We start from the raw sequence: 56,569 nt of genomic DNA on the forward strand, positions 1-56,569 counted from the left end.
CTTCTTGGGGATGATGAACGTGGCGTTCGTCAGCTCCAGCGGCGTGTGCGCGGGATTGCCGGCCGGGCTCGTCCGGTGACCGGCCTTCAGCCGGGCCGCGTCGATGTCCCCGAGGGCGCCGGTGACATGGTCGGCGTCCAGCGAACTGTCGTACGCCTTGTCCGCCTTGTTGTACGCGGCCGTGAACTGCGTCAGCGCCTTGGCGGCCTCCGCGCGGGTGGAGGCGGGGAGCACCTCGCGCTCCCCGTGCACCACCACGCACCCGCTCGCCGTGAGCGACAAAGCGGTCACCGTGGCCGCTATCAGTACCCTCCGGTCAAGCCTGCGGAGCCTTCGAGGGCCGCGATCCCTGGTCATCAGGTGCCTTCACCTTCCCCTTCCCGGAGGCGAACCCTACCGGGGCGAAGAACACCGCGAGCGTCGGGATCAGGTACAGCAGCCACACCGTGACCTGGAGGACGGTCGGGTCGGGCTGGAAGTTGAACACGCCCTTCAGCAGGGTCCCGTACCAGCTGTCCGGCGGGATGGTGCCGGAGATGTCGAAGGCCAGACTGGTCAGGCCGGGCAGGATGTCGGCCTCCTGCAGATCGTGGAAGCCGTACGCCAGTACGCCCGCCGCGACCACGACCAGCATGCCGCCGGTCCAGGTGAAGAACTTGGCCAGGTTGATCTTCAGCGCGCCCCGGTAGAACAGCCAGCCCAGGAAGACAGCCGTGGCCAGACCGAGGGCCACGCCGATCAGCGGCCGCGGGGTGCCGTCGCTCGCCGCGTGCACCGACGCCCACACGAACAGCGCGGTCTCCAGGCCTTCTCGGCCGACGGCGAGGAAGGCGGTGGCGACCAGCGCGCCCGTGCCCATCGCGAGGGCCGCGTCCAGCTTGCCGTGCAGTTCGGACTTCAGATGCCGGGCCGTGCGCCGCATCCAGAAGACCATCCACGTCACCAGGCCGACCGCGACGATCGACAGGGACCCGCCGAGCGCCTCCTGCGCCTGGAACGTCAGCTCCTGGGAACCGAACTCCAGGAGGCAGCCGAAGCCCATCGCGATCAGGACGGCGACGGAGATGCCGATCCAGATGGGCCGGATGGCGTCCCGGCGCCCGGTCTTGACGAGGTAGGCGATCAGGATGCAGACGACGAGGCTGGCTTCCAGGCCCTCGCGCAGGCCGATCAGATAGTTGGAGAACACGGGCTACGCCTCCTTGGCGAACAGCGTGCTGCCCCACCAGTCGTCCTGGTCGCGGACGCCCGGCGGGACGGCGAAGACCGCCGAACCCACGTGCTGGATGTACTCGTTGAGCGCGTCCTGCGCCGACAGCCTGCGCTGCAGCGGGATGAATCCCCTGCGCACGTCACGCTGGTAGGCCAGGAAGAACAGGCCCGCGTCCAGCCGGCCGAGGCCGTCGGTGCCGTCGGTGAAGGAGTAGCCCCGGCGCAGGATGGTGATCCCGTTGTTGGAGTCGGGGTGCGCCAGCCGCACGTGCGCGGTGGGCTTCATCGCCTTCAGGAACGGCTCGTCGTGCTCCTTGGCCTTGCCGACCGGCGCGCCCTCGCCCTTGTCCCGGCCGAAGACGTCCTCCTGCTCCTGCAGCGAGGTGCGGTCCCAGGTCTCGATGTGCATCCGGATGCGCCGGGCGACCAGGTAGGAGCCCCCGGTCATCCAGTCCGGTCCGTCCTTCTCGCCGACCCACACGAACTTCTTCAGCCGGTCGGTCTCCGTGCCCGCGATGTTGCGGGTGCCGTCCTTGAAGCCCATCAGGTTGCGCGGGGTCTGCGCGTCCGGGGTCGTGGAGGAGGTCTTGCCGAAGCCGAGCTGCGACCAGCGGATGTTGACCGTGCCCATGCCGATGCGGGCCAGGTTGCGGATCGCGTGCACCGCCACCTGCGGGTCGTCCGCGCAGGCCTGGACGCACAGGTCGCCGCCGGTGCGGGACTTGTCCAGGTTGTCGCCGGCGAACTGCGGGAGGTCCACCAGGGCCTCCGGCCGCTGGTCCGCGATCCCGAACTTCTCGCCGTACTTCTCGAACAGGGACGGACCGAAGCCGATGGTGAGGGTCAGCCGGGAGGGCTTCAGGCCCAGCGCCTCGCCGGTGTCGTCCGGCGGGGCCTCGGCCAGACCGCCGTACGCGCCCTCGCCGACCGCCTTCCCGGCCGTCATCCGGCGCGCGGCCTCGGTCCAGTCCTTCAGCATCCGCACGAACGCGGCGCGGTCGTCGGTCTGCACGTCGAACGCGGCGAAGTGCAGCCTGTCCTGCACCGGTGTGGCGATGCCCGCCTGGTTGGCGCCGTGGAAGGCGACCGCGGCGCCCGTCTCGGCGGCGGCCGGGTCCACGTCGTCGCCGACGCGGCTCATCGCGACCGCGCCGCCGGCCGCGGCGGCACCGAGCGCGAGGCCGGCACCGCCCCAGCCGATCAGGGAACGCCGGGAGGGCTGGTTTCGCGCGGAGGTGTCCGCGGTGGTGGCTTCCTGAGTGTCCGTCATGGTCGTCTCGTCCCTACTTCACGACGGCGGCGGCGAGCTTGGACAGGGGCTCGGCGAGCGCGTTCACCGCGTCCGAGAGCTCCTTGCGCTGCTCCTTGGTGACGGTCGCGTACGACACGAAGCCGTTCTGCGCCTTGTCCTGCGCCTTGGTGGAGCGGTACTTGTCGAGCGTGCTGTTCAGCGCGGCGAACTGCGTGTCCAGCTCGGTGGTCAGCGCCGTGTCGTTCTTCTGTGCGACCGGCTTGAGCAGTTCGTACGCCTTCTGGGCGCCCTCGACGTTGGCCTTGAAGTCGCTCAGGTCGGTGTGCGAGTAGCGGTCCTCCTCGCCGGTGACCTTGCCGGTGGCGACCTCGTCGAGCAGTTCCTTGGCGCCGTTGGCCATGGAGGTCGGGGTGATCTCCGCCTTGCCGACCCGCTGCTGCCAGTCCTTCAGATCGGTGACCAGTTGGTCGGCGAGGGTCTTCTGCTCGGTGCCGATCTTCTTGTCCTGCCACAGCGCCTTCTCCAGCGCGTGCCAGCCGGTCCACTTCTGGCCGGCCTCCAGGCCGTCGGCGCGGGTGTCGGTCTTGGGGTCGATGTCGCCGAAGGACTCGGCGATCGGCTCGGTGCGCTCCCAGCCGACGCGGGAGGGGGCGTAGGCGTTCTGCGCGGCGGTGAGGTCGCCCTTCTTGATCGCGGCGGCGAAGGTCTCCACCTCGGGGACGGTCTGGTCGGCCTGCTCCTGCGCGTACTCGCGGTAGGCGGCGACCGCCTTGTCCAGCCGGGGGTCGCGCTGGGCGACCGCGCCGGAGCCGGTGACCGTGAGCTTCTGGCGGACGCCGTGCCCCTTCATGCCGGGACGGCAGGCGATCTCGTACTCGCCCGCCTTGACCTCGGCGGTCAGGGTGTACTTCGTTCCCGGCCCGATGTTCTCCTTCTCCGACACGATCCGGTCGTCGGGGAAGAGGATCTCCACCTCGGTGGCCTTGGAGCCCTTGTTCTCGATGCTCAGCGTGACATGACCGGCCGGGGTCGACTTCGCGGAGGTGTCGCACGTGGAGTCCGCGGCGGTGACCCGTATCGCGTCCTTGGTGTCCGCTTTGCTCTTCTCGGTGCAGCCCGTGACGGCGGTCAGAGCCGCCGCTGTGGCAACGGCGGTGACGACGGAGAGTCTGGCGGCTCGCATGCAGGCTCCAAGTGATGGCGAGAAATCGCGTGTCGGACGGACCAAAGATTGGTGAGGCTCGCCTAACTTACCTAAGGCTTACCTGCGTGATACCCAGCCATACGGTGATTCAGCTCTCATGGACGCCGCAGGGGCACGGGACGATCACGCCGACCCAAAGCAAACCCCAAGCAATGGTCAAGGGACATTCAAGGCCGCGCTGGATGTTTCAATGCCCCCGTGACCGACTACGACGTGCTCCGCGTCTTCTGCGCGCCCAACGGCGGATACGGCAACGAACTCGGCGTCGTCCGCGAGGGATCCGTCATGCCCGACCCCGCGGAGCGACAGGCGTTCGCCGCGAAGCTCGGATTCAGCGAGACCGTGTTCGTCGACGACCCCGAGCGCGGCGTCATCGACATCTACACGCCTTCCGTACGCCTGCCCTTCGCCGGCTACCCCTGTGTCGGCGCGGCCTGGCTGCTCGACGTGGAGGAGCTGGTCACGCCGGCCGGCCTGGTCGGGGCGCGCCAGGACGGGGAGTTCTGCTGGATCGAGGCCCGGGCCGAGTGGATCCCGCCGCGCACCCTGCGCCAGTACGCCTCCGCCGCCGAGGTCGACGACCTGCCCGTACCGCCCAAGGGCGAATGGGTCTACGCCTGGGCCTGGGAGGACGAGGCGGCCGGCCGGATCCGCGCCCGCGGCTTCCCCGGCCGCGACGACGGCATCGACGAGGACGAGGCGACCGGCGCCGCGGCCCTGCTGCTGACCGACCGCCTGGGCCGCGCCCTCAACATCACCCAGGGCGCCGGCTCCCAGATCCTCACCGCCCCACAGCCGTACGGCTGGGTGGAGATCGGCGGCCGGGTCTACCTGGAACGCCAGCCGGAGCGCTGAACCCCCGGCGACCGGCTACGGCAGCGTCAGGATGTCCGCGCCGGTCTCCGTCACCACCAGCGTGTGCTCGAACTGCGCCGTGCGCCTGCGGTCCTTGGTGACGACCGTCCAGCCGTCGTCCCACATGTCGTACTCGTGCGTCCCGAGCGTCAGCATCGGCTCGATCGTGAACGTCATGCCCGGCTGCATCACGGTCGTCGCGTGCGGGCTGTCGTAGTGCGGGATGATCAGGCCGGAGTGGAACGACGAGTTGATCCCGTGCCCCGTGAAGTCCCGCACCACCCCGTAGCCGAACCGCTTGGCGTACGACTCGATGACCCGCCCGATGACGTTGATCTGCCGGCCCGGCCTGACCGCCTTGATCGCACGGGTGAGCGACTCCCGGGTGCGCTCCACCAGCAGCCGCGACTCCTCGTCCACGTCCCCGACCAGGTACGTCGCGTTGTTGTCGCCGTGCACCCCGCCGATGTACGCCGTCACGTCCAGGTTGACGATGTCGCCGTCCCGCAGCAGCGTCGAGTCCGGAATGCCGTGGCAGATCACCTCGTTGACGCTGGTGCACAGGGACTTCGGGAAGCCCCGGTAGCCGAGCGTCGACGGATAGGCCCCGTGGTCGCACATGTACTCGTGCGCCACCTTGTCCAGCTCGTCGGTGGTCACCCCGGGCGCGATGAGCTTGGCGGCCTCCTCCATCGCCCGGGCGGCGATCCGCCCGGCGACCCGCATCGCCTCGACCGTCTCGGGCGTCTGCACCTCGGGCCCGGTGTACGGCGCCGGCGCGGGCTTGCCGACGTACTCGGGCCGGCGGATGTTTCCGGGCACGGAACGGGTGGGAGAGAGCTCCCCTGGAACGAGCAGCGACTGGCCAGACATGCCAGCGAGTCTAACGAGCCGGGGTGGGGGAACATGTCCGAGGCGAGAGGAGCTGGTCATGGCCTTGTTCAAGAAGCGGACGGTCGGGAAGCCGGGGGAGTGGTTCTACTGCCTCGAGCACAAGAAGGTGGAGGAGGGGCCGGAGTGTCCCGCCAAGGACCGGTTCGGGCCCTATGCCTCCCGGCAGGAGGCCGAGCACGCGATGGAGATCGCGCGGGAGCGCAATCTCGAGTGGGAGAACGACCCCAGGTGGCATGACGCCCCCTCGGGGAGCGCGGACGAGGACTGATCAGGCCCGGGCCCCGGACCTGTCGCGAAAGTCCCGCCCGGCAGTAGGCCCTAGGCAGGTGCGGCCGCCGTGCGCCGGTCGCGCAGCCGCAGCGCGTGCTCGTTCGTGCGGACGTCGTAGGTCATCAGCCCCGGCAGACACAGGGCGAGGAGGCCCACGGCTCCCGCGCACAGCAGGCCGCCGGACCACACGGACGTCCGTACGCCCCACCAGGCGGCGAATCCGCCGGAGCGGACCTGGCCCACGGTGGGGCCGATGGAGTACGACAGCAGTTCGATCCCGGCGAGCCTGCCGCGCAGTTCGTCCGGGATCGTCTGATTCCACATCGCGCCCCGGAAGATCCCGCTGACCATGTCACAGCCGCCCGCCACGGTCAGGAACAGCAGCACCAGCCACACGTTGCCCACGACCCCGGCCCCCGCGATCGCCACGCCCCACAGCCCGGCCGACAGCACCACCATCCGCCCGTGCCGGTGCACCCGCGAGGTCCAGCCGCTGGTCAGGCTCACCAGCATCGAACCGAGCGGCACGGCGGCGTACATCAAACCCAGCGACCAGTTCGCGTGCAGTTCGTCCGCGAGGAACGGCAGCACGGCGAGCGGCATCGCCAGGAACATCGCCGCGAGGTCGACGGCGTAGGTGCCGAGCAGCTCCTTGCGGCTCCAGGCGTAACGGGCGCCCTCCGCGATGGCCGCCAGGGACGGCTTCGCGGCCTCGTGCGAGGCCGGTGACGCCGCGATCGGGATCATGAGCGCCACCGAGACGACGAAGGTCGCCAGGTCCGCGCCGTACGCCGAACCGAGCCCCGCGTACGCCACCACCACACCCGCCAGCGCCGGACCCGCGACACCGCCGACCGTCCAGCGCAGCGAGTTCAGCGCCGCCGCGGCCGGCAGGTGCTCGTGGGCCACGATCCTGGGCCACAGGGAGTCGATCGCCGGGCGCTGGAGCGATACCAGGGCGGAGGACAGCGCCGCCACGACGTACAGCGGCCACACGGCCGGGTGGGGGAGCAGCGCGTTGAGCAGCAGCGCGGCCGACAACAGCCCCTGCCCGGCCTCCGTCCAGATGATCAGCCGGCGCTTGTCCAGCGCGTCGGCGAGCGCCCCGCCGTACAGCCCGAACAGCACCAGCGGCAGCAGCTCCACGGCTCCGATCGCCCCGACCGCGGCCGTCGAATCCGTCAGCTCCTTCAACTGCACCGGCAGCGCGACGAACGTCAGGAAGCTCCCGAACGTCGAGATCGCCCCCGACACCCACAGCCGTCGGAAGTCGGCGGAGGCCCGCCAGGGCGTGAGATCGGGCAGGAGGGCGCGGAGCCGGGAGGCGGATGCGGGGGAGTCGTCGGTCACGACCGGTCATGGTCGGCCGCGGCGCGGACCGGAGCAACCGCTTTTCCCGCGGTACGGCTGCTACCAGCCGGTCGGCGGCGGTGCCGTCAGCTGGTCCGCCAGCCGGGACAGACGGTCGCGCAGCCGCCGGTGGACGCGCGGAGCCGGCAGGGAGTTCTCGCCGGCCGCCGCGCTGACCAGATGCTGCACCGTGTCCAGGTCCAGCTCGGAGCCGTCCGGGACGGCGAGCGACTCATGGGCCATCGACTCCAGCTCGCCTTCACCGCCGCCCAGCGCCAGCACCGTCGCCCCGGCCCGCCGCGCGTCGTGCACCCGCTCCAGCAGTGGGACGTCAGGGCAGCTCGGGGAGACCAGCAGCAGCGTCTCACCGCGCCGGGCCGCCGCCAACCGCCCGAGCCCGACCGACAGATGCGCCGGATCCGACGCGCGCGCCCCATGCCGTACGAGAGTCGGCGCCAGCTCCGGCGTGCCCGACCACGCGGCCTCGTCCACCAGATGCGCCGCCAGATGCCAGGGCTCGTACTCCGGCGTGCCCACCAGCAGCAGCCCACCCCCGTGCGACACCACCGACCCGCGCAACGCGCCCGCGAACCGCCGGGTGGCCCCCAACCACTCGGTCCCGGCGAGGACTTCACGCAGCAACGCGACACGTACGGCGTCCATGGGCCCGCATCCTGCCCCAAACGGGCACTCGTGGCCCGCAGTTCACCCCGAATTCGCCCGACCTGGGGAGGGGAGCGGCCTACCGCGAGTGAGCGACCGAAGACGACCACCGAGGAGTACGTACATGGCCGAGACCACCGTCCCTTTCCGCGCCGGCCGTGACGGACACGCCAGTTACCGCATCCCGGCGCTCGTCGTCACCGCCGCCGGCACCCTCCTGGCCTTCTGCGAGGGCCGGGTGGACTCCGCGAGCGACCACGGGCACATCGAGATCGTGCTCCGGCGCTCCACCGACGGCGGCCGCACCTGGGGCCCGCTCCAGGCCGCCGCGAGCAACGGCACCGACCTCGCCGGCAACCCGGCCCCCGTCGTCCTAGACACCGGCCGCGTCCTGCTCGTCCACGTCCGCTCCGCCGCCTCCGCATCCGAGGACCTGATCCTGCGCGGACAGGTCGGCGAGGCCGACGGACGCCGGGTGTGGGTGCAGCACAGCGACGACGACGGGATGACCTGGTCGAGCCCGAGGGAGATCACCGAACAGGTGAAGCGGCCCGGCTGGCGCTGGTATGCCACCACCCCCGGCCACGCCCTCCAGCTGCGCTCCGGCCGGGTCGTCGTCCCCGCCAACCACACCCTCCCGCCCACCGGCACCGACGTCGGCACCGAGGCCAAGTACAACGGCGGCCACTGCCTGCTCAGCGACGACCGCGGCGAGAGCTGGTCCCTCGGATACGTCGACGACAACACCGACGGCTACATCAACGCCAACGAGACCACCGCCGCCGAACTCCCCGACGGACGCGTCTACTTCAACACCCGCAACGACTCACCCTCCCCCGGCAACCGCGCCGACGCCCACTCCGAGGACGGCGGCGAGACCCTGCAGCTCCCCTTCCGCCCCCAGGCCGGCCTCGACGGCCCCGTCTGCCAGGGGAGCCTTCTGCAGCTCCACGACCCGGACGTCCTGCTCTTCTCCGGCCCGGCCTTCCCGTCCGCCCGAGCCCTCATGACCATCCGCGCCTCCATCGACGGCGGCCGGAACTGGCGCCCCGCGTACACGGCCGACGGCCTGCCCGCCGCGTACTGCGACCTGGTCCGCGTCGACCCCGCGACCATCGGACTCCTCCACGAGACGGGGGACTTCGGCCCGTACGAGCGCATCGACTTCCGGCGGGTGCCCGTGACGCGGCTCACCTGAGCGCCGGGGGCGGCCGGGGCGGACGTAAAGTCGCCCCATGACCTCTACCGACAGTGCTGCACAGATCCCCGCGAAGGCCCCCGCCAAGGACCCCTGGGACCTCCCCGATGTCTCCGGGCTCGTCGTCGGGGTGCTCGGCGGGACCGGGCCGCAGGGCAAGGGGCTGGCCTACCGGCTCGCCAAGGCCGGCCAGAAGGTGATCATCGGCTCGCGGGCCGCCGAGCGGGCGCAGTCCGCCGCCGAGGAACTCGGCCACGGCGTCGAGGGCGCCGACAACGCCGAGTGCGCGCGCCGCAGTGATGTCGTGATCGTCGCCGTACCGTGGGACGGGCACGGCAAGACCCTGGAGTCGCTCCGCGAGGAGCTGTCCGGGAAGCTGGTCGTCGACTGCGTGAACCCGCTCGGCTTCGACAAGAAGGGCGCCTACGCGATCAAGCCGGAGGAGGGCAGCGCGGCAGAGCAGGCCGCGGCCCTGCTGCCGGACTCGCGGGTGACCGCCGCCTTCCACCATCTGTCGGCCGTGCTGCTCGAGGACCCGGAGATCGCCGAGATCGACACCGACGTGATGGTGCTGGGCGAGGAGCGGGCCGACGTCGAGATCGTGCAGGCGCTCGCGGGCCGCATCCCCGGCATGCGCGGCATCTTCGCCGGCCGGCTGCGCAACGCCCACCAGGTCGAGTCCCTGGTCGCCAACCTGATCTCCGTGAACCGCCGCTACAAGGCACACGCCGGGCTCCGTGTCACGGACGTGTGAGCGGGTGGGGGACACTGGAGGCGGAAACAGTGTCCCCCCACAGTCCCCCCGAGTCCGCTGACAGGAGCCAACCGAAATGCCCCGCCTCGCCCTCTACGCCCTGATCGTCTGCGTGCTCTCCGTGGCCGCGGCGGTGGTCTCCTTCGTCCAGGGCAGCTGGCTGGGCGTCGTGTGGGTACTGCTGGCGAGCCTGTCGTCGAACATGTGCTGGTACTACGTCAAGCGGGCCCGGGACGCCCGGCGGGTCACGAGCTGATCGAGCAGAACTCGTTCGTGCCCTGCCAGAAGCGGTAGAGCTCCTGACCGCAGTACGAGTCGAAGTCGCTGATCCCCAGGCTGCGCAGGATCGAGTCGATCACGTCGAAGAAGGCGCTGTTGACCGACGGCACCCACAGCAGCGCGAACACGAACAGCAGGCCGAACGGCGCGAAGGGCTCCACCTGCCGCTTGATCTTGTACGACAGCCAGGGCTCGATGACGCCGTAGCCGTCCAGGCCGGGCACGGGCAGGAAGTTCAGGAGCGCGGCCGTGACCTGGAGCAGCGCGAGGAAGGCGAGCGCGAAGCGGAAGTCGCGGGGGACGCCGTCCAGGGCGTGCAGCCAGAACGGGGCGGTGCAGACGACGGCGAACAGGACGTTCGTCAGCGGCCCGGCGGCGGAGATGAGACTGTGCCGCCAGCGGCCCCGGATCCGGTTGCGTTCGATGAAGACGGCACCGCCCGGGAGGCCGATCCCGCCCATGATCACGAACAGTACCGGCAGCACGATGCTGAGCAGGGCATGCGTGTACTTCAGGGGGTTCAGGGTCAGATAGCCCTTGCTGCCGACGGTGATGTCGCCGCTGTGCAGGGCGGTGCGCGCGTGCGCGTACTCGTGCAGGCACAGGGACACCACCCAGGCCGCGGTCACGAACAGGAACACGGCCACGCCCGGCTGCTCGGCGAACCCGGACCAGGTGGCCCAGCCGGTGACCGCCGTGACGGCGAGAATGCCGACGAAGACGGGGCTCATCCGCCGGTCGCTGTGGCGGGTGGTCGCGGTGGTCATGGGGCTCCCTGGACTGAACGTGCACGCGTTGGGACGCCCGACGGTACCGGGCACAGGTGAAAACGTCTCGCGGTGGGGCCGAGGTTCCGGGGAAGGTGGGGGCATGGCTCCGGCGGAGGTCTGTGCTCCTGCTTCGCCCCGCCACCCCGCCCGACCGAATCCCGTGACCGGCCCCGAGCCACCGGAGACAATGGACCCCGTGCGCTATCGCATCCTCGGTACAGCTCAGGCGTTCCGGCCGGACGGCAGCCCCGTCGCCATCGGCGGGGCGCGCCTGCGTGCCCTGCTCACCGTGCTCGCCCTGCGGGCCGGCCGCATCGTGCCCGTCCGCACGCTCGTCGACGAGGTCTGGGACGGCGACCCGCCCGCCGACGCGTCCGGCGCGCTGCAGGCACTGGTCGGACGGCTGCGGCGGGCGCTCGGCGCGGACGCGATCGCCTCGGTGGAGGGCGGCTACCGCCTCACCGCCTCGCCCGACGACGTCGACCTGCACCGTTTCGAACGGCTCACCGGCGAGGGCACCCGAGCCCTGGCCGACGGCGACCCGGCCAAGGCGGCCGGTGTCCTCGACGACGCCCTCGCTCTGTGGCACGGCCCCGTCCTCGCCGACCTCCCCGACGGCACCGCACAGACGGCCCGTCTGGAGACCCGCCGCCTGGACGCCCTGCGCGCCCGCCACACCGCCGCGCTCGCCCTGGGCCACGCCGAACAGTCGCTGCCCGAACTGACCGCCCTGTGCGACACCCACCCCCTCGACGAACCCCTCCAGTCCCTGCGCCTGCGCGCCCTGCGCGACGCGGGCCGTACGGCGGAGGCACTTGCCGCCTTCGAGGACGTACGACAGCTGCTCGCGGACCGGCTGGGAGCCGACCCCGGGCCCGAACTGAGGTCTCTGTACGGGGAGTTGCTCCGCCCGCAGGAGTGGCACGAGCCGGGTGGCGGGCGCGGGCGCGGCGCATCGGGCCAGGCGAACTCCGCCGCCGGGAGGGCGAGTTCGCCCGGCACCCTCGGTGGGGGAGCGCCGGGCACGCCGTCCGGTCCGGGCGCGATCCCCACCTCCGGCCCGACACGCACCCCGGGCGCGTACACGGCTCCGACCGCGGACGGCGCCCCATCCGGCACGAACGCCCACCTGACCGCCGCCCGCATCCCGCTCGCCCCCGATCACGCCGTCCCCAACCATGCCGCCCCCGACTCCGGCAGCCCTTCCATCCCCCAACCCCCCGGCAACCTCCGAGCCCGGCTCACCTCCTTCGTCGGGCGGGAAGCCGACATCGAGGCCATTCGGGGGGACCTCGGCGCGGCTCGGCTGGTCACGTTGCTGGGGCCCGGTGGGGCCGGGAAGACGCGGTTGTCGCAGGAGGCCGCCGAGGCCGTGCGGGACGGTGCGCGGGACGGGGTGTGGCTGGCGGAGCTCGCTCCCGTCGACCACCCGGACGCCGTACCGGAGGCGGTGCTGACCGCCGTGGGCGCCCGGGAGACCGTGCTGTACGGCGCCGGCGCCGAGGCCATGCGGGCGGCCGGGAACGACCGGCACGACGACCCGGTGGAGCGGCTGGCCGAGCACTGCGCCAGGCGGCGGATGCTGATCGTCCTCGACAACTGCGAGCACGTCGTCGAGGCCGCCGCGCGGCTGGTGGAGGAGCTGCTGGAGCGCTGCCCCGAGCTGACGGTACTGGCGACCAGCCGCGAACCCCTCGGCGTACCGGGGGAGTTGCTGCGGCCGGTGGAGCCGCTGCCCGAGCCGGTCGCGCTGCGGCTGTTCGCCGACCGGGGAGCGGCCGCACGGCCGGGGTTCCGGGTCGGGGACGATCCCGCGGCGTGCGCCGAGATCTGCCGGCGGCTCGACGGACTGCCCCTGGCCATCGAGCTCGCGGCCGCCCGGCTACGGATGTTGACGCCACGTCAGATCGCGGACCGGCTGGACGACCGCTTCCGGCTGCTGACCTCCGGCAGCCGTACCGTGCTGCCTCGCCAGCAGACCCTGCGGGCGGTCGTCGACTGGTCCTGGGACCTGCTCGACGAGGAGGAGCGGGACGTGCTGCGGCGGCTGTCCGTCTTCGCCGGCGGCTGTGACCTCGCCGCCGCGGAGGCCGTCTGCGGCCCCTCCGCCCTGGACGTGCTCGGCTCGCTCGTCGACAAGTCCCTTGTGGTCGCCGCCCCTTCGGATGACGGCGGCATGCGCTACCGGCTCCTGGAGACCGTCGCCGAGTACGCCGGCGAGCGGCTCGACGAGGTGGGGCGGCGCACGGAGACCGAGCGCGCCCATCTGACGTACTACCGCGAACTCGCCCGCACCACCGACCCGTTGCTGCGTGGCCCCGGACAGCTCGCCGCGATCGCCCTGCTGGAGCGCGAGTACGAGAACCTGCGCACCGCCCTGCGGCACGCGGTCGCCGAACGCGACGAGCAGGAGGGCCTCTGCCTCGTCCTGTCGCTGGCCTGGTACTGGCAGATGAGGGACGCGCGCATCGAGGCCCGCAACTGGTGCGCCGAGGTCATGGCCCTGGGCCCCGACCCCTTCACCGCCCCCGTCCGGCGCGCCGCCCCCCTCTGGCAGCGCTGCAGCGAGGTCCCGCCGCCGTACATCGGCGACCTCCTCGACGAGGCCCGGCGCGGTGTCCATCTCGCCCATCTGGCCTGTATGGACACCGAGTTGGAGGCCTGGGAGACCCCGGCGGCCAAGGAGAAGCTGCGGATCATCAGCGAGGTGTACGAACCGGGGCTGCCGCAGACCTGCCATTCCCCCGGAATGATCTGGTTCTACGCGGTGATGCTGACCGGCCGTGTGGAGCAGCTGCCGGTGATCCTGAACGCCTGCGTCGAGACCTGCCGGGCCACCCCGGGCATGGAGTGGGACCTCGCCGCCGTACTGCAGATGCGCGCCAACCTCCTCGCCAACCGCAGTGACTGGGCGGGCGACGCGGCCCGCGACGCCGACGAGTCGCTGGAGATCTACCGGCGGCTCGGCGACCTGTGGGGCACCGCCGAGGCACTGTCCGCGCGCGGGGAGGCCCATGAACGTGTCGGCGAGTACCGTCTCGCCGCTGCCGACTACGAGGCCGCGATCGAGCAGGCGGGACGCCTCGGCGCACGCGCCCAGATGGCCGTGCTGGGTGCCAGGCTCGGCAGCGCGCTCATGGAGGCCGGAGAGAACGAGCGGGGTGAGCGGATCCTGCGCGAGGTGATCGACAGCGCGGAAGGGTCCGGCAACGAGGCCATGCCCGCCGCCCGTATGTTCCTCGCCGGACGCCTCGGCATGACCGGGCGCATCCCGGAGGCGCGCGAGCAACTGCGGCTGTTGCGCGAGGAGTTCAAGATCGTGCACTTCGTCGTCTTCGAAGCCTTCATCCTCGGCTCCGAGGCCTGGATCGAGGCGCTCGACGGCAACTACGAACTCTCCCTGGACAAGACCCGGCAGTGCCTGGAACGGGCCGCCGACCCGCTGACCGTGGCCATCGCCCCGCACATGAACCCGCTGTACCTGGCCCTCTGCGCGATCGGCCTCGCCGAGACCGAGGGCGGCCGCCGGGCCCGGGACGGCGCCCGCGCCCTGGGCGCGGCCGAGGCGTCCCTGCCGCCGAGCCATGTGGCGACGAGCCTGGAACGCGACGTGTACGACCGGGCCCGACGGCACACCCGCGCCGTGCTCGCCGACGCGGAGTACGAGGCCGCGCACGCCGAGGGCGGCGGCCTCTCCCTCGCGGAGGCCACCGCCCTGGTCCGGGACCGCTGAACGTCAGCTCTTGGTGCGGAACTTGTGGATCGCGTACGGCGCGGCGATCGCCGTGATCGCCACCGACCAGCCCAGCGTCACCCACAGGTCGTGCGCGACCGGGCCGCCCACCATCAGTCCGCGCGCCGCGTCGGCGAGGGTGGAGAGCGGGTTGTAGTCGGTGAAGGTCTGCAGCCAGCCCGGCATGGAATTCGTCGGCGCGAAGATCGACGAGCCGAACTGCAGCGGGAACAGCACCAGGAAGCCCATCGCCTGCACGGACTGGGCGTTCTTCAGGACCACGCCCAGGGTGAGGAACACCCACATGATCGACGAGGCGAACACCGCGGACAGGCCCACGGCCGCCAGCAGACCGCCCCAGTGGTGGATGTGGAAGCCGACGAGCACGGCGACGATCATCAGCACGGTCGTCGCGAACAGCATCCGCAGCAGCTCCACCGTGATCTTGGCGAAGAGCACGGAGCCGCGTCCGATCGGCAGGGACCGGAAGCGGTCCATGACACCGGAGTTGAAGTCCTGGCTGAAGCCGGTGCCGACGCCCTGGGAGAGCGTCATGCTCATCATCGCGATCATGCCCGGGATGACGTACTGCACGTACCCGTCCTGACCGCCGCCCAGCGCCTGTCCGATCGAGCCGCCGAAGACGTACACGAACAGCAGGGTGAAGACGACGGGCATCAGCAGCGCGTCGAACATCGACTCGGGGTCCTGCCGGATCCACAGCAGGTTGCGGCGGATCAGGGCGCCGGTGTGGCGCAGGTGTCCGCGCAGCGGGATGCGGGTGTCGGACGCGGTGACGGGGGCGGTGGCGGTGGCGGCGCTCATACGGCGACCTCCTCGCGGGTGTCGGCGGGCACGGTGTCCTGCGGGGCGCTGGCGCGGTGGCCGGTGAGGGAGAGGAACACCTCGTCCAGGCTGGGCAGTTCGGTGGTGATGGAGGACAGGGTGATGCCGCGGGCGGTCACGGCCGAGACCACGGCGGTCAGCTGCTCGTCGCTGAGGACCGGGACGAGGACGGCACCGCTGTCGGCGTCGACGGTCGTGGTCGCGAGGCCGGTGATGCCGAGCTCGTCGAGGGCGGCGGCGAGCGGCCGCAGCTGCACCGGATCGGCGGGCCGCACCCGCAGCGTCCGGCCGCCGACCTTCGCCTTCAGCTCCTCGATGCCACCGCCGGCGATGACCTTGCCCCGGTCGACGACGGTCAGCTCGGAGGCGAGCTGCTCGGCCTCCTCCATGTACTGGGTGGTGAGCAGGACGGTCACGCCGTCACCGACCATGGCCTTGACCTCGTCCCAGACCTCGTTGCGGGTGCGGGGGTCGAGTCCGGTCGTCGGCTCGTCCAGGAACAGCACCTGGGGCCGGCCGATCATGGAGGCGGCGAGGTCGAGCCGGCGCCGCATACCGCCGGAGTAGGTGCTTGCGGGCCGCTTGGCGGCGTCCGTCAGCGAGAACCGCTCCAGCAGTTCGTCGGCGCGGGCGCGGGCGTCCTTGCGGGGCAGGTCGAGCAGGCGCCCGATCATGTAGAGGTTCTCCCAGCCGGGGAGCTTCTCGTCGACGGAGGCGTACTGCCCGGTCAGCCCTATGACCCGGCGCAGCTGGCGGGGCTGGCGCAGTACGTCGTACCCGGCGACCGTCGCCTGACCGGCGTCGGGGCTCAGCAGGGTGGACAGAATCCGCACGAGGGTGGTCTTTCCGGCGCCGTTCGGCCCGAGGACACCCATCACGGTGCCCTCGCGCACGTCCAGGTCGACCCCGTCCAGCGCCTTGGTCTCGCCGTAGTGCTTGACCATCCCCCGTACGGTGACGGCGTTCTCGCCGCCGCTGGAGTTCTTGTCGATTCGTGTCATGCCGAGAACGGTGCCAGCCCCGGCCTACAAACCACCGACACATCACCTACAGCCCCGCGCCGGTGCCTACACCGCGCCGACAAAGCAGCAGCCCGCCGACGGGGGAAGATCGGCGGGCTGCCTCTGTGCCGCTGTGGCTTGGGTGACGGAGTGCTCGTCGTGGCTTGGGTGACGGAGTGCTCGTGGCCCTAGTGGACGGAGTGCTCGTCGAGGGGGAAGGTGCCGCCGACGACGTCCTCCGCGAACTCCTTGACCGCGTTGCCCATGACCTCGCGGAGGTTGGCGTACTGCTTGACGAACTTCGGGACCCGGCCGGACGTCAGCCCCAGCATGTCGGTCCACACCAGCACCTGCGCGTCCGTCTCGGGACCCGCGCCGATGCCGACCGTCGGGATGTGCAGCACCCGCGTCACCTCGGCCGCGAGCTCCGCCGGAACCAGCTCCAGGACCACCGCGAAGGCGCCCGCGTCCTGCACGGCCTTGGCGTCCCGCAGCAGCTGCTGCGCCGCCTCCTCGCCGCGTCCCTGCACCCGGTAGCCCATCGCGTTCACCGACTGCGGGGTCAGCCCGATGTGCGCCATGACAGGGATCCCGGACTCCACCAGCAGCCGGATCTGCTCGTGCGACCGCTCGCCGCCCTCCAGCTTGACCGCCCCGACGCCGGCGTCCTTGACCAGCCGGGTCGCCGAGCGCAGCGCCTGCACCGGTCCCTCCTGGTAGGAGCCGAAGGGGAGGTCGCCGACGATCAGCGCGCGCTGCGTGCCGCGGACGACGGCCGCCGACAGCATGGTCATCTCGTCCAGTGTGACGGGCACGGTCGTCTCGTACCCGAGATGGCAGTTGCCCGCCGAGTCGCCGACCAGGATCACCGGGATACCGGCCTCGTCGAAGACGGACGCGGTCATCGCGTCGTAGGCGGTGAGCATGGGCCACTTCTCGCCGCGTTCCTTGGCGAGGGCGATGTCGCGAACGGTGATACGGCGGGTGCCCTTGCCCCCGTACAGCGCCTTGCTGCCGTCGGAGGGCTTCGCGTGGGCAGCCGAAAGCTGCGTCATTGCAACGGCTCCTTCAGTCATCTCGAGGCGCCCTGTCGGCGTCCCCGGATCACCCCCATGGTGGCACTTCGTGCCGGGGAGGGCCAGAGGGTCCCCGAGGGACACCGGTCACGTGACGCGAGGGCCACTCGTGCGGGGCTCGAGGGCCGTTCGGGTGAGGCTCGACGGCCGCTCGCGTAAGGATGGAGTAAAAACAATTCCGATACGGCACCGTCTCGTATCGGAATGGCGTCGGACATGCCTACTCTGGACCACATGACCTCTGCACCCGCCCCTGCCACCCGGATACCCGAAGCCGTGCACCGGCGCCGCTGGGCGATCCTCGGCGTTCTGATGCTGAGCCTGCTGATCGTGGTGCTCGACAACTCCATCCTGAACGTCGCCATCAAGACGATCTCCACCCCGGCCCCCACGGGCCTGGGCGCCACGCAGAGCGAGCTGGAGTGGGCGATCAACGCCTACACGCTCGTCTTCGCCGGCCTGCTGTTCACCTCCGGCCTCATCGGCGACCGGGTGGGCCGTAAGAAGGTGCTGCTCGGCGGTCTCGTCGTGTTCGGCGCCGGCTCCGCGCTGGCCGCCGAGTCCGGCTCCCCGACCCAGCTCATCGCCTTCCGGGCGCTGATGGCCCTCGGTGCCGCCTTCGTGATGCCGGCCACCCTCGCGGTCCTGATGAACGTCTTCGAGCGCGAGGAGCAGCCCAAGGCCATCGGCATCTGGGCCGGCGGCGTCGGCCTCGCCATCGCCATCGGCCCCATCACCGGCGGTCTGCTCCTGGACCACTTCTGGTGGGGCTCGGTCTTCCTGATCAACGTCCCGATCGTGATCCTCGCCCTGGTGCTGATGGTCTGGCTGGTCCCCGACTCCCGCGACCCCAGGCCCGGCCGGCTCGACCCGATCGGCGTCGTGCTGTCCGTCGTCGGCCTGGTCCTGCTGGTGTACGGCATCATCAAGGGCGGCCAGCTCGCCGACTTCACCGACCCCCAGGTGCTGTCGACCATCGCCGCCGGTCTCCTCGTGCTCGCCGGGTTCGTGGTCTTCGAGAAGCGCAGCGACCACCCCTCGCTCGACGTCACGTACTTCAAGAACAAGGTGTTCTCGGCCGCCATGGCCGCCATCGCGCTGGTCTTCTTCGCGCTGATGGGCGTGACGTTCTTCGCCGTCTTCTACACCCAGAGCGTGCGCGGCTACTCGCCGCTGCAGTCCGGTCTGCTGATGCTGCCGCTGGCCGCCGCGCAGCTGATCTTCGCGCCGCGCGCCCGGCTGCTGGTCGACCGGTTCGGCAACAAGGTCACCACCGGCGGAGGTCTGGTGCTGCTCGCGGGCATGCTCGCCGCGTTCGCGGGCTTCGAGGCGGACACCCCCATCTGGGTGCTGGAGGTCGTCTTCTTCCTCATGGGCACCGGCATGGCGCATGTGATGACCCCGACCAGCGTGGTCATCATGCAGGCCCTGCCGCGTGAGAAGGCCGGTTCCGCCTCCGCGCTGAGCAACACCTTCCGCCAGGTCGGCGGCGCCCTCGGCATCGCCGTCCTCGGCTCGGTGCTGTCCACCGCCTACCGCAACGGCATCGAGGGCAAGCTCGGCCTCCTGCCGCCCGGTCTGCGGGACACCGCCGCCGAGTCCATCGAGGCCACCCTCGGCGTCGCCGCGAAGCTCGGTCCCCGCGGAAAGGCGCTGGTCAGCCAGGCCAACGACGCCTTCCTGCACGCCATGCACGTCACCGCCCTGTGCGGCACCGTCGTCGCGCTGCTCGGCGCGGTGGTGGCGTTCTGGTTCCTGCCGGGCAAGCCCCCGGCGCGTCAGAAGGGCGAGGAGCAGCAGGAGTTGGTGGCCGCGGCGGAATAGCGTCTTCCGTCGCACCGGGGGACAGCAGGGAGAATCGCTCCAGCACGAGGAAGGGACGACACACGTGAGCCTCGCCGACAGCCCAGCCGCTTCCGGGGCCCCCGTCCGGGGACGCCCCCGCAGCGAGGCGGTCGAACGCGCCGTCATCGAGGGGGTCATGAAGCTCCTGGAGGACGGTGTCCCGCTCGCCGAGCTCTCCATCGAGCGCATCGCGCGGACCGCCGGGGTCGGCAAGGCCACCATCTACCGCCGCTGGAGCGGCAAGGAGGAGCTGTTCGTCGAGGTCGTCCGCAGCGCCGAGCCCCCCGGCCCCCAGCTGCCGGGCACCTCCATGCGCGACGACCTGGTGGCCCTGCTGGAGCAGCTGCGCCAACGGGGCCTGATGACCCGCTCCTCGGCCATCCTGCACAACGTGCACGCCCAGATGAAGAGCAGCCCCAAGATATGGGCCGCCTACCACGCCACGGTCGTCAGGCCGCGCCGCGAACTGCAGATCTCCATCCTGCGCCGCGGCCAGGCCGACGGCGAGCTGCGCACCGACCTGGACGTCGAACTGCTGAACGACATGTTCGTCGGCCCGATGCTCTTCCGGACCCTGATGCGCCCGGACGCCGACCTGCCTGACGGCCTGTCGGAGGAGATCGTCGACACCTTGCTCGAAGGACTACGGCCCGTCAGTTCACCGGCCGCGTAGCCCGAATGTGCGCGTTCCGTCACAGAGCACGCTTACCGCCCGCCGATCCGGAACCCCTCCGACCGGCTTCCACGTCCCACTGCCCGTACGGCCGTCATGGGACGGCGGAACCGAACCGATCATCCCCTAGGGTTTTAGGGACGCCCCTTCGCGGGTGATGGATGGTGTGCACGGCAGGCAGTGAGGCGACGCGGTATGGCGCAGCAGGCGTACATGACGGAGACGGACAACGGAGGCTCGGGACCCGAGCGCCGTAGAGACCGGTTCCGGCGCCTGATGTCACATCTGTTCTCCGGCTGGCGCGGCGACCCCGGAATCTGGCGGCGCGGCATGGTTCTCGCCGCGCTCGCGGTGATCCTCGCCCTGGTCATGCTGCTGCATGCCCGGATCCCCAACCGGGTGGGCAACCTGGGCAGTCTCACCGAGACCTTCCTGCCCTGGCTGGGCCTGCTGATCCCGGTGCTGCTCCTGTCGGCCCTGGTACGCAAATCGGCCACCGCGCTGATCGCGCTGCTGGTGCCGGTGACTGTCTGGCTGAACCTCTTCGGCGGACTGCTCAGCGACAAGACCGGCAGCGGCGGCGACCTCACCGTCGCCACGCACAACGTCAACGCCGACAATCCCGACCCGTCCGGCACCGCCCGTGACGTGGCCGCCTCCGGCGCGGACGTGGTGGCCCTGGAGGAGCTGACCGCGACGGCCGTCCCGGTCTACGAGCGGGCGCTGGAGTCGACGTACAAGTACCACTCGGTCCAGGGCACCGTCGGGCTGTGGAGCAAGTACCCGATGAGCGACGTGCGGGCCGTCGACATCAAGCTCGGCTGGACCCGCGCCATGCGTGCCACGGTGACCACGCCCGAGGGCCCGGTCGCCTTCTACGTCGCCCACCTGCCCTCGGTCCGGGTCAAGCTGGAGGCCGGGTTCACCGCCCGTCAGCGGGACACGAGCGCCGACGCGCTGGGCGAGGCCATCGCCGACGAGAGGCTGCCGCGCAAGATCCTGCTCGGCGACCTCAACGGCACCATGAACGACCGCTCCCTCAACGGCGTCACCTCCCAGATGCGCTCCACCCAGGGCGCGGCGGGCAACGGCTTCGGGTTCAGCTGGCCGGCGTCGTTCCCGATGGCGCGGATCGACCAGATCATGGTGCAGGGCATCGAGCCGGTGAGTTCCTGGACGCTGCCCGCGACCGGCAGCGACCACCTTCCGGTGGCCGCCCGTGTGAACCTCGACACCAGCTCGTAACCCGCTGGAATACCGGGCCTGAAAGGCTTTGTTCCGCCAGTGAACATACACGGGCGGAACACACGCCTCTCCACCCCCGAAAGGAACAGGCCCCTTCATGCCCCTGGCCCTGCTCGCACTGGCCGTCGGCGCTTTCGGCATAGGCACCACCGAGTTCGTGATGATGGGCCTGCTGCCCGACGTCGCGGACGACCTGCACATCTCGATCCCCACCGCCGGACACCTGGTGTCGGCGTACGCGCTGGGCGTCGTGATCGGTGCCCCGCTTCTCGCCGCGCTCACCGCCCGGATGTCGCGCCGCACGGTCCTGATCGGCCTGATGGCGCTGTTCGTCGCGGGCAACGCGCTGTCCGCGTTCGCCCCCGGCTACGACTCCCTGCTGGCCGCCCGCTTCCTCAGCGGCCTGCCGCACGGCGCCTTCTTCGGCGTCGGCGCCGTCGTCGCGACGAACATGGTCGCGCCGGAGCGCAAGGCCCGCTCGGTCTCGCTGATGTTCCTGGGCCTGACGGTCGCCAACATCGCGGGCGTACCCGTCGCCACGCTCATGGGCCAGCACCTGGGCTGGCGCGCCACCTTTCTCGGCGTCAGCGTGATCGGCCTGGCCGCGATCGCCTCACTGGCCGCCCTGATCCCGCACGACCACACCCACGCACCCGCCGCCGGACTGCGCCGCGAACTGTCGGCCCTGCGCTCGCTCCCCGTCTGGCTGGCCCTCGGCACCACGGTCGCCGGCTTCGGCGCGCTGTTCGCCGCCTACAGCTACATCACCCCGATGCTCACCGGCGCCGCCGGATACGCCGAGTCCAGCGTCACCGTGCTGCTGGCCCTGTTCGGCGTCGGCGCGACGGCCGGCAACCTCGTCGGCGGCCGCCTCGCGGACCACTCCCTGCGGGGCACACTCTTCGGCGGCCTGGTCTCCCTGGCGGCCGTACTCGCCCTCTTCCCGCTCCTGATGCACGCGCGGTGGAGCGCCGCGCTGGCGGTCGCCCTGCTCGGCGCGGCGGCCTTCATCACCGGCTCGCCCCTGCAGCTGATGGTCATGGAGAAGGCGTCGGCGGCCCCGTCGCTCGCATCCTCCGCGAACCAGGCCGCGTTCAACCTGGCGAACGCCGGGGGCGCCTGGATCGGCGGCGTCGCCCTGGCGGCGGGCTTCGGAGCGACGTCTCCGTCACTGGCGGGCGCGATGCTGGCGGTGCTGGGGCTGGGCGTGGCGGGGGTTGCTTACGGGGTGGACCGGCGCCGGGTTCCGCAGAGCGGGACGGGCCGACTCGTCGCCGTACATCTGCCGGAGGCGTCGGAAGTACTGCACCGCTGACGTCCACATCGACCGTGCGCATGCCGCCGGAACGGCACGAAGCCCCTCGCGCCGCTCCCGGCGGCCAGCCCCGTGCCCAGCTGTACCGCCGCTGTGACCTGCCACGCTTGGATGGCTAGGCGCTCGACGACGTGCTGATCGACACCTTCGAGCAGATGTGCTCAGATCCCTTGGCCTTGTGGATTACCGTGACGTCCGAGTCGCTTGGCTTCGTCGCGGGCGCAGCCAAGACAGGACTGGAACTTGGATCACTCGAGTCATCAGTGATCTCCCACTGTTTCCATGTTCCAGTGCCTCCCGGTCCACGGTGAATCGTTATGCTTCCGAAGTCAGGCAGCACATCCCGGCAATTCGAACTACCATCGCCAAACCATTCAGTACGGTGGGGTCTTTCCACAATCCATTCCTTTGAGGAAGTGGCTCTTCCCTTGTCTCGTGAGATCGCCACGGGTGGGATCTCGACGCTTTCCCCGTTCTTTGTCACATCGAATCTGTAGGTCCATTTTCCCTGCGCGTCCTTGACGTGCTCGATCTTTGCTGAGATTCGAGCATTCGCGTCTACGCCACCCAGCGTCTCACCGTGAGCCCCCGTGCGGTCGATCCATTCATAGACGAGTTGATGGAATGCCATGCCGGCCAGACAAACGGTGACTGTCCCTGCTTTGATGAGCGGTTCGGTGTCTCCAGCCTTGTTAACCCTCTCTGCTCCGCCCAGGCCAACCCATACGGCGAAACTGGGCTGGTGATCGGGGTTGTGCAAGTCAGGGCACCTCACCGTGGAGGCCCGCCAGGATCCTTCAACCGACTGGGCTTGCGGGCCGGCTATCTCAAGGCCGGCCCATCCCGGGTTCGGAACTGGTTCCGTTGTTGCGCTTGCAGGTGCAGAAGTCAAAGAAAGGAGAGCTGCTGTTGCGCCGGCCAGAAAGATTCGACACTTCATGGCACAATTTCGATTCGGGAATTCCGCATGAGCGGTTGGGGAGATTGAGTGTCCGTCGCTCATGGATGAGCCTCTATGGGATCACGAAGCCCCGCGCTCATTCGGTTCAGACCACATGGGGTCACCCCATCACTTCTACCGGAACACTGTTGCCCGCTATGCGCAACCTGGACAGCGGCAAGCCGGAACACATCCGAGACTGGCTCAGCGAGTTGGTGCGGGCCGTACCGCAGCGTTGCCGGAGCGCTACCCCGCGAGTGGCTCCGGCCGGACGGCCCGCTTATCACGAAGCGGTTGCTCTTCACCTGCCTCGATGGTGCGGGAGCGGTCCGCCGGACCGACTTCAACGACCGCAGTTCTACGCCGCCGTCCTGCTGGACGCCGACGAGAACATCAAGGCCCTGAGTCACTCCGCACCTCATGCCGAGCAGACGCACGGGCCCGGAAGGCCGTGGACAGCCTCTACGAGGGCACCGATCCGGCGCCCGACGGCCCAGAGGCGGCCCAGGGTCAGTGAGACGCAGTGAGGCCGACGGTCGTGGACCGTCGGCCTCACTTGCCGAATCAGCGTGAAACCACCCTGACCTGCCCCTACAGCACCGGCAGGTTCTTCCGCAGCTCAAAGGCGGTCACCTCGGAGCGGTACTCCTCCCACTCCTGGCGCTTGTTGCGCAGGAAGAAGTCGAAGACGTGCTCGCCCAGCGTCTCGGCGACCAGGTCGCTGCGTTCCATCAGGGTCAGGGCCTCGCCGAGGTTCTGGGGGAGGGGCTCGATGCCCATCGCCCGGCGTTCCGCGTCGGAGAGGGCCCAGACGTCGTCCTCGGCGCCCGGAGGGAGTTCGTAGCCCTCCTCGATGCCCTTGAGGCCGGCGGCCAGCAGGACGGCGTAGGCCAGGTACGGGTTGGCTCCGGAGTCGAGGGAGCGGACCTCCACGCGCGCGGAGCCGGTCTTGCCGGGCTTGTACATCGGGACGCGGACCAGGGCCGAGCGGTTGTTGTGGCCCCAGCAGATGTAGGAGGGAGCCTCGCCACCGGCGCCGGCCGTGCGCTCCGAGCCGCCCCAGATGCGCTTGTAGGAGTTGACCCACTGGTTGGTGACCGCGGAGATCTCCGCCGCGTGGCGCAGCAGGCCCGCGATGAAGGAGCGGCCGACCTTGGAGAGCTGGTACTCCGAGCCGGACTCGTAGAAGGCGTTGCGGTCACCCTCGAAGAGGGACAGGTGCGTGTGCATGCCGGAGCCGGGGTGCTCGGAGAACGGCTTCGGCATGAAGGTCGCCTGCACCCCCTGCTCCAGCGCCACCTGCTTCATGACCAGGCGGAAGGTCATGATGTTGTCGGCCGTGGACAGGGCGTCGGCGTAGCGCAGGTCGATCTCCTGCTGGCCGGGGGCGCCCTCGTGGTGGGAGAACTCGACTGAGATGCCCATCGACTCCAGCATGGTGATCGCCTGGCGGCGGAAGTCCATGCCGATGTTCTGCGGGGTGTGGTCGAAGTAGCCGGAGTTGTCGGCGGGGGTGGGGCGCGTGCCGTCCAGCGGGCGGTCCTTCAGCAGGAAGAACTCGATCTCCGGGTGCGTGTAGAAGGTGAAGCCCAGGTCGGAGCCGCGCGTGAGGGCGCGCTTGAGGACGTAGCGCGGGTCGGCGAAGGACGGGGAGCCGTCCGGCATGAGGATGTCGCAGAACATCCGCGCCGTGCCGGGGGCCTCGGCGCGCCAGGGCAGGATCTGGAAGGTGGACGGGTCCGGCTTGGCGATCATGTCGGACTCGTACACGCGGGCGAAGCCCTCGATGGCCGAACCGTCGAAGCCGATGCCCTCATCGAACGCCTGTTCAAGCTCGGCGGGGGCCACGGCGACGGACTTGAGGAAGCCCAGCACGTCCGTGAACCACAGGCGTACGAACCGGATGTCGCGCTCCTCCAACGTCCGGAGCACGAACTCCTGCTGCTTGTCCATCTTCCGCTTCCCCATCCTTGCTGGTCAGGCCGCCTGTCTCCCTGTCCCGCAGGAGGCGGTCGGGCACCTGAGCATCACACCACAACAGCATTTCATGCGCGTTGCGGACCTTGATCGTCGAAGCGACCTCGGCCTGAACGCCTCACGTACGCCAGGTGTACGGCTCTGCTGCCCATATTGCCTGCTCGGACTGACATCCGTAATGCCCGGCCCCGCCTCACGCGTGACCATCGCCACGCCCGCTTAATTTGCATTTCAGATTCCAGTTTAAATACGGTTCCGATCAGCCGAGTTCACGAGGAGCCCCCCGATGCTGTCCGAACCAGCCGCCGCAACCGTCCGCGCCACCCTCCCCGCCGTCGGAGCGCACCTCGACGAGATCACCGAGCGCTTCTACGCCGGCCTGTTCGCCGCCCGCCCGGAGCTGCTGCGCGACCTGTTCAACCGCGGCAACCAGGCCGCCGGCACCCAGCGCCAGGCCCTGGCCGGCTCGATCGCCGCCTTCGCGACCCACCTCTTGGACCACCCGGACCGGCGGCCGGACGCGATGCTCACCCGCATCGCCCACAAGCACGCCTCCCTCGGCGTCGCTCCCGAGCAGTACGCCCTGGTCCACGAGCACCTCTTCGCCGCCATCGCCGAGGTTCTGGGCGAGGCCGTCACCCCGGAGGTCGCGGCCGCCTGGGACGAGGTCTACTGGCTGATGGCGAACGCCCTCGTGGCGATCGAGAAGCGGCTGTACGAGGAGAGCGCGGACGGGTCCGGCTGGCGGAAGTGGGAGGTCGTCGAGCGGGTCACCGAGACCGCCGACGTGGTCTCCTTCCGGCTGCGGCCCGTCGACGGCGGCCCGGTCGCCGACTTCCGCGCGGGCCAGTACGTCTCCGTACGCGCCGAACTCCCGGACGGCGCCCGCCAGATACGCCAGTACAGCCTCACCGGCACCCCCGGCTCGACCCTGCGCCGGATCAGCGTCAAGCGCGTCTACGACGGCGCCTCACCCGACGGCGAGGTCTCCCACCACCTCCACGCGCGCGTGCGTGAGGGCGACGTCCTGGAGCTGTCCGCCCCGTACGGCGACCTCGTCCTGGACGCGACCGACGGCACCCCGCTGCTGCTCGCGTCCGCCGGCATCGGAGTGACCCCCATGATCGCGATGCTGGCCCGGCTCGCGGCGGACGGTCACGGCGGCCCGGTCACCGTCGTCCACGGCGACCGTTCCCCCGCCGACCACGCCCTGCTCGCCGATCACGAGGCCCACACGGCGAAGCTCGCGGATGCCGCGGCGCACTTCTGGTACGAGCAGGACGCCACCCCGGGTAGCCGCACCGGCCTGGTCGACCTCGCCGGCGTCGACGTATCCGACGGCACGCGCGCGTACCTGTGCGGTCCGCTTCCCTTCATGCGCGCGGTCCGCGCGCAGCTGATCGGGAAGGGCGTGGCCCCGGCCGACATCCACTACGAGGTGTTCGGCCCCGACCTCTGGCTCGCCGCCCAGGCCTGACGGGCCCCGGCCCACCCCGAGAAACCCTGAGAGGTCTAGGAAGCGCGGCCGATCTCCAGCAGGAGTGGTCCGGTCGGGGCGGCGACCATGTCGGCCACCGTCAGCGGGTCCAGCGAGGCGTAGAAGGCCTCCTGGGCCCGGCGCAGGGCGCCCCGAAGACGGCAGGCGGAACTCAGGGGGCAGGGGGAGGCGCCGCCCTCGCAGTCGACGACGTCACCGTCGCCCTCGAAGGCGCGCACCACACCGCCGACGGAGGCCGTACGGCCCTTCGCGCTCAGCGACAGCCCGCCGCCCCGGCCACGGCGGGCGTCGACCAGCCCCTGGTGCTGGAGTTCGGCGACGACCTTCGCCGCGTGCGTGTACGGCACGTCCATGTCCGCCGCGACCTCGCGGGTCGTCGGACTGGACTCGCCGGCGACGGCGAGCCGCATCAGGACGCGCAGGGCGAGGTCGGTGGAGCGCAGCAGCCGCATATGGGCAGCGTAGATAATGCGCATCTGCGGTTCAAATTATCGCTCGATTCCTGTCGGATACGTATCGATCCGGCCTTTCCTGCGCCCTGCCTGCGAATAGCCCCTCCGTCCCCATTACGATCAGCCCACCCGACGTCCCTTCCTCCCCCATAAGGACACCCGCCATGGGCTCGAAGACCACCAGTGCCGCTCGCAAGGCGCGCATAGAGGAGATGCGGCGCGCCGAGAAGGCCCGTGAGCGGCGCAATCGCATCCTCGTCATCGGCGCGAGCGTGGTCGTCGTCGCCGGCCTCGTCGTCGGCGGTGTGGTCCTCGTCAACAACCAGTCGGACAAGAAGAGCGACACCGCGAGCGACGCCAAGGGCGGCAGCTCCGGGGATTCCGGGCACTTCACCACGGGCAAGGACGGCGTGCAGACCTGGGCGGGCAAGCTGTCCCGCAACCACGTCTCGGGGACGGTGAGTTACCCGATGCACCCGCCGGTCGGCGGCAACCACAACCCGGTGTGGCTCAACTGCAACGGCAACGTCTACACCAAGGCCGTCAAGGACGAGAACGCCGTGCACGCGCTGGAGCACGGCGCGGTGTGGGTGACGTACACCGACAAGGCGAAGAAGTCCGACGTGGACACGCTCGCGGCGAAGGTGAAGCAGACGCCGTACTCGCTGATGAGCCCGTACACCAACCAGACCTCGCCGATCGAGCTGACGGCGTGGGGCCACCAGCTGGGCGTGACGAGCGCGGACGACCCGAAGGTCGCCAAGTTCCTCGAGACGTACGTCCAGGGGAAGCAGACGCCTGAGCCGGGTGCCTCGTGCACGGGCGGGACGATGTGAGATGAGGAAGCACATCGGCTGGATCGCGGGAACCGCCGCGGCGGCGCTCGTCGCGGCCGGCGCGATCACCTACGCGGTCGCCGAGGACGGCGGGTCGAGCCCGGGCACGCCGGCCGCGGAGTCCGCCGACGCGGGGTTCGCCCGGGACATGGCGGTCCATCACCAGCAGGCCGTCGAGATGTCGTACATCGTCCGCGACCGCACGAAGAACGCGGAAGTGCGGCGCCTCGCCTACGACATCGCGCAGACGCAGGCCAACCAGCGCGGGATGCTGCTGGGCTGGCTGGATCTGTGGGGGCTGCCGAAGGTGTCGGCCAAGCCGCCGATGTCCTGGATGGGCATGGGCGACATGCCCGAGCGCGGGGACGGCTCGCTGATGCCCGGCATGGCGACGGACACCGAGATGAACAAGCTCGGCACCCTCAACGGCAAGCAGGCCGAGATCTTCTACCTCCAGCTCATGACGGACCATCACAAAGGCGGCATCCACATGGCCGAGGGCTGTGTCGCCAAGTGCCAGGTCGGCGTGGAGAAGCAGCTCGCGCAGGGCATGGTCGACGCGCAGCAGTCCGAGATCAAGCTGATGGCGGACATGCTCAAGGAGCGCGGCGCGAAGCCCAGGTCGTAGGAATTGCCGTCGAAGGCCGAAAACACCGAAGGACGTAAGCCCTAAATCGCCTCAGACAGCGCTTCCTTGGGTTCTTCTTGGTGTTCTCATTCCCCTGGCATGAACTGTTCATCGAAAGAGTGACCCCTACCGTGTGATCCAATTCCGTGCCTCCGCCGCGGCTCGGTCTACGCGGATCACCGGCGACCGACCACACATGCGAAGAACCGCATCGCAGGGGGTTCCATGAGATCCAACCGCGCCAAACTTCGCGCGGTGAGCATGGCGGCGACGCTGCCCATGATCACCGGCGCGCTGGCGCTCGGCATACCCGCGGCGCACGCCGCGGACAACCCGGCCCGTGACTCTCTGGCGGGCACCAAGCCCGCCTGGGCCACGGCCAAGGCGGACAAGGGCGACGCCTCGAACGCCGCCCAGGTGAAGCTCCGGGTCTACCTGGCCGGCCGGAACGCGACGGGTCTCGCCGCGTACGCGAAGGCCGTGTCCGACCCGAGCTCGCCGCAGTACGGCAAGTACCTCAGCGCCAAGAAGGCGCAGACCGCGTTCGGCGCGACCAAGGCCCAGGTGGCCGCGGTCAAGTCGTGGCTGACGGCCAACGGCCTGAAGGTCACCGGTGTCACGCAGCACTACGTCTCCGTCACCGGTGACGTGGCCGCCGCCGAGAAGGCGTTCGGCACCCAGCTGCACAACTTCGTCAAGGGCTCGAAGACCTACCGCGCCCCGTCGAAGACGGCCTCGGTGCCGGACAGCCTCAAGGGCGCCGTCCTGACCGTCACCGGCCTGGACAACGCCCCGCACAAGGCGAGCCACGACGACCAGCTGCCCGGTCCCGGCTCCGTGTTCAAGAACTCCGGGCCGTTCTCCTCGTACTTCGGCTCGAACATCGCGAGCACGCTGCCGGACGCGTACGGCACGAAGATCCCGTACGCCATCGAGGGCTACACCGGCAAGCAGCTGCGTGCCGCGTACGGCGCGGGCAAGTACACGGGTCAGGGGGTGCGTGTCGCCATCACGGACGCGTACGCCTCGCCGACCATCGCCTTCGACGCGCAGACGTACGCGAAGAAGCACGGTGACGCGGCCTGGAAGACCGGCCAGCTGAACCAGGTGCTGCCCAAGAAGTACACGCACACCGGCGCCGACGAGTGCGACGCCTCCGGCTGGTACGGCGAGGAGACCCTCGACGTCGAGGCCGTGCACGCGGTCGCGCCGGACGCGCACGTCACGTACGTGGGTGGCGCGTCCTGCCTGGACGACGACCTGCTGGACTCGCTGAGCAAGGTGGTCGACAACCACCTCGCCGACATCGTCTCCAACTCCTGGGGCGACATCGAGGCCAACCAGACGCCGGACCTCGCGGCCGCCTACGACCAGGTGTTCCAGTTCGGCGCGGTCGAGGGCATCGGCTTCTACTTCTCCTCCGGTGACAACGGCGACGAGGTCGCCAACACCGGTACGAAGCAGGTCGACACCCCCGCCAACTCGGCCTGGGTGACGGCGGTCGGCGGTACCTCGCTCGCGGTCGGCAAGGGCGACACGTACCAGTGGGAGACCGGCTGGGGCACCGAGAAGGCTCTGCTGTCCGCGGACGGCAAGAGCTGGACCAACTTCCCCGGCGCGTTCACCTCGGGTGCGGGCGGCGGCACCAGCAAGACGGTCGCCGAGCCGTACTACCAGAAGGGTGTCGTCCCGGACGCGCTCGCCAAGGCCAACAACGCCGCCGGCAACCGCGTCGTCCCGGACATCGCGGCCATCGCCGACCCCAACACCGGTTTCAAGGTCGGCCAGACGCAGACCTTCCCGGACGGGTCGGTGCAGTACAGCGAGTACCGCATCGGCGGCACCTCGCTCGCCGCTCCGGTGATCGCGGCCGTCCAGGCACTGGCCCAGGAGGCGCGTGGCGGCAAGGCGATCGGTTTCGCCAACCCGGAGATCTACGCCCGCTACACCAAGGGTGTGTACCACGACGTCACCGACAAGCCGACCGGCAAGGACCTCGCGGTCGCCCGCGTCGACTTCGCCAACAGCGTCGACGCCTCGGGCGGTCTGATCACCTCGGTCCGCAGCCTCGGCAAGGACAGCTCGCTGTCCGCGGTCAAGGGCTACGACGACGTCACCGGCGTGGGCACGCCCGCGAACGGCTACGTCGAGTCGTACCGGAAGCACTGAGCCTTTCCGGTGATCGTGCGCCCGTTCCCCTCGGGGAGCGGGCGCACACGTATACCCGACGGGGGTAGCCTGCGGACATGACCCCGCCGCGGAGACAGACGTACGGACGGCTGCCGCTGTTCGCGCCGCTGCCCCTCGGCATCGTCATCGCCTCCGAGCCGGTCATGAGCACCGGCCCGTCCCTCAGCACCAGTACGTCCTTGAGCACCGGCCCGTCCCTCAGCACCGGCCCGTCCTTGAGCACCGACCCGTCCGCCATGGCCGGAATGGACCCCGCGTCCGTGTGCCTGGCGTTGCTGAGCCCGTTCACGCTCCTCCTGCTGCTGGTCGCCGGTCTCGTCGGTGCCGCGCATATAGGCCCGCACACCGGCTGCTTCGCGCTGCCCGCGTGATCTCACCCGTTCGGGGTGGGAACCTCCGCGCCGTCGGCGGTGTACCAGAAGCAGCAGACGCGTCCAGGCCAGCCCTTCGCACCCCCTATGACGAGGTGTCAGCACATCATGCGTACTCCCACGCGCCGTTCCGTCCTCGGCGCATCCATCACCGTCGCCGGGGCGGGATTCCTGGCCGCCTGCTCGGGCTCGGGACCCTTCGGACACAGTGGCTCCGCGGCGAGCGATCCCAAGGGCTATGTCGACCCGGCCGGCAAGGAGGTCGCCGCCGCGGAGCAGCGACGCGCGGCGAGCGGACGCGGCGCGGTGCGCACGGTCCGCCTCACCGCCACCCGGTCCTCGCTGGACCTCGGCGAGCGCAAGGTCACCTCCTGGTCGTACGGCGGCGCCCTGGCCGGCAAGGATGTGCGCGTCACCGCGGGCGACACCCTCGCCGTGACCCTGGCCAACCACCTCTCCGACACCACGTCCCTGCACTGGCACGGCATTGCCCTGCGCAACGACATGGACGGGGTCCCCGGCCTCACCCAGCGCGCGATCGAACCGGGCGCGGACTTCACCTACCGTTTCACGGTCCCGCACCCGGGCACGTACTGGTTCCATCCGCACTCCGGCGTCCAGCTCGACCGCGGGCTGTACGGAACGCTGATCGTGGAGGACCCCAAGGAGCCCCTGTCCTACGACAAGGAGTGGGTGGTCGTCCTGGACGACTGGCTGGACGGGGTGGACGGCACCACCCCGGACGCCGTGTTCGCGCAGCTGACCGGCGGCAGGGGCATGAGCATGGGCGGCGGCATGGGGGACTCGGACAGCGGTATGTCCCACATGCCGATGCGCGAGCGCAGCTCGCCGTCACCCTTGCCCTCACCCTCCGCCCGGTCCCGGGTGATGGCGGGCGGCCACAGCAACCTGCTGGGCGGTGACGCCGGCGATGTCGAGTACCCGTACTTCCTGGTCAACGGGCGTACGGCGAAGGCACCTTCGGCCTTCAAGGCGCGTCCCGGGGACCGGATCCGCATCCGGTTCGTCAACGCCGGCGGGGACACGGCCTTCCGGGTCGCCCTCGGCGGGCACGAGATGACGGTGACACACACGGACGGCTACCCGGTCAAGCACGCCCGCACGGACGCGCTGCTGATCGGCATGGGCGAGCGCTATGACGTGCTGGTGACGGCCGGTGACGGTGTCTTCCCGCTGACCGCGCTGGCCGAGGGCAAGGACGCGTCGACGATGGCGCTGCTGCGGACGGGGAGCGGCGGCACGCCCTCGGCCACCACCCGTCCGAGTGAGCTGGGCAGAAGGCTGCTGACCGCGGACCGGCTGAGGGCGGACCAGTCCGTGGCCCTGAAGCGCAGGAACCCGGACCGGACGATCAGGCTCCGGCTCACCGGCAGGATGACGCACTACGACTGGGCCTTCGACGGCAAGCCGTACACGCCCTCGCAGCGCCATCCGGTGCGGGCCGGTGAGCGGGTCCGGCTGGAGTTCGTGAACTCCACGGCCATGTGGCACCCGCTCCATGTGCACGGGCACACCTTCGCCCTGGCCGACGTGACGGGGGGCCCGCGCAAGGACACGGCGATCGTGCTGCCGAGGAAGACCCTCAGGGTCGACTTCGACGCCGACAACCCGGGGCTGTGGATGGTCCACTGCCACAACGTCTACCACGCGGAGGCGGGGATGATGACGGTGCTGGGCTACGAGAGCTGACGGCCCGAGCGGGCGGCGCGGGGGGCGTCCCGCACCCCGCCTCACCGATCGCGTCGCTCTGACGATTACACTGGATTCCGTGCCTCAGTCGAACTTCTGGTCCATTTATCAGCACGGGTTCGCACGCGTCGCCGCGTGTACGGGTCACACCGTCATCGCGGATCCGCCCGCCAACGCCGAAGCGGTACTGCGCCAGGCGCGCAGATGTGCCGAGGACGGGGTCGCCGTCGCCGTGTTCCCGGAGATGGGGCTGTGCGGCTACTCGATCGAGGATCTGCTGCTGCAGGACGCGCTGCTCGACCAGGTCGAGGACGCGGTCGCGGACGTGGTCGCCGGGTCGGCCGAGTTGCTGCCGGTGCTGGTCGTCGGCGCCCCGCTGCGCCACCGCAACCGGGTCTACAACTGCGCGGTGGTGGTGCACCGCGGCCGGGTCCTCGGGGTCGTGCCGAAGTCGTACCCGCCGAACTACCGGGAGTTCTACGAGCGCCGGCAGATCGGCGACGGCGCGGACGAGCGAGGCGGATCGATCCGTCTGGGCGGCGAGAGCGTGCCGTTCGGCGTGGATCTGCTGTTCACCGCCGAGGACGTGCCGGGCCTGGTGCTGTTCGCGGAGATCTGCGAGGACATGTGGGTCCCGGTGCCGCCCAGCGCGGAGGCGGCCCTCGCCGGCGCGACCGTCCTGGTCAACCTCTCGGGCAGCCCGATCACGGTCGGGCGGGCCGAGGACCGCAAGCTGCTGTGCCGCTCGGCGTCCTCACGCTGCCTGGCGGCGTACGTCTACGCGGCGGCGGGTCTCGGCGAGTCGACGACCGACCTGTCCTGGGACGGGCAGGCCATGGTCTACGAGAACGGTGTGCTGCTGGCCGAGACCGAGCGTTTCCCGCTCGGCGACGAGTACGCCGTGGCCGACGTGGACCTGGACCTGCTGCGGCAGGAGCGCATGCGGATGGGCACGTTCGACGACAACCGCCGTACGCACAGCGCGCGGACCGGTGACTTCCGGACGGTGTCCTTCGAACTCGCCCCGCCGCAGACGGATGTGGGGCTCAGGCGCCGCGTCGAGCGGTTCCCGTTCGTGCCGGCCGACGCCGAGCGGCTCGCCCAGGACTGCTACGAGGCGTACAACATCCAGGTCGAGGGCCTGCAGCAGCGGCTCGCGGCGATCGGTGGCCCGAAGGTGGTCATCGGGGTGTCCGGCGGTCTGGACTCCACGCACGCGCTGATCGTCGCCGCCCGGGTGATGGACCGGGCCGGGCGTCCGCGCAGCGACATCCTGGCCTGGACGCTGCCCGGTTTCGCCACCAGCGACCACACCAGGGACAACGCCCACAAGCTGATGGCGGCGCTCGGGGTCACCGCGGCCGAGCTGGACATCACGCCGACCGCGCGGCTGATGCTGCAGGAGATGGGGCATCCCTTCGCCTCCGGCGAGCCGGTGTACGACGTCACGTTCGAGAACGTGCAGGCGGGACTGCGCACCGACTACCTGTTCCGGCTGGCCAACCAGCGGGGCGGCATCGTGCTCGGCACGGGTGACCTCTCGGAGCTGGCGCTGGGCTGGTCCACGTACGGCGTGGGCGACCAGATGAGCCACTACAACGTCAACTCGGGCGTGCCGAAGACACTGATCCAGCATCTGATCCGGTGGGTCATCTCCAGCGGCCAGCACGACGAGGAGACGGGCCGGACGCTCGCCGCGATCCTCGACACCGAGATCAGCCCGGAGCTGGTGCCGGGCGAGGAGATGCAGTCCACCGAGTCGAAGATCGGGCCGTACGCGTTGCACGACTTCACGCTGTTCCACGTGTTGCGCTACGGCTTCCGGCCGTCGAAGATCGCCTTCCTGGCCTGGCACGCCTGGCACGACCCGAAGACGGGTGCCTGGCCGCCGAACTTCCCCGAGGCCAAGCGGGTGGCGTACGACCTGCCGGAGATCCGGCACTGGCTGGAGGTCTTCTGCCGACGCTTCTTCGCCTTCGCCCAGTTCAAGCGCTCGGCGATGCCGAACGGGCCGAAGGTCTCGGCGGGCGGTTCGCTGTCGCCGCGGGGGGATTGGCGGGCGCCGAGCGACAGTTCGGCGCGGGCTTGGCTGCGGGATCTGGAGCGGTTCGACTGAGGCCGTCCCGTAACCGTTGATCGTCATCCGGTGGCGGCGTCGTTGTTCCCGAGCGCTCATGACCAGTACGCGTGGGTAGGACTACGACTGGGGTGAGTGGAACGCGGTTTTGATGCGCGTAGGCCTGGTCGCCCCGCCGGAAGCCGCCAACCGTGATCAAAAGGGACTGTCCTTCGGAATCGGTGGGTGAGGGGCCGGCCGCCCTTCCCGTCAGCGGATCACTGCGTCAGGTAGGCGGGAGACACCGCCGCCGTGCTGATGCGTTGGGGCTTGCCCGTGCCGTCCGACGGGATTGTGTACAGGTCCGCTCCGTAGTCGCCCGGGAGGGCGTAGACCAGGGTGCGGTTGTCGCGCCAGACTGCCTGGTCGTCCACGCTTCGGGGCTCCGCGAGCGGGGTTTCGTGCATCGTGCGGAGGTCGAGGACGTACAGGCGCCAAGGGGCGTCCTTCGGGAGGCCCTTGACTCGTTTCTTGTAGGCGATGCGGGTGCCGTCGGGGGAGAGGGACGGGCATTCGACGTTCTGGTGGAGCGTTGTGACGGTTCGGGTGTGGAGGTCTCCCCGGACCAGGTAGGTGCTGCCGCCCGTGGCCAGCGTCGCGTAGAACGTGCGGTCGTCCCCTGCGAACGTCACGCCCCAGAAATTGACGTCCGGGGCGTGGTAGACGTGGCCGTCCTTCAGGATGCGGTACGCCTCCAGGGAGGACGTCAGCTTCCCTGTGCGGACGTCCACGATCGCGGCTCGTGTCGAGAAGTTCGTGCCGGCGTACGAGTCGCCGCCCACGAAGGCCGTCCACGCGGCGAAGCGGCCCGTCGGGGAGACGCGGGCGCGGGACGGGATGCCGGGGACGTCGTAGTGGGCCCGGGTGCGCAGGTGCGCGTCCAGGATCAGCGCGCGGTACGTGTCCGAGACCGGGCCGTGGACCGCCTGCAGGCACACTCCCGTGCCCGAAGCGGCGTAGAAGCGCAGGCACTTGACGCCCGAGGCGGTGCGGGGGCCCGAGGGGTCGGACGCCGGGACCGTGGCCAGTTCGTCGCGGTGCGGGCCCCACGCCATGTTGCGGAAGACCATGCGGCCGGGGGTCGTGAGCGTGACCGTCCCCGAGGTCACGCGCGGGCCGCCCGGCTGGGCCCGGTCCCGGCGTTCCGCGCGGGCGGAGGCGTGCAACACCGCCGCCACGGCCACCGCCGCCAGGGCGATCACGGCCGCCAGGAGGATCAGGACGCGGTTGCGGATGGTCATCAGGCGTACTCCCGAGCCGCGGGGCGTAGGAACAGGTGGGCCACGGTCGCACACGGCAACCGCACCGGCAGTGTCGTGCGGTCGCTCCTCGGCGTCATCAGGTGTTCTCCCGTGCCGCGGGACGGAGAAAGGCCAGGGACACGGTCGCGCACAGCAGCAACGTTGCCGTCGACGCGAGCAACGCCGTGCGGTCGCCCCACAGGGACCAGGCCGCGCCGAACCCCAGCGAGCAGGCGAAACGGGCCAGTGCCTGACCCGTCTGCACCACCGCGAGGCCCGACGAGCGCAGCGCCTCCGGCACGTTGTCCGAGGCCGCCGCCATCAGTACACCGTCGGTCGCCGCGTAGAAGGTGCCGTGCAGGAGCAGCACCGCGTACGGCAGGAACGTGCCGTGCCAGGAGGTGAGCAGGAGGGTGTAGGCGAGGAGCAGGGCGCCGTGACCGGCCAGAAAGACCCGCCGGCTGCCCACCTGGTCGGCCAGTCGGCCCAGCGGCACCGCCAGCAGCAGGAACGCCGCCGCCGTGCCGAGGGGGAGGAGGGCGAACCAGCGGTCGGGGACGCCGAGACGGCGTTGCAGGAGCAGGTACACGAAGGAGTCGCTCACCGTCGCCAGCCCCAGCAGCAGCGCGCAGACGGTGATGCGGCGGACGTCCCGGTGGCGGAGCAGTCCGACCGCGGCGCGCAGTGTGGGGCGTACGGCCGCCTCGATCGCCGGCGCGGACGACGATCCCGGTACGAACAGCACCAGGACCAGCACCCCGGCCACCGCCACGCAGAAGCTCACCGTGAACACCGCGTCGTAGCCGTCCACCGTGGCCCGCAGGATCAGGAACGCCGCCAGCGGGCCGAGCAGCGCGCCCGCCGTGTCCATCGCGCGGTGCACACCGAAGGCGCGGCCCCGGGTCTCGGGCGTGGAGGACAGGGAGATCAGCGCGTCGCGAGGGGCCGTACGCAGCCCCTTGCCCGTGCGGTCGGCGGCCAGGACCAGGCCGATGGGGGTGAGGGAGTGGGCCAGCAGCAGGAGAGGCTTGCACAGGGCCGAGATGCCGTAACCGAGACCCGCCACCCACTTGTGGCGGCCGCCGCCCCGGTCGGCCAGATGGCCGCCGGCCAGGCGTACGAGTGCCGAGAAGCCGTTGTAGATACCGTCCAGGAGGCCGAAGCCCAGCGGGGACAGGCCCAGGCCCGCCACCAGGTACAGGGGGAGGACGGCCGTCACCATCTCCGAGGAGACGTCCGTGATCAGGCTGACGGTGCCGAGCGCGAGGACGGTGGGCGCGACCGCGGCACGGCGCCGCCCGGCCGGTGTGGGCCGGGCGGCGCCCTCCGCGGACGCCGGCTTGCTCGCGCGGCTGTCCGCTACGTACACGTCAGGACGCCCAGATGCCGGTGATGTCCTGGGCGGACGCCGCGTTGCCCGCGTGCGCGGACAGGCCCTGGGTGTCCTCCAGGGTGCGCAGCAGGTCGTAGTGGTTGTAGGTGGTGGAGGAGGACGAACCCGCGGTGACCGGCTGGCCGTACAGGACCGTCGGGATGCGGTTGCCGGAGAGGCGGTTGTCCTCGTCGAAGGTGATGACGAGGAGGCTGTTGTGGGTCTTGGCCCAGGTGGCGTAGCCGCCCAGGTTGTTCTTCAGCCAGGTGTCACCGGTGGACACCGAGCAGTCGTGCATGTCGCTGCACAGGTTGGGGGTGACGAAGGAGATCTGCGGCAGCGTCGAGTAGTCCGTGGGGAACTGCGCGAACGTCTTCGCGCTGGATGTCGGCACGTTCTTGAAGCCGAACCACGGGTCGTGCTTCTGCGCGTAGTCGCCGCTGCTGCACGTGGTCGAGCCCTGGCTGGGCAGCGACTCGTTGTAGCTGGCCCAGGTGCGGCCCGCGGCGATCGCCTCGGAGGCCAGGTTGGCGGCGGAGGAGAAGCCCGGGGTGACGCAGCTGTCGTCGGTGACGCCCTGGGTGGAGCCGGAGAACAGGGCGTAGTAGTTGGGCTGGCTCGGGTGGGTGATCGCGTACGACTGGGTCAGGTTGGCGCCGCCGGTCTTCAGCGAGTTGATGTACGGGGCGCTGGAGGAGCCGATGACCTGGCTGTAGGCGTGGTTCTCCATGACCACGACGACCACGTGGTCCGGGGTCGGCACGGCCGAGGCCGCGGACGAGGAACCGCCGAGGCCGGTCCACAGGCCGACGGCCGCCGCCGTGAAGGCGACCGCGGACGCGAGCGCGGCCCGGCCGCGGTGGGCGCGGGGACGGGCAGGACTTGCGGTACTGCCGGACACATCAACCTCCGGAGGGGGGAAGGGGCGGGGCTGGCGGTGCGGACAGAGCATGCACACGCCAACATTCCCGGGGCTCACGTCGCCCAACCCGGTGGGTGAAGAGCGGGTGAACTACTGCCGCTCGGCGGCCAGCTGGGCCAGCACCTGGTGGAGCGGCTCGGTGGCCCGGCGCCGGTACTCCTGGATCGCCCAGCCGTTGCCGTCGGGGTCCTTGAAGTACATGAAGGTGGCCCCGTCCTGCGGCGCGAACTGCTGCGGCTCGGTCACGTCAAGACCGCGCGCGGTCAGCTCGTCGTACGCCGCCTTGGCGTCCGTCACGCACAGCTGCATGCCGTGGTACGTGCCCGGCCGAGGCGTCCCCGTCGGCACCTGCAGGCCGTCCACCAGCGCGATCGAACAGCCCGAGCCAGGTGGCGTGAGCTGCACGATCCGCACGCCCTCCATCACCTCGCCGTCGAGATCCACATGGAAGCCGACCTTGTCCCGGTAGAACTCCTTCGCCCGGTCCACGTCGGAGACGGGCAGAAGGATCACTTCGAGACTCATGTCCATGGAACGACTCCTTCGTCGAACGTCGGTCGTGCGTCTGTCGTGCTTCGGTCGTGCGTCTGTCGTGCCTCTCGCCGAACGGCTCCCTCCTACCGAAGCCCATATCGCTCCCGGGCGCCACAGGATCGCCGTGCGCGCCCCGGCGAGAACTCGGCGCCGCACGCCCAGGGGCCTGTGTCAGTGGCTCCGGTTAGGCTCTGGCCAGTACGAACCTGATCCGAGGGAGGTCCGGGATGACGGCGCCGGGGCGCAGGAGCAGTACCTTCACTCGGCTGCTGCGGCACGGCTTCACCGATCCCTCCGCCGCCGAGCGGCTCCTGGACAGCGCCGAACTCACGCCCGTGCGCAACGACCCGGTGCTGCTGGATGCCCTGGGTGCCACCGCCGACCCCGACCTCGCGCTGCACGGTCTCGTACGACTGCTCGAAGCGCAGCCCGCTCCCACGGCGCGCCGGGAGCTGCTCGACACCCTGATAGCGGCCAAGCCGCTCCGGGACCGGCTGCTCGGCGTCCTCGGTGCCTCCGCCGCGCTCGCCGACCACCTCACCCGGCACCCGCGCGACTGGCACGCGCTGGTCACCTACGAACCGCGGGACCTGCACCCGGGGGTCGAGGAGTTCGAGCGCGGCCTGGTGGAGGCGACCGACCCGGTGTCGCTGCGCGTCGCCTACCGCCGCTGTCTGCTGTCCATCGCCGCCCGGGACGTGTGCGGCACCACCGATGTCGCCGAGACGGCCGCCGAGCTCGCCGACCTCGCCACCGCCACCCTGCGCGCCGCGCTCGCCATCGCCCGCGCCGCCGCCCCCGAGGACGCCGCGCTGTGCCGCCTAGCGGTCATCGCGATGGGCAAGTGCGGCGGCCACGAGCTCAACTACGTCTCCGACGTCGACGTCATCTTCGTCGGGGAGGCCGTCGAGGGCGCCGACGAGGGCAAGGCGCTCAGGTCCGCCACCAGGCTGGCCTCGCACATGATGCGGGTGTGCTCGGAGACCACCGTCGAGGGTTCCATCTGGCCCGTCGACGCCAACCTGCGTCCCGAGGGCCGCAACGGCCCCCTGGTGCGCACCCTCTCCAGCCACCTCGCCTACTACCAGCGCTGGGCCAAGACCTGGGAGTTCCAGGCCCTGCTCAAGGCCCGCCCGGTGGCCGGCGACACCGAGCTCGGCGAGGCGTACGTCGCCGCCCTCGAACCCCTCGTCTGGCAGGCCGCCGAGCGGGAGAACTTCGTCACCGACGTGCAGAAGATGCGCCGCCGGGTGGTGGAGAACATCCCGGCCGCCGAGATCGACCGCGAGCTGAAGCTCGGCCCCGGCGGCCTCAGGGACGTCGAATTCGCCGTCCAGCTGCTGCAGTTGGTGCACGGACGGGCGGACACGTCCCTCAGGAGCGGCACGACCCTCGACGCGCTCCAGGCGCTCGCGGCGGGCGGCTATGTCGGCCGGGAGGACGCCGTCCAGCTCGACGACGCCTACCGCTTCCTGCGCTCCATGGAGCACCGCATCCAGCTCTACCGACTGCGCCGCACCCACCTCGTCCCCGAGGCCGAGGCCGACCAGCGCCGCCTCGGCCGCTCCCTGGGGCTGCGCACCGACCCGGTCGTCGCCCTGAACCGCGAATGGCGCCGGCACGCGGCGGTCGTACGACGGCTGCACGAGAAGCTCTTCTACCGGCCGCTCCTCGACGCCGTCGCCCAACTCGCCCCAGGAGAGGCCCGGTTGAGCCCCGAGGCGGCCCGTGAGCGGCTGGTCGCGCTCGGGTACGCCGACCCGGCGGCCGCACTGCGCCACCTGGAGGCGCTGGCCTCCGGGGTCACCCGCAAGGCCGCCATCCAGCGCACTCTGCTGCCCGTTCTGCTCGGCTGGTTCGCGGACTCGGCCGACCCTGACGCCGGTCTGCTCAACTTCCGCAAGGTGTCGGACGCGTTGGGCAAGACCCCCTGGTATCTGCGGCTGCTGCGGGACGAGGGCGCCGCCGCCGAGAACCTCGCGCGCGTGCTCTCCGCCGGACGGCTCGCCCCCGATCTGCTGATGCGGGCACCGGAGGCGGTCGCGCTGCTCGGGGACGCAGACGGCGGCGGGGGACTGGAGCCGCGCGGGCGGGACCATCTGGAGCAGGAGATACTGGCCGCGGTCGGCCGCGCGGACGGCGCGGCCCAGGGCGTCACGGCGGCCCGCGGTGTCCGCCGCCGCGAGCTGTTCCGCACGGCCGCCGCCGACATCGTCGGCTCCTACGGCACCGAGACACAGCCCGCCGAGGCCGACCAGGGCGCGCTGGTGGACCGGGTCGGCGGCGCGGTCTCCGACCTGACGGCGGCCACCCTCGCGGGCACCCTGCGCGCGGTGGTGCGATGGGGAGGCTGGGGCGACACCCTGCCCACCCGGTTCGCGATCATCGGCATGGGCCGCTTCGGCGGCCACGAACTGGGCTACGGCTCCGACGCGGACGTCCTGTTCGTGCACGAGCCGCGCGAGGGCGTGGAGGAGCGGGAGGCCTCCGACGCGGCGAACAAGGTGGTCTCCGAGATGCGAAGGCTGCTGCAGATCCCGAGCGCGGACCCGCCGCTGCTCATCGACGCCGACCTGCGGCCCGAGGGCAAGTCGGGGCCGATGGTGCGCACACTCAAGTCCTACGAGGCGTACTACCGCCGGTGGTCGCTCGTCTGGGAGTCACAGGCGCTGCTGCGGGCCGAACCCGTCGCCGGGGACGAGGAGTTGGGGCGGCGGTTCGTCGAGCTGATCGATCCGCTGCGGTATCCGGCGGGCGGGCTCGGCGACGACGCCGTCCGGGACATCCGGCGGCTGAAGGCCCGTATGGAGTCGGAGCGGCTGCCTCGCGGTGCCGACCCGAAGCTGCACACCAAGCTGGGGCCGGGCGGGCTGTCCGACGTGGAGTGGACCGTACAGCTGCTGCAACTCCAGCACGGGCGGGCCGAGTCGGGGCTGCGGACGACCCGGACCCGGGAGGCGCTCGCCGCCGCGCGGGAGGCCGGGCTCATCTCGCCGGAGGACGCGTCCATCCTCGACGAGGCATGGGTACTGGCCACGCGGGTGCGCAACGCGGTGATGCTGGTGCGCGGGAGGGCGGGCGACACGTTTCCCTCCGGGGGGCGGGAACTGGCCGCCGTGGGGCGGTACTTGGGGTACGCGGACGGGCATGTGGGGGACATGCTGGACGCGTACCGGCGTACGGCGCGGAGGGCTCGGGGGGTTGTGGAGACGCTGTTCTACGGGGCCTAGGTCTGAGTTCTCTACGGAGCCTAGGCCTGAGCTCTCTACGGGGCGGAGGCCTGGTGCAGTGCCCGTGCGTGACGGAGGTAGCCGGCCAACCCCACCTCGAACGCCCGGTCCGCCCGGCCCTCGCCCACCGCGGCCAAGGCCTCCGCCAGCCGGGGCGTCGGCACCTCCTCCGTCAGCTCCCACATCGTCTCCGGTGCCGCGAGGTCCAGGGCCGAGCCCAGGATCAGGTTCTCCAGGGCGATCAGCAGGGGCATCACCTCGGCCGGGGCGAAGCCCGCGTCGAGCAGAAGAGTGACCGCGCGCTCGTACTGCTCCAGGACCCGGGGCGCTCGTACGGGTGATGTCATCAGCAGCGGGATCGCCTTTGGGTGGGCGGCGAAGGCAGCGCGGTAGGAGCGGGCCCAGGCCTCCAGTGCTGTGTCCCACGGCGTCGCGTCCAGCGTCCCCGGGTCGATCGCGGAGGCGACCCGTTCGCGCAGCAGCTCCACGATGCCGTCCCGGCCGTCCACATGGTGATACACCGAGCCAGTCTGCGCGCCGAGCCGCTTCGCGATCTGCGGCACGCTGAAGTCGCCCTGCTCGTCCACGAGTTCCAGCGCCGTGGTGGTGATGCGCTCACGGTCGAGGAGCGGTGTGCGCGGCCGTCCCATGTCTGTGTTCCCCCTGGAGGTCTTCCCGGATGCCCAGGAGGAGGCTACATTGCCGAAACCGAAAGCCTTTAGATTTACGGGCCCGGATCACGACGTGCTCCGGGAACGCCGGCCACCCCGCACGCCCGGAACCCTCCCCGTCCGTCGCGCTCGAAGGGCTTCGCCCATGTCCGTCACCACCCCCGATACCTCCGCGGAGAGCACGCCACCCGGCACCACGACGCTCCGCTCCGGCTCCCTCGGCACCGCCGACATCGCGTTCTTCGTGGTGTCCGCCGCCGCCCCGCTCACCGTCATGGCAGGCGTCGCCCCGCTCGCGATCCTGCTCGGCGGCATCGGCGCCCCCGCCGGCTATCTCATCGCCGGCATCACCCTCGCCGTCTTCGCCGTCGGCTTCACCACCATGAGCCGCCATGTGAAGAGCGGCGGCGCCTTCTACGCCTACATCACCCGCGGTCTCGGCCCCGCCGTCGGCATCGGTGCCGCCCTGCTCGCCCTGATCGGCTACAACGGCATGGAGATCGGCGTCTACGGCCTCCTCGCCTCCGCCACCAAGGACACCCTGCACGCCCTCTTCGGCGCCGACGTCCCCTGGCTGCCGATCTCCCTCGCCGGACTGCTCCTCATCGGCTACGGCGGCTTCCGCTCGATCGACTTCGGCGCCAAGGTGCTGGGCGTGCTCCTGGCGGCCGAGACCGGCATCCTGGTGCTGCTCGCGGGCGGTGTCCTGGTCAAGGGCGGCGCACACGGGCTGTCGGGCGCCGCCTTCGCGCCGGGACACGTGTTCGTCTCCGGCACGGCGGTCGTCCTGGCCTTCGCCTTCGCCGCGTTCACCGGCTTCGAGTCGACCGTCATCTACCGCCGCGAGGCCCGCGACCCGAACCGCACCATCCCGCGCGCCACCTACGTGGCCATCGCCTTCCTCGGCCTCTTCTACGCCTTCATGGTCTGGATCGTCATCCAGGCCTTCGGCAACAGCCAGGTCATCGCGGCGGCCGCCAAGGACCCCGGCGGGCTGTTCTTCTCCGCCATCACCACGTATGTGGGTTCCTGGGCGGCCGACCTGATGCACGTCTTCATCGTCACCAGCGTCATCGCCTCGCTGCTCGCCTTCCACAACGCGATCAACCGGTACGCCCTCGCGCTCGCCGAGGAGGGCGTCCTGCCGAAGGCGTGGGGCCGTGTCCACCCCCGGCACCGCTCTCCGTACGTCGCCGGGATCGCCCAGACCGTCCTCGGCGCGGTCGTGGTCGTGGCCTTCTGGGCGGCGCACGCCGACCCGTACCAGCAGCTGCTGCTGTGGGTGAACACCCCGGGCATGATCGGCCTGTTCGTCCTCCAGCTCCTCGTCGCGATCGCCGTGCCCTGCTACTTCCGTCGGGTCAGCCACCAGGAGGGCGTCCTGCGCACGGTCGTCGCGCCGGTCCTCGCGGCGGTGCTGCTCGCGACCGCGATAGGGCTCGTCATCACGCACATCGACCTGTTCACCGGCGCGTCCACGACCGTCAACACGATCCTGATCGTCACGGCGCCCGCGGTGTTCGTCGTCGGTCTGGTCCTCGCGTGGTGGCTGCGTCGCCGGCGGCCGCAGGTGTACGCCGGCTTCGCCGCCGAGCCTGCCGAGCCCGACGCCCTCGTCGAATAGTCCTACCGGACAAAGGAGTTCATCGCCTCATGGCAACCCCCGACCTGATCCTCACCGGCGCCAAGGTCCGCACCCTCGACCCCGAGCGGCCCCACGCCACCGCCGTCGCCGTACGCGACGGGGTGATCGTGGCGGTCGGCGACGAGGGGGACGTACGCGCATGGCGCGGGCCCGGCAGCGAGGTCGTGTCCCTGGACGGGGCGCACCTCGTGCCCGGCCTTGTCGACGCGCACAGTCACCCGGTGTGGGGGCTGGACATGGCGACCGGGGTCGATCTGTCGGGGGTGACGGACCTGGCGGGGCTGCGGGCGGCCCTCGCCGGGGCCGGGCGGACCGACGGATGGGTCCTGGGCTTCGGCCTCGACCACAACGCGTTCGAGGGGCGGCCCGTCGACCGCGCGCTCGTCGAGGACGTCCTCGGGGGTGCGCCGGCCTTCCTGCGTCTGTACGACGGTCACTCGGCGCTGGTGACCGGCGCGGCGCTCGCGGCGGCCGGCGTGACGGGTCCGCGGGCCTTCGCCCAGCGCTCGGAGGTGGTCTGCGACACCTCCGGACGGCCCACCGGCCACCTCGTGGAACACGCGGCGATGGATCTCCTCGCCGACGTCGTGCCCCGGGCGTCGTACGCGGCCCGGCGCGCCCGGCTGGTGGAGCTGCTGTCGGCGATGGCGGCGACCGGGCTGACCGGGGCGCACGTCATGGACGCGGGCGATCCGGAGCTCGTCGAGTCGGTGGCCCGGGAGACCGTGCTGCCGGTCCGGCTGCGGTTCGCTCCGTGGTGCATGCCGGGAGTGTCCGAGGACGGGCTGGCGGAGCTGGTCGCGTCGCAGGGGCGCGGTGGGCGGCACTGGCGGGTCGCCGGGGTCAAGTTCTTCATGGACGGCACGGTCGAGGGTGGTACCGCCTGGCTGGAGCACGCGGACTGCCACGGGCAGGGCACGGCAGCGTTCTGGCCGGACCCCGAGGCGTACGCGGCCGCCGTACGGCATCTGCACCGGGCCGGAGTGGGTACGGCCACGCACGCGATCGGGGACGCGGCGGTGGGGCATGTGCTGCGGGTGGTGGCGGGGCTGGGGCCCACGGCGTACGGCCGCCATCGGATCGAGCACATCGAGACGGCGCCGGACGCGTTGCTGCCGCGGTTCGCGGAGCTGGGGGTCGCCGCATCGATGCAGCCGCCGCACACCGGGTACACGCGGGCCGACGGTACGGACGAGTGGTCGCGGCGGCTGGGGGGTGAGCGGGCTCGGCGTGCGTGGCGGCTGCGGGACCTGCGTGACGCGGGCGCCACACTGGCGTTGGGGTCGGACTGGCCGATCGCGCCGTACGACGTGCGGGCCGTGCTGGCGACCGCGCGGGCGCCGCGGGGGGCGGCGTCGTGGCGGGCGGGGCTGAGCGGGCTGGAGGCGCTGGAAGGGTGCACCAGTCATGCGGCCCGCGCGGCGGGGGAGGAGGGGGTGGCGGGGCGCGTCGCCGTGGGGTACCGCGCCGACCTGACGGCTCTGGGGGTTGATCCCGTGGAGGCGCCGGCGGACGAGGTGGCCCAGGCGCCGGTGCGGTTGACGGTGACCGGGGGGCATGTGGTGCATCGGGGGTGAGCGTCTATGCCTGCGGCGCCTGTGCGGGTTCGGTGGGGGTGCGCGTGGCGCCTACGGTTTGGTGGTGGGTCGGGGCCGGGGCGGGGGTGTCCGTCCTCGGTCGGGCGGTGCTGTGGGTCGTGTGGTGCTGTTTGTTGACGCCCGACACTGCGGGCGGACACCCCCCGCCCCGTCCCCTTTCCGCCGTGGGCGCGTGGTCACACCCTCGTCGGCAGCGGGCGCCTCTTCGTGTCGTCAGCGACCAGTTGGGGGAGTGAGTACGGCAGTGCGCCGTACCAGAGGCGGGCCACCGTGAAGCCGAAGGTCAGGCAGAGGATGCCGCCCACCGCGTCGAGCCAGAAGTGGTTGGCCGTGGCGACGATCACCATCAGGGTGGCCGCCGGGTAGAGGAGACCGAGGACGCGGACCCAGGGGATGCGGGCCAGGGTGAAGATCGTCAGGCCGCACCACAGGGACCAGCCGATGTGCATGGACGGCATCGCGGCGTACTGGTTGGACATGTGCTTGAGGTCGCCGGAGGCCATCGAACCCCAGGTCTGGTGGGCCGTGACCGTGTCGATGAAGGTGCTGCCGTTCATCAGGCGGGGCGGGGCGAGGGGATAGAGGTAGTAGCCGACCAGGGCCACACCGGTGGTGGCGAAGAGCACCAGTCGCGCCGCCGCGTAGCGGCCCGGGTGGCTGCGGTAGAGCCATACCAGGACGGTCAGCGTGACGATGAAGTGCAAGGTGGCGTAGTAGTAGTTCATGCCGACGATCAGCCAAGTCACGGAGTTGACCGCGTGGTTGACGGACTCCTCCACGGCGATGCCCAGGTGGTGCTCGGCTCTCCAGATCCAGTCGGCGTTGCGCAGGGCTTCGTTTCGCTGCTCCGGTACCGCGTTGCGGATGAGTGAGTACGTGTAGTAACTCACCCCGATCAGCAGGATCTCGAACCACAGGCGGGGTCTGCGCGGGGTACGCAGTCGTCGCAGGAACCGCGGCCTGTCCGGGGCCGTGACGGGGTCCGGAACGGCCGTCTGATCACGGTCTTCCAGACTGGTCACGGTCGAGTCACCCATAGGCACAAAGTCTGCCAGAAATGCGTTCTGTCACCGATCATCCCCCGGTCTGGTCCGGGGCGCATGTTCTACAACAGACGGACGGGCGCGCCTACTCCCAGCGCACGGGGAAAAATCGCGGATTCTCCGCCCTAGGGACGATTCCGCTCCCCGGGCGCCGACGCCGTCGAGCCCCGGACCACCAGTTCCGGCATGAAGACGAACTCGCTGTGCGGCGCGGGCGTACCGCCGATCTCCTCAAGCAACGTGCGCACCGCTGCCTGGCCCATCGCCGGCACCGGCTTGCGGATCGTGGTCAGGGGCGGGTCGGTGAAGGCGATCAGCGGGGAGTCGTCGAAGCCCACCACGGAGATGTCCCGCGGTACGTCGAAGCCGTGCTGGCGGGCCGCGCGGATGGCGCCGAGCGCCATCATGTCGCTCGCGCACACGATGGCCGTGCAGTCGCGGGCGATCAGCGCGGTGGTGGCGGCCTGGCCGCCCTCCAGGGTGTAGAGCGAGTGCTGGACGAGGTCGGTCTCCACCTTGTCCGCGGTCAGTCCGAGCTGGTCCTGCATCGCGCGGACGAAGCCCTCGATCTTGCGCTGCACCGGCACGAAACGCTTCGGGCCGAGGGCGAGGCCGATACGGGTGTGGCCGAGGGAGACGAGGTGGGTGACCGCGAGGGTCATCGCGGCGCGGTCGTCGGGCGAGATGAAGGGGGCCTGCACCTTCGGCGAGAAGCCGTCCACCAGGACGTAGGGCACGCCGTGGGCGCGCAGGCGTTCGTAGCGCTCCATGTCGGCGGTGGTGTCGGCGTGCAGCCCGGAGACATAGATGATGCCGGCCACCCCGCGGTCGACGAGCATCTCCGTCAGCTCGTCCTCGGTGGAGCCGCCGGGGGTCTGGGTGGCGAGTACCGGGGTGTAGCCCTGCCGCGTCAGCGCCTGGCCGATCACCTGGGCCAGGGCCGGGAAGATGGGGTTCTCCAGCTCCGGGGTGATCAGGCCCACCAGGCCCTCGCTGCGTTGCCGCAGCCTTACGGGACGCTCGTAGCCGAGCACGTCCAGTGCTGCGAGCACGGACTGGCGGGTGGTGGCGGCGACGCCCGGCTTGCCGTTGAGGACGCGGCTGACGGTCGCTTCGCTCACCCCCGCCTGAGCGGCGATGTCGGCAAGCCGTGTGGTCACGGCACCGGACTGTACCGGCCGTATCGTCATCGCGGTCCCTCTGTTCTGGTCGGTGCACCTTGTCCCGCATGGGGATGATTCCCGTGCCGGAGCCGGATGGCAAGAGCTTGCAGAGTCTTGCACAACCCGGCTCCGGGCCGCTCAAGCCCGCAGACGCGCCTGTTTTCGGGTCTCGTCGGGGTTGATGAGGAGTCACGGCGAGGTAACTTCCGGCGTCCCTTGCAGTTTTTTGCAGCAAGGTCTTTCGCAACGCTTGCATCGCTGTTACGTTCCCTGTCGCCCGGCCGCCGCGACGGCGCAGTCGGCAGTAACACGGGCTCACCCTCAAGGAGAACTCATGCGGCGTGGCATAGCGGCCACCGCGCTGGTGGCGTCCCTCGCCCTCGCGGCGACGGCCTGCGGCGGAAGCGACAGCGGCAGCGGCAAGTCGGACGGTCCGGTCACCATCACCTGGTGGGACACCTCCAACGCCACCAATGAGGCACCCACCTACAAGGCCCTGGTCAAGGAGTTCGAGGCCGCCAACAAGGGCATCAAGGTCAACTACGTCAACGTCCCGTTCAGCGAGGCGCAGAACAAGTTCGACACCGCCGCCGGCTCCAAGGGCGCCCCGGACGTGCTGCGTTCCGAGGTCGGCTGGACCCCCGCCTTCGCCAAGAAGAGCTTCTTCCTGCCGCTGGACGGCACCGAGGCCCTCGCCGATCAGAGCAAGTTCCAGCCCAACCTGGTCAAGCAGGCCCAGTACGAGGGCAAGACCTACGGCGTCCCGCTGGTCACCGACACCCTCGCCCTCGTCTACAACAAGGCCCTGTTCAAGCAGGCCGGCATCACCGACGCCCCCAAGACCTGGGACGAGCTGAAGGCGGACGCCGCGAAGGTCAAGGACAAGGCCAAGGTCGACGGCTACTGGGGCTCCACCCAGGCCTACTACGCGCAGACCTTCCTCTACGGCGAGGGCACCGACACCGTCGACGCCTCCGGCAAGAAGATCACTGTGGACTCGGACGCCGCGAAGAAGGCCTACGGCACCTGGCTGAGCCTCTTCTCCGGCAAGGGCCTGCACAAGGCGGACACCACCGCCGACGCCTACTCCCACATCCAGGACGCGTTCGTCAACGGCAAGGTCGCCGCGATCATCCAGGGCCCGTGGGAGATCACGAACTTCTACAAGGGCAGCGCCTTCAAGGACAAGTCCAACCTCGGCATCGCCACCGTCCCGGCCGGCTCCAGCGGCAAGGCGGGTGCCCCGACCGGCGGCCACAACCTGTCGGTGTACGCCGGTTCGGACTCCGCGCACCAGAAGGCGGCCCTGAAGTTCGTCAACTTCATGACTTCAGCGAAGTCCCAGACCGAGATCGCGCTGAAGAACTCCACGCTGCCGACGCGTGACGACGCCTACACCGCCGAGGTCAAGGCCGACCCGGGCATCGCCGGCTTCCAGACCGTCCTGCCCGCCGCCCAGCCGCGCCCCGCGCTGCCGGAGTACAGCTCCCTGTGGGGTCCGCTGGACACCGAGCTGCCGAAGATCGCCGGCGGCAAGGAGTCCCTGGACAAGGGCCTGAGCAACGCTGAGCTGGCCATCGCCAAGCTGGTGCCGGACTTCAGCAAGTAAGCCCCGCGTGGCCGCCGGATCCCTTGAACATGGGGGAGGGACCCGGCGGCCACCGGCCTGCGCGCCGTACTCCTTGATCCCCTCGAAGGTGCCGAGAACCATGACAGTCGTCGTCCAACGCCTCAAGCGCGGCTACCAGAAGCACTGGTACGCCTACGCGATGATCACCCCCGTGGCCGTCGTGCTCGGCGTCCTCGTGCTGTACCCCCTGGTGTACGGCCTGTATCTGACGCTCACCGACGCCAACAGCCTCAACACCGCGCGTACGATCGGCGTCAACCACATCGACGCAACGTACAAGTTCATCGGGCTCGACAACTACAAGGACATCCTGTTCGGCCCGACCTCCTACGACCGCTTCTGGTCGCACTTCGTCTGGACGATCGTCTGGACGGCCCTGTGCGTCGCCCTGCACTACACGATCGGTCTCGGCCTCGCCCTGCTGCTCAACCAGAAGCTGCGCGGCCGCACCTTCTACCGGCTGGTGCTGATCCTGCCCTGGGCCGTGCCGACCTTCGTCACCGTCTTCGGCTGGCGGTTCATGCTCGCCGACGGCGGGATCATCAACTCGTTCCTGCACGCGCTCCACCTGCCGACGCCGGACTGGCTGGAGGACACCTTCTGGCAGCGGTTCGCCGCCATCATGGTCAACACCTGGTGCGGTGTGCCGTTCATGATGGTCTCGCTGCTCGGCGGCCTGCAGTCCATCGACACCTCGCTGTACGAGGCCGCCGAGATGGACGGCGCGAGCGCCTGGCAGCGGTTCCGCTTCGTCACTCTTCCGGGTCTGAGGTCGGTCAGCTCCACCGTCGTACTCCTCGGCATCATCTGGACCTTCAACCAGTTCGCGGTGATCTTCCTGTTGTTCGGCAACACGGCCCCCGACGCGCAGATCCTCGTCACCTGGGCGTACTACCTCGGCTTCGGACAGCAGCCGCGCGACTTCGCACAGTCCGCCGCCTACGGCATGCTGCTGCTGGCCATCCTGATCGTCTTCACCTCGTTCTACCGCCGCTGGCTGAACCGCAACGAGCAGCAGCTCGCGATCTGAGGCAGGAGTTCCCATGAGTACGACCACCGTCGAGACCTCCGCCGAGGCGCGCGCGGCCCGCCCCGCACCGGCCGGCCGGCGCTTCCGCCGCCGCGGCGAGCAGAGCCTGCCGGGGAAGCTCACCTCGCACGGCATCCTGATCGTCGCCAGCCTGATCGCGCTCTTCCCGATCGTCTGGCTGATCTTCCTCTCGCTCGGCCCGGACAAGGACGACTACCTCCATCCGGGCGGTATCTGGAAGAAGATGACGTTCACCAACTACTCGTTCGTGCTGCGGCACACCGAGTTCTTCGACTGGCTGAAGAGCTCGCTGATCGTCTCGCTGGGTACGACGGTCATCGGCGTGCTGATCGCGGCCACCACCGGGTACGCGGTCTCCCGGATGCGCTTTCCGGGCTACCGGAAGTTCATGTGGGTGCTTCTGCTCACCCAGATGTTCCCGGTGGCCGTACTCATGGTGCCGATGTACCAGATCCTCTCGGACCTCGAGCTCATCGACAGCTACCTTGGACTGATCCTGGTCTACTGCTCGACCGCGGTGCCGTACTGCGCCTGGCTGCTCAAGGGCTACTTCGACACCATCCCGTTCGAGATCGACGAGGCCGGACGCGTCGACGGGCTGACCCCCTTCGGCACGTTCGCGCGACTGATCCTGCCGCTCGCCAAGCCGGGCCTGGCGGTCGCGGCCTTCTACAGCTTCCTCACGGCCTTCGGCGAGGTCGCGTTCGCGTCGACGTTCATGCTGTCCGACACGAAGTACACGTTCGCGGTCGGTCTGCAGACCTTCGTCAGCGAGCACGACGCCCAGCGCAACCTGATGGCCGCGACCGCGGTGCTGATCGCGATACCGGTGTCCGCGTTCTTCTACCTCGTCCAGAAGAACCTGGTGACCGGTCTCACGGCCGGCGGAACGAAGGGCTGAATCGCCGGTTCAGCAGCGCCCCGAAAGGGGCGCGAAGAACTGCGCGACCAGCCACGACGGCGCCGCACCCGAAACCCGAGACGGCCGCGGTGTCCATCCGACCCCGCTGTCACCGCGGCCGTCTCGTCAGCACCGCTGTACGCACACCTGACCCCATGACCCCTCCCCCACTCTCGAATTCGCTCGAGCGGGGACCCCCACCGCACCAAGGACGCCATGAGCCAGCAGCACACCGCCATCGCCCCGGCACCGAACCCCGCCAAAGCCCAGCGCAGCGACTGGTGGCGGGACGCGGTGATCTACCAGGTCTATCCGCGCAGCTTCGCCGACAGCAACGGTGACGGCATGGGGGATCTGGAAGGCGTACGTTCCCGACTGCCGTACCTGCGCGATCTGGGCGTCGACGCCGTGTGGCTCAGCCCCTTCTACGCCTCCCCGCAGGCCGACGCCGGCTACGACGTCGCCGACTACCGGGCCGTCGATCCGATGTTCGGCAACCTGCTCGACGCGGACGCGCTGATCCGTGACGCGCGGGAGCTGGGTCTGCGGATCATCGTCGACCTGGTGCCCAACCACTCCTCCGACCAGCACGAGTGGTTCAAGCGGGCGCTCAGGGAAGGCCCGGGCTCGCCCCTGCGCGACCGCTACCACTTCCGTCCCGGCAAGGGCGTGAACGGGGAGCTTCCGCCCAACGACTGGGAGTCGATCTTCGGCGGCCCGGCCTGGACGCGGGTGACCGAGCCGGACGGCACCCCCGGCGAGTGGTATCTGCACCTCTTCGCCCCCGAGCAGCCCGACTTCAACTGGGAACACCCGGCCGTCGGCGACGAGTTCCGCTCCATCCTGCGCTTCTGGCTGGACATGGGCGTCGACGGCTTCCGCATCGACGTGGCCCACGGCCTCGTGAAGGCGGCGGGTCTGCCCGACCTCGGCTCCCACGACCAGGTCAAACTGCTGGGCAACGATGTCATGCCGTTCTTCGACCAGGACGGTGTGCACGAGATCTACCGCCAGTGGCGGCTGATCCTCGACGAGTACAGCGGTGAGCGCATTTTTGTTGCCGAGGCGTGGACCCCGACCGTCGAGCGCACCGCCAACTACGTCCGCTCCGACGAGCTCCACCAGGCCTTCAACTTCCAGTACCTGGCGACGGCCTGGGACGCGAGCGAACTGCGCGAGGTCATCGACCGCACGCTCGAGGCGATGCGTCCCGTCGGCGCCCCCGCCACCTGGGTCCTGTCCAACCACGACGTCACCCGGCACGCCACCCGCTTCGCCAACCCACCCGGCCTCGGCACCCAGATCCGGCTGGCCGGCGACCGCGAACTCGGGCTGCGCAGGGCCAGGGCGGCCACGCTGCTCATGCTCGCGCTGCCCGGGTCGGCCTACGTCTACCAGGGCGAGGAGCTCGGTCTGCCGGACGTCGTCGACCTCCCGGACGAGGTGCGCCAGGACCCGGCGTACTTCCGGGGCGCCGGCCAGGACGGCTTCCGTGACGGCTGCCGGGTGCCGATCCCGTGGACGCGCACGGGATCGTCGTACGGCTTCGGCGGCGGCGGGAGTTGGCTGCCGCAGCCGGCCGGCTGGGGAGAGCTGAGCGTGGAGGCGCAGACGGGGACGCCGGGTTCGACGCTGGAGCTGTACCGCACCGCCTTCGCCGTCCGCCGTGACCACCCCGACCTCGGCGCCGGTGACTCGGTGGAGTGGCTGCGTGCCCCCGAGGGCGTACTCGCCTTCCGGCGCGGGGAGTTCGTGTGCGTCGCCAACACCGGCGGGGAGTCGGTGACGACTCCGGCGTACGGCCGTGTCCTGCTGGCCAGCGGTGAGGTGACCGAGGCGGACGGCGAGACGAAGGTGCCGGCGGACACGACGGTGTGGTTCACGGCGGACTGACGAGAACATCCCGGGCCGGTCAGAGCCGGGTCGCGGCCCTGACCAGCCCGGCGACGGCTCGGGAGCGGCTGTGCGGCGGCCAGGCGATGACGGTCGTGACCGCCGGGGCGTCCACCACCGGCACGACGGCCAGGCCGTCCGGCAGCTGGGTCCGGCTCGACTCCGGCGCGATCCAGCAGGTGCGGCCGAGCGCGATCAGCTGGAGCAACTGGGCGTGGTCCCGGGCCTGTGGTCCGGGACCGTCCGGGTACGTTCCGTCGCGGTCGGGCCATCGGGGCAGCGGCAGGTCGGGCAGCTCGGTGACCTCGGCCGTCCGTACCTCGCTCCGGGCGGCGAGGGGGTGTCCGGCCGGCAGGATCACCACCTGTTCCTCCGTGCGGAGCTCCTCGGTGTCGAAGCCGGAGGTGGTGTCGAACGGCAGATGCAGCAGCGCCACGTCGGCCCGGCCGTCGCGCAGCATGCCCTCCTGCTCGCCGATCCCGCACAGCAGCAGATCGACGGCGACGGCGTCGGGTTCGGCGGCGTAGGCGTCGAGCAGTTTCGCCAGCAGCTCGCTGGAGGCGCCGGCCTTGGTGGCGAGGACCACGCCGGGGCGGCCGGTCGCCGCGAGGGCGGCGCGTCGGGTCCGGCGCTCGGCGGCCTCCACCGCGTCCAGCGCCGCCCGGGCCTCCCGCAGCAGCACCGCACCGGCCTCGGTCAGGGTGACCGCACGGCTGGTCCGCTGCAAAAGCGTGGCGCCGAGGCGCCGTTCGAGCAGGCTGATCGCCCGTGACAGCGGGGGCTGCGCCATCCCGAGCCGCTCGGCGGCCCTGCCGAAGTGCAGCTCCTCCGCGACGGCGACGAAGTACCGCAGCTCACGCGTCTCCACACCGCCAGCGTACTCGGCCGCACCTGGATCGATACCCGGGCGGTATCGCCGCCCACCCGATCGGTGTTGGCCCGCGCCCAGGGGGCTCGACCAGGATCGACGGTATGAGCGAACAGACGATCGCGCTGGTGACCGGCGCGAACAAAGGCATCGGATACGAGATCGCGGCGGGCCTGGGCGCCCTGGGCTGGCTGCTCGGGGTCGGCGCGCGGGACGAGGAGCGGCGCGAGAGCGCCGTGGCGAAGCTGCGGGCGGCCGGCGTCGACGCGTTCGGGGTACCGCTCGACGTGACCGACGACGCGAGCGTGGCCCAGGCGGCGAAGCTGGTCGAGGACCGCGCCGGACGCCTGGACGTGCTGGTCAACAACGCGGGCATCACCGGCGGCATGGAGCAGTTGCCGACCACGGTCGACGTGGCGACGGTACGGACGGCGGTGGAGACCAACGTGCTCGGCGTCATCCGCGTCACCAACGCGATGCTGCCGCTGCTGCGTCGCTCGCGGGCGCCGCGGATCGTCAACATGTCCAGCAGCGTCGGCTCCCTCACCCGGCAGTCCACGCCCGGTACCGAGGTGGGTCCGATCGCCGTCGCCTACGCGCCGTCGAAGACCTTCCTCAACGCGGTGACCGTGCAGTACGCCAAGGAGCTGAGCGACACGGACATCCTGATCAACGCGGCCTGTCCCGGATACTGCGCGACCGACCTCAACGGCTTCCGAGGGGTCCGCACCCCGCAGCAGGGCGCGGCCGTCGCGATCCGGCTCGCCACCCTCCCCGACGGCGGTCCGAGCGGCGGCTTCTTCGAGGACGAGGGGGAGGTGCCCTGGTGACGTCACGGGGGCGCGACCACGGACGGTGCGACCGCGCCCCCATGCCCGTCACTTCCAGGTGTCGTTCGTGGAGTACCCCGACGAACTGCCCGTCGTGAACGAGCGGTTGGTTCCGGACTCCCAGGTCACGTTCCCGGAGCCGTCCTTCTTGACGTACTTGTACGTGAAGGCCGTGCTCTTGGGGACGATCACCAGCTTGCTCCATGTCGGGTACGACTCCGACGACAACGGGATCGCGTCGCTCGGGTTCCAGGCGCCGAGGGAGGCGAGGGAGCCGACGACGTAGACGTTGGTGCCCCAGGCGGTCGTCGCCGTCTCGTGGAAGGTGACGTCGGTGGCGTCCGTGTCCGCCACGTTCCAGGAGTTGTTCAGGGAGACCGCCGAGGACGTGGTCGTGGCGGACCTGTTGGCGTTCGACTCCCAGGTGACGTTCCCCGAGCTGTCCTTCTTCAGGTACTTGAAGGTGAAGGACGTGTTGATCGGCACGCTGACCTCGCCCGACCAGACCGGGTAGCCGGAGGAGGACAGCGGGATCGCCTTCGAGGTGTCCCAGCCGCCGAGCGCCGGGATGGAGCCGACGACGTAGACGCTCGTGCCGGACGTCGTGGACGCGTACTCGTTGAAGGTGGCCTCGACCGTGGAGCCGGAGGAGCCGCCGCCGGTGTCGCCGCAGCCGACCGTGCAGGTGTAGGAGGCGTTGTAGAAGGCGACCGCGCTCTTGGCGGGGACGGTGATCGAAGCGCTGCCGCCCGACACCGTCACCTTGCTCGCGCCGCCGTCGATCACGTTGGCGTACGTGCCGTCCGCCATGCCGGTGGTGAAGG

The 56,569-nt window shown here is 70.5% G+C and carries 48 protein-coding genes (2 of these 48 cut by a window edge); 25 read left to right on the plus strand and 23 right to left on the minus strand.

Annotation, left to right across the window (positions count from 1 at the left end):
* The 4 genes in view from ABZ453_RS27080 to efeO are tightly spaced (at most 13 nt apart) and all read right to left on the minus strand, a layout consistent with a single transcriptional unit that may run on beyond the window.
* A protein-coding gene (locus tag ABZ453_RS27080) for a hypothetical protein (RefSeq protein WP_359018570.1) crosses the window boundary here: on the minus strand, window positions 1–357 show its beginning. It extends 636 nt beyond the left edge of the window; the window shows 357 of its 993 coding nt (coding positions 1–357); its start codon is at window positions 355–357; the stop codon falls past the left edge of the window.
* Window positions 317–1,189 carry an iron uptake transporter permease EfeU gene (efeU, locus tag ABZ453_RS27085; RefSeq protein ID WP_359018572.1) on the minus strand — a complete coding sequence of 291 codons (873 nt, stop codon included), beginning with the start codon at window positions 1,187–1,189 and terminating at the stop codon, window positions 317–319. Before efeU ends, ABZ453_RS27080 begins: the two co-directional genes overlap by 41 nt.
* Before the next feature lie 3 nt (window positions 1,190–1,192).
* Window positions 1,193–2,482: an iron uptake transporter deferrochelatase/peroxidase subunit gene (efeB, locus tag ABZ453_RS27090; protein ID WP_359018574.1), complete on the minus strand. Its 1,290-nt coding sequence runs from the start codon at window positions 2,480–2,482 to the stop codon at window positions 1,193–1,195.
* 13 nt (window positions 2,483–2,495) lie between these two features.
* Window positions 2,496–3,647, minus strand: a complete 1,152-nt coding sequence (gene efeO / locus ABZ453_RS27095; protein WP_359018576.1) for an iron uptake system protein EfeO — start codon at window positions 3,645–3,647, stop codon at window positions 2,496–2,498.
* 219 nt (window positions 3,648–3,866) lie between these two features.
* Here efeO and ABZ453_RS27100 point away from each other — a divergent pair, with 219 nt between their 5' ends.
* Window positions 3,867–4,523 carry a PhzF family phenazine biosynthesis protein gene (locus ABZ453_RS27100; RefSeq protein ID WP_359018578.1) on the plus strand — a complete coding sequence of 219 codons (657 nt, stop codon included), beginning with the start codon at window positions 3,867–3,869 and terminating at the stop codon, window positions 4,521–4,523.
* A 15-nt stretch (window positions 4,524–4,538) separates the two neighbouring features.
* Here the strand turns inward: ABZ453_RS27100 and map are convergent, their stop codons facing one another.
* Window positions 4,539–5,396 (minus strand): type I methionyl aminopeptidase, encoded by an 858-nt coding sequence (gene map / locus ABZ453_RS27105; RefSeq protein ID WP_359018580.1) that lies wholly within the window; start codon window positions 5,394–5,396, stop codon window positions 4,539–4,541.
* A 58-nt stretch (window positions 5,397–5,454) separates the two neighbouring features.
* On the opposite strand from map, the gene ABZ453_RS27110 reads away from it, so the two are divergent.
* Entirely contained in the window at window positions 5,455–5,685 is a 231-nt protein-coding gene (locus ABZ453_RS27110; RefSeq protein WP_359018582.1) for a hypothetical protein, read from the plus strand.
* Window positions 5,686–5,735: 50 nt separating this feature from the next.
* Here ABZ453_RS27110 and ABZ453_RS27115 read toward each other — a convergent pair whose 3' ends face one another.
* Together ABZ453_RS27115 and ABZ453_RS27120 are read right to left on the minus strand one after the other, a co-directional pair.
* The gene (locus ABZ453_RS27115; RefSeq protein ID WP_359018584.1) at window positions 5,736–7,037 is read right to left on the minus strand and encodes an MFS transporter; all 1,302 of its coding nucleotides are present in this window, start codon (window positions 7,035–7,037) and stop codon (window positions 5,736–5,738) included.
* A 60-nt stretch (window positions 7,038–7,097) separates the two neighbouring features.
* Entirely contained in the window at window positions 7,098–7,700 is a 603-nt protein-coding gene (locus ABZ453_RS27120) for a hypothetical protein (RefSeq protein WP_356949080.1), read from the minus strand.
* 124 nt (window positions 7,701–7,824) lie between these two features.
* Here ABZ453_RS27120 and ABZ453_RS27125 point away from each other — a divergent pair, with 124 nt between their 5' ends.
* From ABZ453_RS27125 to ABZ453_RS27135, 3 genes are all read left to right on the plus strand, one after another.
* Window positions 7,825–8,898, plus strand: a complete 1,074-nt coding sequence (locus ABZ453_RS27125; protein WP_359018587.1) for a sialidase family protein — start codon at window positions 7,825–7,827, stop codon at window positions 8,896–8,898.
* Between the two features lie 37 nt (window positions 8,899–8,935).
* Window positions 8,936–9,652: an NADPH-dependent F420 reductase gene (gene npdG / locus ABZ453_RS27130; protein WP_359018589.1), complete on the plus strand. Its 717-nt coding sequence runs from the start codon at window positions 8,936–8,938 to the stop codon at window positions 9,650–9,652.
* Window positions 9,653–9,728: 76 nt separating this feature from the next.
* The gene (locus ABZ453_RS27135; protein ID WP_133043014.1) at window positions 9,729–9,908 is read left to right on the plus strand and encodes a hypothetical protein; all 180 of its coding nucleotides are present in this window, start codon (window positions 9,729–9,731) and stop codon (window positions 9,906–9,908) included.
* Here the strand turns inward: ABZ453_RS27135 and ABZ453_RS27140 are convergent.
* Window positions 9,898–10,698, minus strand: a complete 801-nt coding sequence (locus ABZ453_RS27140; RefSeq protein ID WP_359018591.1) for a site-2 protease family protein — start codon at window positions 10,696–10,698, stop codon at window positions 9,898–9,900. The two genes, ABZ453_RS27135 and ABZ453_RS27140, sit on opposite strands and share 11 nt — an antisense overlap.
* A gap of 190 nt (window positions 10,699–10,888) precedes the next feature.
* Between ABZ453_RS27140 and ABZ453_RS27145 the strand changes: the two genes are divergently transcribed.
* Complete coding sequence (locus tag ABZ453_RS27145; RefSeq protein ID WP_359018593.1) at window positions 10,889–14,434, plus strand: BTAD domain-containing putative transcriptional regulator; 3,546 nt, start codon at window positions 10,889–10,891, stop codon at window positions 14,432–14,434.
* Between the two features lie 3 nt (window positions 14,435–14,437).
* Here the strand turns inward: ABZ453_RS27145 and ABZ453_RS27150 are convergent, their stop codons facing one another.
* The 3 genes from ABZ453_RS27150 to panB form a co-directional block, all read right to left on the minus strand.
* Window positions 14,438–15,259 carry an ABC transporter permease gene (locus ABZ453_RS27150; RefSeq protein ID WP_359018595.1) on the minus strand — a complete coding sequence of 274 codons (822 nt, stop codon included), beginning with the start codon at window positions 15,257–15,259 and terminating at the stop codon, window positions 14,438–14,440.
* Entirely contained in the window at window positions 15,256–16,281 is a 1,026-nt protein-coding gene (locus tag ABZ453_RS27155) for an ATP-binding cassette domain-containing protein (RefSeq protein ID WP_359018597.1), read from the minus strand. Before ABZ453_RS27155 ends, ABZ453_RS27150 begins: the two co-directional genes overlap by 4 nt.
* A 188-nt stretch (window positions 16,282–16,469) precedes the next feature.
* Window positions 16,470–17,336, minus strand: a complete 867-nt coding sequence (gene panB / locus ABZ453_RS27160) for a 3-methyl-2-oxobutanoate hydroxymethyltransferase (RefSeq protein ID WP_356949074.1) — start codon at window positions 17,334–17,336, stop codon at window positions 16,470–16,472.
* 255 nt (window positions 17,337–17,591) lie between these two features.
* Between panB and ABZ453_RS27165 the strand changes: the two genes are divergently transcribed.
* From ABZ453_RS27165 to ABZ453_RS27180, 4 genes are all read left to right on the plus strand, one after another.
* Window positions 17,592–19,181 (plus strand): MFS transporter, encoded by a 1,590-nt coding sequence (locus tag ABZ453_RS27165; protein ID WP_359018600.1) that lies wholly within the window; start codon window positions 17,592–17,594, stop codon window positions 19,179–19,181.
* Between the two features lie 64 nt (window positions 19,182–19,245).
* Complete coding sequence (locus ABZ453_RS27170) at window positions 19,246–19,875, plus strand: TetR/AcrR family transcriptional regulator (RefSeq protein ID WP_359018602.1); 630 nt, start codon at window positions 19,246–19,248, stop codon at window positions 19,873–19,875.
* A 195-nt stretch (window positions 19,876–20,070) separates the two neighbouring features.
* Window positions 20,071–21,120, plus strand: coding sequence for an endonuclease/exonuclease/phosphatase family protein (locus tag ABZ453_RS27175; protein ID WP_359018604.1), 1,050 nt, complete (start codon window positions 20,071–20,073; stop codon window positions 21,118–21,120).
* A 97-nt stretch (window positions 21,121–21,217) separates the two neighbouring features.
* On the plus strand, window positions 21,218–22,435 hold the full coding sequence (locus tag ABZ453_RS27180; RefSeq protein ID WP_359018606.1) for an MFS transporter: 1,218 nt from the start codon (window positions 21,218–21,220) through the stop codon (window positions 22,433–22,435).
* Window positions 22,436–22,550: 115 nt separating this feature from the next.
* Here ABZ453_RS27180 and ABZ453_RS27185 read toward each other — a convergent pair whose 3' ends face one another.
* Both ABZ453_RS27185 and ABZ453_RS27190 read right to left on the minus strand, forming a co-directional pair.
* Window positions 22,551–23,438, minus strand: a complete 888-nt coding sequence (locus tag ABZ453_RS27185; protein WP_359018608.1) for a G1 family glutamic endopeptidase — start codon at window positions 23,436–23,438, stop codon at window positions 22,551–22,553.
* A 528-nt stretch (window positions 23,439–23,966) separates the two neighbouring features.
* Window positions 23,967–25,328: a glutamine synthetase family protein gene (locus tag ABZ453_RS27190; protein ID WP_359018610.1), complete on the minus strand. Its 1,362-nt coding sequence runs from the start codon at window positions 25,326–25,328 to the stop codon at window positions 23,967–23,969.
* Window positions 25,329–25,638: 310 nt separating this feature from the next.
* On the opposite strand from ABZ453_RS27190, the gene ABZ453_RS27195 reads away from it, so the two are divergent.
* Window positions 25,639–26,829 carry a globin domain-containing protein gene (locus ABZ453_RS27195; protein WP_359018612.1) on the plus strand — a complete coding sequence of 397 codons (1,191 nt, stop codon included), beginning with the start codon at window positions 25,639–25,641 and terminating at the stop codon, window positions 26,827–26,829.
* Between the two features lie 35 nt (window positions 26,830–26,864).
* Here ABZ453_RS27195 and ABZ453_RS27200 read toward each other — a convergent pair whose 3' ends face one another.
* Entirely contained in the window at window positions 26,865–27,302 is a 438-nt protein-coding gene (locus ABZ453_RS27200; protein ID WP_359018686.1) for an Rrf2 family transcriptional regulator, read from the minus strand.
* A gap of 164 nt (window positions 27,303–27,466) precedes the next feature.
* On the opposite strand from ABZ453_RS27200, the gene ABZ453_RS27205 reads away from it, so the two are divergent.
* The 6 genes from ABZ453_RS27205 to ABZ453_RS27230 all read left to right on the plus strand — a co-directional run bounded on the left by ABZ453_RS27205 (window position 27,467) and on the right by ABZ453_RS27230 (window position 35,153).
* Window positions 27,467–28,138 carry a DUF3105 domain-containing protein gene (locus tag ABZ453_RS27205; protein WP_359018614.1) on the plus strand — a complete coding sequence of 224 codons (672 nt, stop codon included), beginning with the start codon at window positions 27,467–27,469 and terminating at the stop codon, window positions 28,136–28,138.
* A gap of 1 nt (window position 28,139) precedes the next feature.
* On the plus strand, window positions 28,140–28,766 hold the full coding sequence (locus ABZ453_RS27210; protein WP_359018615.1) for a DUF305 domain-containing protein: 627 nt from the start codon (window positions 28,140–28,142) through the stop codon (window positions 28,764–28,766).
* Between the two features lie 225 nt (window positions 28,767–28,991).
* Window positions 28,992–30,935, plus strand: coding sequence for a S53 family peptidase (locus ABZ453_RS27215; protein ID WP_359018617.1), 1,944 nt, complete (start codon window positions 28,992–28,994; stop codon window positions 30,933–30,935).
* 77 nt (window positions 30,936–31,012) lie between these two features.
* Window positions 31,013–31,327, plus strand: coding sequence for a hypothetical protein (locus tag ABZ453_RS27220; RefSeq protein WP_359018619.1), 315 nt, complete (start codon window positions 31,013–31,015; stop codon window positions 31,325–31,327).
* Window positions 31,328–31,435: 108 nt separating this feature from the next.
* Complete coding sequence (locus tag ABZ453_RS27225; RefSeq protein WP_359018621.1) at window positions 31,436–33,037, plus strand: multicopper oxidase family protein; 1,602 nt, start codon at window positions 31,436–31,438, stop codon at window positions 33,035–33,037.
* A gap of 79 nt (window positions 33,038–33,116) precedes the next feature.
* A complete protein-coding gene (locus ABZ453_RS27230; protein WP_359018623.1) occupies window positions 33,117–35,153 on the plus strand; it encodes an NAD(+) synthase in 2,037 nt (678 codons plus the stop codon).
* Between the two features lie 218 nt (window positions 35,154–35,371).
* Here ABZ453_RS27230 and ABZ453_RS27235 read toward each other — a convergent pair whose 3' ends face one another.
* From ABZ453_RS27235 to ABZ453_RS27250, 4 genes are all read right to left on the minus strand, one after another.
* Window positions 35,372–36,394, minus strand: coding sequence for a TolB-like translocation protein (locus ABZ453_RS27235; RefSeq protein WP_359018625.1), 1,023 nt, complete (start codon window positions 36,392–36,394; stop codon window positions 35,372–35,374).
* Window positions 36,395–36,491: 97 nt separating this feature from the next.
* On the minus strand, window positions 36,492–37,763 hold the full coding sequence (locus ABZ453_RS27240) for an MFS transporter (protein ID WP_359018627.1): 1,272 nt from the start codon (window positions 37,761–37,763) through the stop codon (window positions 36,492–36,494).
* A 1-nt stretch (window position 37,764) separates the two neighbouring features.
* Window positions 37,765–38,667: an alkaline phosphatase family protein gene (locus ABZ453_RS27245; RefSeq protein WP_359018629.1), complete on the minus strand. Its 903-nt coding sequence runs from the start codon at window positions 38,665–38,667 to the stop codon at window positions 37,765–37,767.
* 111 nt (window positions 38,668–38,778) lie between these two features.
* Entirely contained in the window at window positions 38,779–39,219 is a 441-nt protein-coding gene (locus ABZ453_RS27250; RefSeq protein ID WP_359018631.1) for a VOC family protein, read from the minus strand.
* Window positions 39,220–39,449: 230 nt separating this feature from the next.
* Between ABZ453_RS27250 and ABZ453_RS27255 the strand changes: the two genes are divergently transcribed.
* Window positions 39,450–42,452: a bifunctional [glutamine synthetase] adenylyltransferase/[glutamine synthetase]-adenylyl-L-tyrosine phosphorylase gene (locus tag ABZ453_RS27255; RefSeq protein WP_359018633.1), complete on the plus strand. Its 3,003-nt coding sequence runs from the start codon at window positions 39,450–39,452 to the stop codon at window positions 42,450–42,452.
* Between the two features lie 35 nt (window positions 42,453–42,487).
* Here the strand turns inward: ABZ453_RS27255 and ABZ453_RS27260 are convergent, their stop codons facing one another.
* Entirely contained in the window at window positions 42,488–43,102 is a 615-nt protein-coding gene (locus tag ABZ453_RS27260) for a TetR/AcrR family transcriptional regulator C-terminal domain-containing protein (RefSeq protein WP_359018635.1), read from the minus strand.
* Window positions 43,103–43,268: 166 nt separating this feature from the next.
* Here ABZ453_RS27260 and ABZ453_RS27265 point away from each other — a divergent pair, with 166 nt between their 5' ends.
* Window positions 43,269–44,747 carry an APC family permease gene (locus ABZ453_RS27265; RefSeq protein WP_359018637.1) on the plus strand — a complete coding sequence of 493 codons (1,479 nt, stop codon included), beginning with the start codon at window positions 43,269–43,271 and terminating at the stop codon, window positions 44,745–44,747.
* Between the two features lie 29 nt (window positions 44,748–44,776).
* Window positions 44,777–46,345 (plus strand): amidohydrolase, encoded by a 1,569-nt coding sequence (locus ABZ453_RS27270; RefSeq protein ID WP_359018639.1) that lies wholly within the window; start codon window positions 44,777–44,779, stop codon window positions 46,343–46,345.
* 197 nt (window positions 46,346–46,542) lie between these two features.
* Here the strand turns inward: ABZ453_RS27270 and ABZ453_RS27275 are convergent, their stop codons facing one another.
* Both ABZ453_RS27275 and ABZ453_RS27280 read right to left on the minus strand, forming a co-directional pair.
* Window positions 46,543–47,403, minus strand: coding sequence for a phosphatase PAP2 family protein (locus ABZ453_RS27275; protein ID WP_359018641.1), 861 nt, complete (start codon window positions 47,401–47,403; stop codon window positions 46,543–46,545).
* Between the two features lie 131 nt (window positions 47,404–47,534).
* Window positions 47,535–48,569, minus strand: coding sequence for a LacI family DNA-binding transcriptional regulator (locus ABZ453_RS27280; protein WP_356771538.1), 1,035 nt, complete (start codon window positions 48,567–48,569; stop codon window positions 47,535–47,537).
* Between the two features lie 337 nt (window positions 48,570–48,906).
* Here ABZ453_RS27280 and ABZ453_RS27285 point away from each other — a divergent pair, with 337 nt between their 5' ends.
* The 4 genes from ABZ453_RS27285 to ABZ453_RS27300 all read left to right on the plus strand — a co-directional run bounded on the left by ABZ453_RS27285 (window position 48,907) and on the right by ABZ453_RS27300 (window position 54,047).
* Window positions 48,907–50,181 carry an extracellular solute-binding protein gene (locus ABZ453_RS27285; RefSeq protein ID WP_359018644.1) on the plus strand — a complete coding sequence of 425 codons (1,275 nt, stop codon included), beginning with the start codon at window positions 48,907–48,909 and terminating at the stop codon, window positions 50,179–50,181.
* Window positions 50,182–50,281: 100 nt separating this feature from the next.
* The gene (locus ABZ453_RS27290) at window positions 50,282–51,232 is read left to right on the plus strand and encodes a sugar ABC transporter permease (RefSeq protein WP_359018646.1); all 951 of its coding nucleotides are present in this window, start codon (window positions 50,282–50,284) and stop codon (window positions 51,230–51,232) included.
* A 13-nt stretch (window positions 51,233–51,245) separates the two neighbouring features.
* A complete protein-coding gene (locus ABZ453_RS27295) occupies window positions 51,246–52,154 on the plus strand; it encodes an ABC transporter permease subunit (protein WP_359018648.1) in 909 nt (302 codons plus the stop codon).
* A gap of 216 nt (window positions 52,155–52,370) precedes the next feature.
* Window positions 52,371–54,047 (plus strand): glycoside hydrolase family 13 protein, encoded by a 1,677-nt coding sequence (locus ABZ453_RS27300; RefSeq protein WP_359018650.1) that lies wholly within the window; start codon window positions 52,371–52,373, stop codon window positions 54,045–54,047.
* Window positions 54,048–54,066: 19 nt separating this feature from the next.
* Here the strand turns inward: ABZ453_RS27300 and ABZ453_RS27305 are convergent, their stop codons facing one another.
* Window positions 54,067–54,915 (minus strand): LysR family transcriptional regulator, encoded by an 849-nt coding sequence (locus ABZ453_RS27305; RefSeq protein WP_359018652.1) that lies wholly within the window; start codon window positions 54,913–54,915, stop codon window positions 54,067–54,069.
* A 104-nt stretch (window positions 54,916–55,019) separates the two neighbouring features.
* On the opposite strand from ABZ453_RS27305, the gene ABZ453_RS27310 reads away from it, so the two are divergent.
* Window positions 55,020–55,745, plus strand: a complete 726-nt coding sequence (locus ABZ453_RS27310; protein ID WP_359018654.1) for an SDR family oxidoreductase — start codon at window positions 55,020–55,022, stop codon at window positions 55,743–55,745.
* Window positions 55,746–55,793: 48 nt separating this feature from the next.
* Here ABZ453_RS27310 and ABZ453_RS27315 read toward each other — a convergent pair whose 3' ends face one another.
* Window positions 55,794–56,569, minus strand: the end of a protein-coding gene (locus ABZ453_RS27315) for a carbohydrate-binding module family 20 domain-containing protein (RefSeq protein ID WP_359018656.1). It continues 1,297 nt past the right edge of the window; only the last 776 of its 2,073 coding nucleotides appear in the window; the start codon falls outside the window, past its right edge — the gene reads right to left on this strand; it ends in the stop codon at window positions 55,794–55,796.

Origin of the sequence: Streptomyces sp. NPDC005799 (assembly GCF_040630525.1) — a bacterium.
Classification (GTDB): Bacteria; Actinomycetota; Actinomycetes; order Streptomycetales; family Streptomycetaceae; genus Streptomyces; species Streptomyces griseorubiginosus_B.

What these genes read in the sequence shown, in the direction of transcription:
- efeB (WP_359018574.1), bottom strand. Translation starts at nt 2,482, where the DNA reads ATGACGGACACTCAGGAAGCCACCACCGCGGACACCTCCGCGCGAAAC.
- efeO (WP_359018576.1), bottom strand. Translation starts at nt 3,647, where the DNA reads ATGCGAGCCGCCAGACTCTCCGTCGTCACCGCCGTTGCCACAGCGGCG.
- map (WP_359018580.1), bottom strand. Translation starts at nt 5,396, where the DNA reads ATGTCTGGCCAGTCGCTGCTCGTTCCAGGGGAGCTCTCTCCCACCCGT.
- ABZ453_RS27110 (WP_359018582.1), top strand. Translation starts at nt 5,455, where the DNA reads ATGGCCTTGTTCAAGAAGCGGACGGTCGGGAAGCCGGGGGAGTGGTTC.
- ABZ453_RS27120 (WP_356949080.1), bottom strand. Translation starts at nt 7,700, where the DNA reads ATGGACGCCGTACGTGTCGCGTTGCTGCGTGAAGTCCTCGCCGGGACC.
- ABZ453_RS27125 (WP_359018587.1), top strand. Translation starts at nt 7,825, where the DNA reads ATGGCCGAGACCACCGTCCCTTTCCGCGCCGGCCGTGACGGACACGCC.
- npdG (WP_359018589.1), top strand. Translation starts at nt 8,936, where the DNA reads ATGACCTCTACCGACAGTGCTGCACAGATCCCCGCGAAGGCCCCCGCC.
- ABZ453_RS27135 (WP_133043014.1), top strand. Translation starts at nt 9,729, where the DNA reads ATGCCCCGCCTCGCCCTCTACGCCCTGATCGTCTGCGTGCTCTCCGTG.
- ABZ453_RS27140 (WP_359018591.1), bottom strand. Translation starts at nt 10,698, where the DNA reads ATGACCACCGCGACCACCCGCCACAGCGACCGGCGGATGAGCCCCGTC.
- ABZ453_RS27145 (WP_359018593.1), top strand. Translation starts at nt 10,889, where the DNA reads ATGGACCCCGTGCGCTATCGCATCCTCGGTACAGCTCAGGCGTTCCGG.
- ABZ453_RS27150 (WP_359018595.1), bottom strand. Translation starts at nt 15,259, where the DNA reads ATGAGCGCCGCCACCGCCACCGCCCCCGTCACCGCGTCCGACACCCGC.
- ABZ453_RS27155 (WP_359018597.1), bottom strand. Translation starts at nt 16,281, where the DNA reads ATGACACGAATCGACAAGAACTCCAGCGGCGGCGAGAACGCCGTCACC.
- panB (WP_356949074.1), bottom strand. Translation starts at nt 17,336, where the DNA reads ATGACGCAGCTTTCGGCTGCCCACGCGAAGCCCTCCGACGGCAGCAAG.
- ABZ453_RS27165 (WP_359018600.1), top strand. Translation starts at nt 17,592, where the DNA reads ATGACCTCTGCACCCGCCCCTGCCACCCGGATACCCGAAGCCGTGCAC.
- ABZ453_RS27175 (WP_359018604.1), top strand. Translation starts at nt 20,071, where the DNA reads ATGGCGCAGCAGGCGTACATGACGGAGACGGACAACGGAGGCTCGGGA.
- ABZ453_RS27180 (WP_359018606.1), top strand. Translation starts at nt 21,218, where the DNA reads ATGCCCCTGGCCCTGCTCGCACTGGCCGTCGGCGCTTTCGGCATAGGC.
- ABZ453_RS27185 (WP_359018608.1), bottom strand. Translation starts at nt 23,438, where the DNA reads ATGAGCGACGGACACTCAATCTCCCCAACCGCTCATGCGGAATTCCCG.
- ABZ453_RS27190 (WP_359018610.1), bottom strand. Translation starts at nt 25,328, where the DNA reads ATGGACAAGCAGCAGGAGTTCGTGCTCCGGACGTTGGAGGAGCGCGAC.
- ABZ453_RS27195 (WP_359018612.1), top strand. Translation starts at nt 25,639, where the DNA reads ATGCTGTCCGAACCAGCCGCCGCAACCGTCCGCGCCACCCTCCCCGCC.
- ABZ453_RS27200 (WP_359018686.1), bottom strand. Translation starts at nt 27,302, where the DNA reads ATGCGGCTGCTGCGCTCCACCGACCTCGCCCTGCGCGTCCTGATGCGG.
- ABZ453_RS27205 (WP_359018614.1), top strand. Translation starts at nt 27,467, where the DNA reads ATGGGCTCGAAGACCACCAGTGCCGCTCGCAAGGCGCGCATAGAGGAG.
- ABZ453_RS27210 (WP_359018615.1), top strand. Translation starts at nt 28,140, where the DNA reads ATGAGGAAGCACATCGGCTGGATCGCGGGAACCGCCGCGGCGGCGCTC.
- ABZ453_RS27215 (WP_359018617.1), top strand. Translation starts at nt 28,992, where the DNA reads ATGAGATCCAACCGCGCCAAACTTCGCGCGGTGAGCATGGCGGCGACG.
- ABZ453_RS27220 (WP_359018619.1), top strand. Translation starts at nt 31,013, where the DNA reads ATGACCCCGCCGCGGAGACAGACGTACGGACGGCTGCCGCTGTTCGCG.
- ABZ453_RS27225 (WP_359018621.1), top strand. Translation starts at nt 31,436, where the DNA reads ATGCGTACTCCCACGCGCCGTTCCGTCCTCGGCGCATCCATCACCGTC.
- ABZ453_RS27235 (WP_359018625.1), bottom strand. Translation starts at nt 36,394, where the DNA reads ATGACCATCCGCAACCGCGTCCTGATCCTCCTGGCGGCCGTGATCGCC.
- ABZ453_RS27250 (WP_359018631.1), bottom strand. Translation starts at nt 39,219, where the DNA reads ATGGACATGAGTCTCGAAGTGATCCTTCTGCCCGTCTCCGACGTGGAC.
- ABZ453_RS27255 (WP_359018633.1), top strand. Translation starts at nt 39,450, where the DNA reads ATGACGGCGCCGGGGCGCAGGAGCAGTACCTTCACTCGGCTGCTGCGG.
- ABZ453_RS27260 (WP_359018635.1), bottom strand. Translation starts at nt 43,102, where the DNA reads ATGGGACGGCCGCGCACACCGCTCCTCGACCGTGAGCGCATCACCACC.
- ABZ453_RS27265 (WP_359018637.1), top strand. Translation starts at nt 43,269, where the DNA reads ATGTCCGTCACCACCCCCGATACCTCCGCGGAGAGCACGCCACCCGGC.
- ABZ453_RS27270 (WP_359018639.1), top strand. Translation starts at nt 44,777, where the DNA reads ATGGCAACCCCCGACCTGATCCTCACCGGCGCCAAGGTCCGCACCCTC.
- ABZ453_RS27275 (WP_359018641.1), bottom strand. Translation starts at nt 47,403, where the DNA reads ATGGGTGACTCGACCGTGACCAGTCTGGAAGACCGTGATCAGACGGCC.
- ABZ453_RS27285 (WP_359018644.1), top strand. Translation starts at nt 48,907, where the DNA reads ATGCGGCGTGGCATAGCGGCCACCGCGCTGGTGGCGTCCCTCGCCCTC.
- ABZ453_RS27290 (WP_359018646.1), top strand. Translation starts at nt 50,282, where the DNA reads ATGACAGTCGTCGTCCAACGCCTCAAGCGCGGCTACCAGAAGCACTGG.
- ABZ453_RS27295 (WP_359018648.1), top strand. Translation starts at nt 51,246, where the DNA reads ATGAGTACGACCACCGTCGAGACCTCCGCCGAGGCGCGCGCGGCCCGC.
- ABZ453_RS27300 (WP_359018650.1), top strand. Translation starts at nt 52,371, where the DNA reads ATGAGCCAGCAGCACACCGCCATCGCCCCGGCACCGAACCCCGCCAAA.
- ABZ453_RS27310 (WP_359018654.1), top strand. Translation starts at nt 55,020, where the DNA reads ATGAGCGAACAGACGATCGCGCTGGTGACCGGCGCGAACAAAGGCATC.